Source organism: Cupriavidus sp. U2, from assembly GCF_009663685.2.
Classification (GTDB): domain Bacteria; phylum Pseudomonadota; class Gammaproteobacteria; order Burkholderiales; family Burkholderiaceae; genus Cupriavidus; species Cupriavidus necator_C.
Map to the genome: position 1 here is coordinate 167,724 of NZ_RCOG02000022.1, position 47,852 is coordinate 215,575.

Annotated in this window: 41 protein-coding genes and 2 tRNA genes (1 of these 43 only partly in view); 22 read left to right on the plus strand and 21 right to left on the minus strand. The window is 66.2% G+C overall.

Features of this window, described 5'->3' with window-relative positions:
- The 9 genes from D9X30_RS29815 to D9X30_RS17335 form a co-directional block, all read left to right on the plus strand.
- On the plus strand, window positions 1-162 hold the end of the coding sequence (locus D9X30_RS29815) for a phage tail protein (protein ID WP_153948411.1). Its footprint begins 513 nt before the window's first position; the window shows 162 of its 675 coding nt (coding positions 514-675); the start codon falls outside the window, past its left edge; the stop codon is at window positions 160-162.
- 10 nt (window positions 163-172) lie between these two features.
- Window positions 173-775 (plus strand): tail fiber assembly protein, encoded by a 603-nt coding sequence (locus D9X30_RS17300; protein ID WP_194946533.1) that lies wholly within the window; start codon window positions 173-175, stop codon window positions 773-775.
- A gap of 59 nt (window positions 776-834) precedes the next feature.
- Window positions 835-1,155, plus strand: coding sequence for a hypothetical protein (locus tag D9X30_RS17305; protein ID WP_153948413.1), 321 nt, complete (start codon window positions 835-837; stop codon window positions 1,153-1,155).
- A 691-nt stretch (window positions 1,156-1,846) separates the two neighbouring features.
- Window positions 1,847-3,211 (plus strand): SGNH/GDSL hydrolase family protein, encoded by a 1,365-nt coding sequence (locus D9X30_RS17310; RefSeq protein WP_228770955.1) that lies wholly within the window; start codon window positions 1,847-1,849, stop codon window positions 3,209-3,211.
- 60 nt (window positions 3,212-3,271) lie between these two features.
- Entirely contained in the window at window positions 3,272-3,805 is a 534-nt protein-coding gene (locus tag D9X30_RS17315; protein ID WP_153948415.1) for a glycoside hydrolase family 19 protein, read from the plus strand.
- Window positions 3,805-4,038, plus strand: coding sequence for a DUF7940 domain-containing protein (locus tag D9X30_RS17320; RefSeq protein WP_153948416.1), 234 nt, complete (start codon window positions 3,805-3,807; stop codon window positions 4,036-4,038). Before D9X30_RS17315 ends, D9X30_RS17320 begins: the two co-directional genes overlap by 1 nt.
- Window positions 4,039-4,073: 35 nt before the next feature.
- Window positions 4,074-4,412 (plus strand): hypothetical protein, encoded by a 339-nt coding sequence (locus D9X30_RS17325; protein ID WP_153948417.1) that lies wholly within the window; start codon window positions 4,074-4,076, stop codon window positions 4,410-4,412.
- Window positions 4,396-4,824 (plus strand): hypothetical protein, encoded by a 429-nt coding sequence (locus D9X30_RS17330; protein WP_153948418.1) that lies wholly within the window; start codon window positions 4,396-4,398, stop codon window positions 4,822-4,824. The genes D9X30_RS17325 and D9X30_RS17330 overlap by 17 nt, the downstream gene beginning before the upstream one ends.
- A gap of 181 nt (window positions 4,825-5,005) precedes the next feature.
- Entirely contained in the window at window positions 5,006-5,407 is a 402-nt protein-coding gene (locus tag D9X30_RS17335) for a hypothetical protein (RefSeq protein WP_153948419.1), read from the plus strand.
- A 404-nt stretch (window positions 5,408-5,811) separates the two neighbouring features.
- Here D9X30_RS17335 and D9X30_RS17340 read toward each other — a convergent pair whose 3' ends face one another.
- From D9X30_RS17340 to msrB, 5 genes are all read right to left on the minus strand, one after another.
- Window positions 5,812-6,030 carry a DUF2188 domain-containing protein gene (locus D9X30_RS17340; protein ID WP_153948420.1) on the minus strand — a complete coding sequence of 73 codons (219 nt, stop codon included), beginning with the start codon at window positions 6,028-6,030 and terminating at the stop codon, window positions 5,812-5,814.
- A 355-nt stretch (window positions 6,031-6,385) separates the two neighbouring features.
- A complete protein-coding gene (locus D9X30_RS17345; protein WP_153948421.1) occupies window positions 6,386-6,724 on the minus strand; it encodes a hypothetical protein in 339 nt (112 codons plus the stop codon).
- A 624-nt stretch (window positions 6,725-7,348) separates the two neighbouring features.
- A complete protein-coding gene (gene msrA / locus D9X30_RS17350) occupies window positions 7,349-8,080 on the minus strand; it encodes a peptide-methionine (S)-S-oxide reductase MsrA (RefSeq protein ID WP_153948422.1) in 732 nt (243 codons plus the stop codon).
- Window positions 8,081-8,142: 62 nt separating this feature from the next.
- Window positions 8,143-10,014 carry a cytochrome c biogenesis protein DipZ gene (locus D9X30_RS17355; RefSeq protein ID WP_153948423.1) on the minus strand — a complete coding sequence of 624 codons (1,872 nt, stop codon included), beginning with the start codon at window positions 10,012-10,014 and terminating at the stop codon, window positions 8,143-8,145.
- A 46-nt stretch (window positions 10,015-10,060) separates the two neighbouring features.
- The gene (gene msrB / locus D9X30_RS17360) at window positions 10,061-10,579 is read right to left on the minus strand and encodes a peptide-methionine (R)-S-oxide reductase MsrB (protein WP_153948424.1); all 519 of its coding nucleotides are present in this window, start codon (window positions 10,577-10,579) and stop codon (window positions 10,061-10,063) included.
- A gap of 179 nt (window positions 10,580-10,758) precedes the next feature.
- Between msrB and D9X30_RS17365 the strand changes: the two genes are divergently transcribed.
- Together D9X30_RS17365 and D9X30_RS17370 are read left to right on the plus strand one after the other, a co-directional pair.
- Window positions 10,759-11,502 carry a response regulator transcription factor gene (locus tag D9X30_RS17365; RefSeq protein WP_153948425.1) on the plus strand — a complete coding sequence of 248 codons (744 nt, stop codon included), beginning with the start codon at window positions 10,759-10,761 and terminating at the stop codon, window positions 11,500-11,502.
- Window positions 11,499-12,950 (plus strand): sensor histidine kinase, encoded by a 1,452-nt coding sequence (locus tag D9X30_RS17370; RefSeq protein ID WP_249640992.1) that lies wholly within the window; start codon window positions 11,499-11,501, stop codon window positions 12,948-12,950. Before D9X30_RS17365 ends, D9X30_RS17370 begins: the two co-directional genes overlap by 4 nt.
- 52 nt (window positions 12,951-13,002) lie before the next feature.
- Here D9X30_RS17370 and D9X30_RS17375 read toward each other — a convergent pair whose 3' ends face one another.
- Window positions 13,003-13,914: a LysR substrate-binding domain-containing protein gene (locus D9X30_RS17375; protein ID WP_153948426.1), complete on the minus strand. Its 912-nt coding sequence runs from the start codon at window positions 13,912-13,914 to the stop codon at window positions 13,003-13,005.
- A 121-nt stretch (window positions 13,915-14,035) separates the two neighbouring features.
- On the opposite strand from D9X30_RS17375, the gene eno reads away from it, so the two are divergent.
- Window positions 14,036-15,313 (plus strand): phosphopyruvate hydratase, encoded by a 1,278-nt coding sequence (eno, locus tag D9X30_RS17380; RefSeq protein ID WP_153948427.1) that lies wholly within the window; start codon window positions 14,036-14,038, stop codon window positions 15,311-15,313.
- A gap of 38 nt (window positions 15,314-15,351) precedes the next feature.
- Here the strand turns inward: eno and D9X30_RS17385 are convergent, their stop codons facing one another.
- Window positions 15,352-15,612, minus strand: a complete 261-nt coding sequence (locus D9X30_RS17385) for a hypothetical protein (protein WP_153948428.1) — start codon at window positions 15,610-15,612, stop codon at window positions 15,352-15,354.
- Between the two features lie 379 nt (window positions 15,613-15,991).
- On the opposite strand from D9X30_RS17385, the gene D9X30_RS17390 reads away from it, so the two are divergent.
- Window positions 15,992-16,309: a hypothetical protein gene (locus D9X30_RS17390; protein WP_228770956.1), complete on the plus strand. Its 318-nt coding sequence runs from the start codon at window positions 15,992-15,994 to the stop codon at window positions 16,307-16,309.
- A 423-nt stretch (window positions 16,310-16,732) separates the two neighbouring features.
- Window positions 16,733-17,122, plus strand: coding sequence for a hypothetical protein (locus D9X30_RS17395; protein ID WP_153948430.1), 390 nt, complete (start codon window positions 16,733-16,735; stop codon window positions 17,120-17,122).
- A 122-nt stretch (window positions 17,123-17,244) separates the two neighbouring features.
- Here the strand turns inward: D9X30_RS17395 and D9X30_RS17400 are convergent, their stop codons facing one another.
- The 5 genes from D9X30_RS17400 to D9X30_RS17420 all read right to left on the minus strand — a co-directional run bounded on the left by D9X30_RS17400 (window position 17,245) and on the right by D9X30_RS17420 (window position 25,109).
- Window positions 17,245-22,134 (minus strand): NAD-glutamate dehydrogenase, encoded by a 4,890-nt coding sequence (locus tag D9X30_RS17400; protein ID WP_153948431.1) that lies wholly within the window; start codon window positions 22,132-22,134, stop codon window positions 17,245-17,247.
- Between the two features lie 150 nt (window positions 22,135-22,284).
- Window positions 22,285-22,806, minus strand: coding sequence for a MarR family transcriptional regulator (locus tag D9X30_RS17405; protein WP_153948432.1), 522 nt, complete (start codon window positions 22,804-22,806; stop codon window positions 22,285-22,287).
- Between the two features lie 382 nt (window positions 22,807-23,188).
- On the minus strand, window positions 23,189-23,563 hold the full coding sequence (locus D9X30_RS17410) for a hypothetical protein (protein ID WP_153948466.1): 375 nt from the start codon (window positions 23,561-23,563) through the stop codon (window positions 23,189-23,191).
- 177 nt (window positions 23,564-23,740) lie between these two features.
- Window positions 23,741-24,718, minus strand: coding sequence for a tripartite tricarboxylate transporter substrate binding protein BugE (locus tag D9X30_RS17415; RefSeq protein WP_153948433.1), 978 nt, complete (start codon window positions 24,716-24,718; stop codon window positions 23,741-23,743).
- Window positions 24,719-25,033: 315 nt separating this feature from the next.
- Window positions 25,034-25,109 (minus strand) — tRNA-Lys (locus D9X30_RS17420).
- Window positions 25,110-25,234: 125 nt separating this feature from the next.
- On the opposite strand from D9X30_RS17420, the gene D9X30_RS17425 reads away from it, so the two are divergent.
- The gene (locus D9X30_RS17425) at window positions 25,235-26,134 is read left to right on the plus strand and encodes a LysR family transcriptional regulator (RefSeq protein ID WP_153948434.1); all 900 of its coding nucleotides are present in this window, start codon (window positions 25,235-25,237) and stop codon (window positions 26,132-26,134) included.
- Window positions 26,135-26,252: 118 nt separating this feature from the next.
- Window positions 26,253-27,635, plus strand: a complete 1,383-nt coding sequence (locus D9X30_RS17430; protein WP_153948435.1) for an 8-oxoguanine deaminase — start codon at window positions 26,253-26,255, stop codon at window positions 27,633-27,635.
- 131 nt (window positions 27,636-27,766) lie between these two features.
- On the opposite strand, the gene D9X30_RS17435 is transcribed toward D9X30_RS17430, so the two are convergent.
- A tRNA-Lys gene (locus D9X30_RS17435) sits at window positions 27,767-27,842 on the minus strand.
- Between the two features lie 351 nt (window positions 27,843-28,193).
- On the opposite strand from D9X30_RS17435, the gene D9X30_RS17440 reads away from it, so the two are divergent.
- Complete coding sequence (locus D9X30_RS17440; protein ID WP_066738920.1) at window positions 28,194-28,457, plus strand: DUF1488 family protein; 264 nt, start codon at window positions 28,194-28,196, stop codon at window positions 28,455-28,457.
- Window positions 28,458-28,603: 146 nt separating this feature from the next.
- Here D9X30_RS17440 and D9X30_RS17445 read toward each other — a convergent pair whose 3' ends face one another.
- The 5 genes from D9X30_RS17445 to folD form a co-directional block, all read right to left on the minus strand.
- Window positions 28,604-30,463: a SulP family inorganic anion transporter gene (locus D9X30_RS17445; protein WP_228770957.1), complete on the minus strand. Its 1,860-nt coding sequence runs from the start codon at window positions 30,461-30,463 to the stop codon at window positions 28,604-28,606.
- A gap of 4 nt (window positions 30,464-30,467) precedes the next feature.
- A complete protein-coding gene (gene xth, locus D9X30_RS17450) occupies window positions 30,468-31,265 on the minus strand; it encodes an exodeoxyribonuclease III (RefSeq protein WP_153948436.1) in 798 nt (265 codons plus the stop codon).
- 6 nt (window positions 31,266-31,271) lie between these two features.
- Window positions 31,272-31,709 (minus strand): hypothetical protein, encoded by a 438-nt coding sequence (locus tag D9X30_RS17455; RefSeq protein WP_153948437.1) that lies wholly within the window; start codon window positions 31,707-31,709, stop codon window positions 31,272-31,274.
- Window positions 31,710-31,739: 30 nt separating this feature from the next.
- The gene (locus tag D9X30_RS17460) at window positions 31,740-33,842 is read right to left on the minus strand and encodes a M3 family metallopeptidase (protein ID WP_153948438.1); all 2,103 of its coding nucleotides are present in this window, start codon (window positions 33,840-33,842) and stop codon (window positions 31,740-31,742) included.
- Between the two features lie 164 nt (window positions 33,843-34,006).
- On the minus strand, window positions 34,007-34,864 hold the full coding sequence (gene folD, locus D9X30_RS17465; RefSeq protein ID WP_153948439.1) for a bifunctional methylenetetrahydrofolate dehydrogenase/methenyltetrahydrofolate cyclohydrolase FolD: 858 nt from the start codon (window positions 34,862-34,864) through the stop codon (window positions 34,007-34,009).
- Between the two features lie 154 nt (window positions 34,865-35,018).
- Here folD and D9X30_RS17470 point away from each other — a divergent pair, with 154 nt between their 5' ends.
- Complete coding sequence (locus D9X30_RS17470; protein WP_153948440.1) at window positions 35,019-35,717, plus strand: hypothetical protein; 699 nt, start codon at window positions 35,019-35,021, stop codon at window positions 35,715-35,717.
- A 93-nt stretch (window positions 35,718-35,810) separates the two neighbouring features.
- On the opposite strand, the gene D9X30_RS17475 is transcribed toward D9X30_RS17470, so the two are convergent.
- A complete protein-coding gene (locus D9X30_RS17475) occupies window positions 35,811-36,443 on the minus strand; it encodes a response regulator transcription factor (protein ID WP_101682117.1) in 633 nt (210 codons plus the stop codon).
- Between the two features lie 141 nt (window positions 36,444-36,584).
- Window positions 36,585-39,206 carry a PAS domain-containing sensor histidine kinase gene (locus D9X30_RS17480; protein ID WP_153948441.1) on the minus strand — a complete coding sequence of 874 codons (2,622 nt, stop codon included), beginning with the start codon at window positions 39,204-39,206 and terminating at the stop codon, window positions 36,585-36,587.
- A gap of 433 nt (window positions 39,207-39,639) precedes the next feature.
- Here D9X30_RS17480 and aceE point away from each other — a divergent pair, with 433 nt between their 5' ends.
- The 4 genes from aceE (at window position 39,640) to lpdA (ending at window position 46,717) form a co-directional block, all read left to right on the plus strand.
- Window positions 39,640-42,327, plus strand: coding sequence for a pyruvate dehydrogenase (acetyl-transferring), homodimeric type (gene aceE / locus D9X30_RS17485; RefSeq protein WP_153948442.1), 2,688 nt, complete (start codon window positions 39,640-39,642; stop codon window positions 42,325-42,327).
- A gap of 202 nt (window positions 42,328-42,529) precedes the next feature.
- Window positions 42,530-44,191 (plus strand): dihydrolipoyllysine-residue acetyltransferase, encoded by a 1,662-nt coding sequence (gene aceF / locus D9X30_RS17490; protein ID WP_153948443.1) that lies wholly within the window; start codon window positions 42,530-42,532, stop codon window positions 44,189-44,191.
- A 63-nt stretch (window positions 44,192-44,254) separates the two neighbouring features.
- On the plus strand, window positions 44,255-44,887 hold the full coding sequence (locus tag D9X30_RS17495) for an Ntn hydrolase family protein (RefSeq protein WP_228770958.1): 633 nt from the start codon (window positions 44,255-44,257) through the stop codon (window positions 44,885-44,887).
- 39 nt (window positions 44,888-44,926) lie between these two features.
- Window positions 44,927-46,717 carry a dihydrolipoyl dehydrogenase gene (gene lpdA / locus D9X30_RS17500; RefSeq protein ID WP_153948444.1) on the plus strand — a complete coding sequence of 597 codons (1,791 nt, stop codon included), beginning with the start codon at window positions 44,927-44,929 and terminating at the stop codon, window positions 46,715-46,717.
- 315 nt (window positions 46,718-47,032) lie between these two features.
- Here lpdA and phaP1 read toward each other — a convergent pair whose 3' ends face one another.
- The gene (gene phaP1 / locus D9X30_RS17505) at window positions 47,033-47,557 is read right to left on the minus strand and encodes a TIGR01841 family phasin PhaP1 (protein ID WP_153948445.1); all 525 of its coding nucleotides are present in this window, start codon (window positions 47,555-47,557) and stop codon (window positions 47,033-47,035) included.
- Window positions 47,558-47,852: the final 295 nt, after the last annotated feature.

The window sequence follows — 47,852 nt, forward strand, 5'->3', positions numbered from 1 at the left end:
GCATCAGGCGTGACGAGCGGCGCAGAGAGTATCGCGTACATGCCTGGTGACAATAACGGGCGATTCACGGTGATCAGCAATTCCATGCATGGCGTTCAGCCCAACACTGGCACGGAGAACCGGCCACGCAACATCGCGCTGCTGGCCTGCATCAAGTACTGAGGACACTAGTATGGACATCCACAATTACCACCCCAGCACTGGCCAGCATCTTGGCATCGGCTTCGCGGATGAGAACCCGCTCGATCCCGAGAACCCCATTGTGCCTGGCTATGCCACGCCGACGGCTCCGCCCGCCGTGCAACAGGGCAGGGTGGCCGTGTATCGCCAGGCAGATGGCACCCCGCCTCAGAATTGGGGTGACGGTGACTGGACTATCGTGCCGGATTACCGGGCAATTCGGCTGTTTCGCACCTCCGACGGCACGGCGTTCGATCTGGGACAGGAATACAACGGCTTGGGCGACCTTCCGCCGTTCCTGACCGACGAGCCGCGCCCGACCGCCGCCCATGTCTGGCTGAACGACGAATGGGCGCTGGACGAGGCGCTGGAGACGTCGCAGATGATCACGGCAGCCACCGCAAAGCGTGACGCGCTGCTTGCCGAGGCGGACCAGCTGATCGCGCCGCTGATGGACGGTTTCGTGCTGGACGAGCTGTCGACTGAAGAATCTGCCTTGCTGAAGGCCCTGAGCCAGTACCGGAAGGCGCTGCGGGCCGTGACGGGCCAGGCGGGCTTTCCGCGCACCATCAACTGGCCGGTGAAACCGGCGTAGACGCTCGCCGCATTGCTCTCACCGGCCGCCATAGAGCGGCCATTTTTATTGGTGCCACAATGACGACAGCTTTCAAACGCGGACAGACCTTCGCATATGCCGGGCAAGTTCTGGACGGCGGCAATGTCGCAGACTTCACCGGGTGGTCGATCTCATCTCAGCTGCGCACCAGCGGCGCCCGGGAGCTGGTGCAGACGCTTGATGCTTCGTTCGTCGACGCGGCAACCGGGGTTGTGTCGCTCAAAGCCACTGCCGCGCAGACGACCGCATGGCCTGTGGAACTGTTGGTGATGGACATCCGGCTGCAGGACCCCGCCGGGCAGGTCGTCATTTCGGACACCGTGACGATCAACGTGGTGGAGCGCGTGACCTATGCCTGATCTGACGCCCTACAACCTGTCGCTGAAGCTGTTCGACGCGGAAAATGTTCAGCTCGACGTGAGTTTCGCGGCCTTCTTCAAAGGCGATCCGGGAGATGCGGGCTCGGGCGGCGGAGCAGGGGGACAGGGACCAATCGGCCCAACCGGTCCCACGGGCGCGACCGGCGCTACAGGTTCGGCCGGCCCGACAGGGTCCACTGGCGCAAACGGGGCGACCGGCGCCACAGGTCCCACGGGTGCCACCGGTGCTGCCGGGGCAACTGGGGCAACGGGCGTCGCCGGCCCAACCGGGGCTACAGGAGCAACAGGGGCAACTGGGGTCAGTGGCCCGACCGGAGCCACAGGGCCAACTGGGGCCACTGGTGGTGATGGCCAGCCTGGCGCCCAAGGTGCCACGGGACCAGATGGCAATCCCGGCGCCACCGGAGCTACCGGGCCCACTGGGCCGACTGGGCCGACTGGGCCGACGGGCGGCGCAGGCCCAACTGGACCAACCGGTCCTACGGGGAACCCGGGCGAAGCGGGCGCCACGGGCGCGACGGGGGCGACGGGCCCTACCGGTGCCAACGGCAATGCCGGGCCCACCGGCGCCACCGGTAACCCTGGCGCGACGGGTCCGACCGGACCGACGGGCGCCACCGGTCCTGACGGCAACAAGGGCGCGAGCGGCGACGCGGCGCTGGGCTTTGTGTTGCCGAGTCAGATCAATCTGCGGAAGGCGCAGGCGGTCACTGCCAGCACGCTGACGACCACAAACAATGCCGCGCTGACGCGGTTCTGGCCCGCCATCGAAACGGATCGCTCGGTTGCTCAAGGGGCATCGATCATCACCGGCCCGTACTTCACGTACACCCGCGCCGGGGCGCCGTCCGTGAAGGGTACGGCGGATTGGGACCATCTGTTCGTCACGTGGAAGAACGTCAGCTACGGGGCAACGAAGACCAGCAACGGCTACTGCGTGGCCTTCCTGTTCGACGGGGACATGCTGTCGTTCGACGTGCAGGGCATAGGTGGCGGGTCGATCATGTGGCGCGTCGACGATCAGTTCGTGAGCCTGACGCCGACCGCCGTGCCAGGCAACGGCGCCGAGAACTATGCCTTCTTGAACTTCGGCTCGCGGGCCCTGCGCCGCGTGGAACTGTGGGGATCGTCGGCGCCGTTCTCCGGGGTCTACACGAAGCCCACCGACTCGATCGTGCCGGCGCCAATTCGTGGCCCGCGCACACTCTTCATCGGGGATTCGTTCACGGAAGGCGCGGGCGCCAATGGTGGCCTCAACGACTATGTGGCCAACTTCGCCACAGCCCTGAACTGGGACGATGTGTGGGGCTCCGGCGTGGGTGGCACCGGGTATCTGGCGGTCAACGGCTCGTCGCAGAAATACCGCGACCGAATCGCGACAGACGTCATCCCGTTCGCACCGCAGCTGATCTTCATCACCGGTGGGTACAACGATAGTGCCTCAACTGCGGCGGCGATCGCGACCGAGGCTCAGGCCTTGGTGACGGCGTTGAAGACCGCGCTGCCGGCGGCCAAGATCGTGATGGTGGCCCCGTACTGGACCGGCGGGCCTGCCACGATGAGCAAGCTGATCCTCGACCAGACAGCGGCACTGAAGGGCGTTGCCGATGCGAACGGACTCTACTGGATCAGCCTCACCGAGCTGCCGCTTCGGAATGGCGTTGCGCCGATGGCCACCACGCTCGGCGCAGCTGCTGCGGCGAATGCGACCTCCCTGACGGTGAGCGGTCGTGTCGGCGTGAATCAGACCTTCAAGTTCCCCGACGGCACCAAGTTCCAGGTGAAGGCCGTCACGGGCGCCGGTCCGTTCACGGTGACAACAGATGGTCCGATCCAGACTGCGCAAGCGAACGGAGCTGCCATCACCGAAGTCGGCCCGAGCCTGTGGCAGGGGACCGGCGCGGTCGGCGCCACCTCGGGCTGGGGCAACTCCGACCTGATCGTCAGCAGTGACCACGTTCACCCGTCGGCCGCAGGTCACACCCTTATGGGCCAGACGCTCGCCACCCGCGCGATCGACGTGCTCCGCTCGTGAGCGGCGGGCAACCAACTGCATAGCCACCTTCGGGTGGCTTTTTCATTTCTGGAGAGGGCCATGGACAAGCAGACATTCAAGCTGGCCGCCGGCCTGACGCAGGCAATGGCCGATCGCTGGCACGCGCCTGTTCTCGCCACGTGGGCGGAATTCGGTATCAACACGCCGACGCGCCAGGCGGCTTGGCTCGCCCAGATCGGGCACGAGTCAGGCGGCTTCATCTACACGCGCGAGTTGTGGGGGCCGACGCCGGCGCAGCAGCGGTACGAAGGGCGGGCAGACCTTGGCAACACGCAGCCCGGCGACGGGAAGCGGTACATGGGCCGTGGCCTGATCCAGGTCACCGGGCGGGCCAACTACCGCGCGTGCGGTGCGGCGCTGGGGGTCGACCTGGAGGCCTCGCCGGAGCTGCTGCAGGGGGACGTGCTCGCCGCCAGGTCGGCTGGCTGGTTCTGGCAGCGGAAGAACCTGAACGCGCTGGCCGATGCCGGCGACTTCGTAACCCTCACCCGCCGGATTAACGGCGGCACCAACGGCCTGGCCGACCGGCAGCAGCGTTGGGAACGCGCCAAGCGCGCACTGGGAGTCGTGTGATGCAGATCGTCGAGAACTGGAACAAGTTGTGGAAGAGCACCACCGTGCTGCTGTCGGCGCTGCTGGCCATGCTGTCGGCCGCGCAGCTCGTCCTTCCGTCCCTGCAGGCGGTGATGGAGCCGAAGCTGTTCGCCCAGATCACGCTGGCGCTGGCCGTGCTGATCGGCGCGCTGCGCTACGTCGCCCAGCAGTCCATCAAGCCGGACGAGCAGCCGCCGACTGACCAACCGTGATCTGCCACCAGAGCAGCACGAACAACGGAGCCGTGATGGACCTATCTGTGATGACAGTGCCGGGGGGCACGGGCGGGGCGCTGGGCTTCGTGGTGGCCGCGATCGTGGGGGCGCTGTGGTTCATTCGCGGCGCCTGGCGAAAGGACAGGGTCGAAGGTGTCCAGAGCCAGGCCCACATCGACATCATCGCGCGGCTTGAGGCGCAGCTCGACCGGGCCAATGAGCGGGTGACGCTGGCCGAGCAGCGGGCCGACCTGGCCTACAAGGAACGCAACGAGGCGCTCCAGGCTATCGGGAAGCTCGAGGCCAAGATCTCCGCTCTGGAAATGCAGGTGCAGATGATGCGGGAGCGATTCGATGGCAAAGCTACGTGATTGGCTGGCGCGGTACCGGGCGAAGTTCATCCTGGTCGGCCACCGGATGGAAGCGGTGACGGTGCTGATTCTGCTGCTGGGCGGCGGGATGGGCACCGGCTATCTTTTCTGCGTCTGGCAGTACCGCGAGCTGATGGCCCAGCAGCGCGACGACCACCAGGCCGAGATCGCTCGGCTGCAGGAAGCCTACACGCAGACGCTGGCGGCGCTGACGCCCAAGGTCGCTGCCGCAGCCAATGCGTCGGCCCAGGCGGCTGAGGCGTCCGTGGAGGCTGCCAAGTCCGTGAAGCGGGCCGCGCGCCCCGTTCCGCCGCTGGCAGCTGCGCCGCGCCCGCTCACCGAGGCCGAGCGCCTGGACGTGAACCGCGACATCGAGGCGGCAAACCGGAAGGTGAGGGAGGCCCGAAAGTGAGATCCATCCTGCTCTGTCTGGTGCTGGCCGGCTGCGCCGCACCGGAGCCACCGGCCGTGCCGCCGGCGCCGCGCAACTGTCCGATCCTCCCTACCTTGAAGGAGGGGGCAGGGCGGGCCGAAATGCTCGCCCACATTCGCCTGGTCGCGCACCTCTACGGCCGTTGCGCTGGAGGTGGGCCATGATCCCGCTCATTGCCGCCCGGGCCGCGCTGGCCGCCGTACCTTGGCGCGCCATCGGCGCCGGGCTGCTGGCCGTGGCCATCTTCTCCGCCGGCTGGGTGGCCAACGGCTGGCGCAAGGATTCCGAGATCGATCGGATGAAGACGGCCAGCGCCCAGGCCGACCTGGCCGGCGCCAACAAGGCGCTCGATGACCTTGGCAAGGCCAGCGCCACGATCCGGACCAAGGCCGACGAGTTCAACGCCACCCAGACCGAGCTGGGCGCCAAGGTCGATGCCGCCGTGAAGGAATTCCGAAATGCGAAGAAGCCTCTGCCTGTTGGTTGCCGCCCTGACGATTTCCGGGTGCGCAAGCTGTCCGACGCCGTCGACGCGGCCAAGCAAGCCGCCGCCGCTCGATAGCGCTCTAGCCACGCCATGCCGGATTCCGGACGCGCCGGCCGCCGCCGACTATGACGCCTGGCAGGAATGGGTGATGGGGGACCTGCTGAAGGCGCTCGGCGAATGCGCGGCGAAGCACCGGAAGACGGTCGAGGCCTGGCCCCAATAAAAAATGCCACGGCCGCCATGGCCGTGGCTGAACGATTTAGGAAGTAGTGCCGGTCTCCCGGCAGGGCAAAGAATGGCACAGTGAGCCCCGCCCGCGCATCGCCCGAACGGGTGAAATCTAGCGTTTGAAGCGTTCTGGCGGCACCGCGCCTGGCCGCTTAGCCAACCGGCCTCGTGCGGTATGGCCTTTCTCTCGACGCGGAGCATGGGCGAGAGCTGATCCAGCGTCGGCGCGGGCGCGCCGCGCGGCATGTCGGTCAGCCCTTAGCGTCGCGCGGGTCATGACCAAGAGAACTTCGCTCGTGGAGTTGGCCGTTGCGGCTGTGGATCAGCAGTTCGACCTTGTCGGTCTTCGCGCGCTCCCATCCGGCGCGGATCGCTTCCTCCTGCGTCACGTAAAAGGTTCGCCTGCCGCTGCCGGCCGCTTCGACCGCCCAGCCTTCGCCGGCCGGTACGACGTGGATGTCTGCTGCCATGATCGTCTCCTGAAGCGATATGGAAATAGTCTGCGTATGGCCCAAGCCGCTCACTATCCGTAGGCATCTGACATCGACCGCAGAAAAATGCGCGTCGGTCGATGGCGGATCAAAATTTGGGACGAAAAAAAACCACGCAGCATTGTGCGTGGCGGGATGGGAATCGCGGGGTCAATCGCGGTATCTAGTGTCCCCCACCGGAGTGATCTTGTCGTCCCTACGCGAGAGGGGATGCGACGCGCTAAAGGTTAATTTCCTCTGTGACGTTATACCGGGTTCACTTGCTTACCAGTGAACCCGTTTAAGGAAGAGTTCAGGGCTGGCGTTCTCGCCAGCCCATTTTTTTGCACCGCGCCTAAAGCTGATCCTTTCGCGGCAGCGTCTGCCGGATTTTCTCCAGCACCCGCCGGTGCTTGTCCTCAGCCTCTTCCCACGTCTCCGAGTAGAAGCACTTGTTCAGGCCACCGCTGATCTTGGTCCGGAACATGGGCGGCTTGTCATCCTGCAGGCGGGCCCAGCCGGAGAAGTAGGTCCAGACGTCAACCGCGTATTCCGGCAGGCGGTCCATGATCTGCCAGCCTTTGCCCTCTGAGTCTTGCCAGATCGCGTGCTCGGTGTAGTCGTAGCACCGGACGGGGTGACCGGCTTCGTCGAGGGTGTAGTAGCGGTCGTAATCCGGGCGGATCGGGTTCACCGGCAGCCCGCCCGGTGTAACGGGCAATCGGGGCTTGGGACTGAGACGAGGCATGGCTACAAATGTACTGTATGTACGTACAGTATATCTCGTGGGCTCGGACGCCTCGAAAGTGTCCAATAAGTTCGAGATGACCCTTGGGAAACCCGCGTCGCTCTATATAGATAGTGGGCGTATTCTCTTGGACACGATGACGGCGAAACGCCGCCAGCAATGGCTAAGCGGTTCACAGTGTGCCCGCATGGGGTGCAGGTGGTCGGAGGTTCAAATCCTCTCGCCCCGACCAGAATAAAAGCCCGCGTAATCGATTGGTTACGCGGGCTTTGTCTTTTCCGATTCGGCGAATGCGCTGGCGATATTGCCAGTCGGGCAGGTCTGGGTGGGCCACCGCAAAATTTCCTTACATCTCAGACATTGTTCTGCGTCTGTGATGGTCTAGCCTTAACCCCATTCATCGAACTCATGGAATGCCGCACGACGACGCGTGATCGTGCGGTTGCATTTATTACTGATGACCTGGCGTGACGTTTTACTGATCGGTTGTGGTTGGGTAGGTGCCTGCGTGGCCGCGGGGTGGATTCTGACCGCGGCGGTCGGGGTGTTCGGGTGAACCTGCCGGCCCCCTCACTGCGCTTTCGATACCAGCACCGGATCGTTCCGATAGAGGTCCGGGAACATCTTCTTCAGGTTGCCGATCTTCGGCAGGTCGTTGAAGACGATGTACATGTCGCGCGGGTTCCGGGCCAGATAATCCTGGTGGTAGCTCTCGGCGGCATAGAACGGCTTGTTGGGTTCCACGCGCGTCACGATCGGTGACGGCCAGGCCTTGCTGCTGCCCAGCTGTGCAATATAGGCCTCGGCAATCGATTTTTGCTCCGGCGTGAGCGGGAAAATGGCCGAGCGGTATTGCGTGCCGTGGTCCGGCCCCTGGTAGTTCAGTTGCGTCGGATTATGGGCGACCGAGAAAAACACCTGCAGCAGCTTGCCGTAGGTAATTTGTGTGGGGTCGTAACGGATTTCCACCGACTCGGCGTGTCCGGTATTGCCGGCGCCCACTTTCTCGTACTGCGCCGTATTGGCCGAGCCCCCCGCGTAACCGGACGTGACCAGTGTTACGCCACGTACATGCTGGAACACGCCTTGCACGCCCCAGAAGCAGCCGCCCGCTAAGACCGCCGTGGCGGAATGGCTGGTGCCCGGTTTTTCATCGACGGTCGGGGCGGGAACTTTCACTGCGTCCTCGGCCGACAGGGCGGGTATCCGGTAGGTGGTGGCGATGGCCGCGACGAAGGCCAGCCCGATCATCTTGAGCGTGGTAGGGCGGGTCCAGCGTTGCAGCGTGGTGATGGCGGTCATGGTGATGTTCCTTTCCCTGTTGAAATCAGTGTGGATGGCTTGAATCAGTCTTGGTCACGGCCTCAGCCGAACGTGAACGCGTAGGCTTGCACGCCGGGGTCCAGAAACTCGATGGCAAAGGTGCGGTCGCGTATCGCGCCGTCTTGCCGCACAAGCTGGTAAAGGCGTTGGTCGGTGACCGTGCCGGTGCCGTCGGCGGCCACGTCCGTGCCGTGAGAGGCGCCTGGAGCCTGGCCATCGATCGTCACGCGAAAGCGCACCGGCTTGCCGTCGCGGCCCGGGCCCAGCACCAGATGCAGGTCGCGCGCATGGAAGCGGTAGATGATGCGGCCATCGGGCTTCATCAGCGAGGCGTGTTCCTGGCCGACATTCCACTGGCCGGCCAGGCCCCAGTGGTTCAGCGCGGGCTGGACGGGTGCGCTGTAGTCCTTGGTGGCGTCTTCGCGGGCACCGCCGGGCGAGGCGAAGTTCTCGGCCCGCGCGTAGCCGACGTAGGTTTCCGGCGACTGCACGGCGCGGGCGTCGGCAGCCAACTCCACGCCCTTTGCCATGCCCTGGACCGTCCCTTCCGCCGCACCCGCACCGACGGCAGCCATCTTGCCCACATCGCCGTGGCCGGCCTCGGCCAGCAGTTGCCGGATCACGGCTTCAGACTTGTCATACTCGCCTTCGCCGAAATGGTGGAAACGCACGCGTCCCTGGGCGTCGATGAAGTAGTGCGCCGGCCAGTAGTTGTTCTGGAAGGCGCGCCAGATGGCGTAGTTGTTGTCGATCGCGACCGGGTAGGTCACGCCCAGGTCCTTCGCGGCCTTGCGGACGTTGTCGACATTGCGCTCGAACGCGAACTCGGGCGCATGCACGCCGATCACCACCAGCCCCTGGTCGCGATACTTCTCCGCCCATGCCTTCACGTAAGGCAGCGAGCGCAGGCAGTTGATGCACGAATACGTCCAGAAATCGACCAGCACGACCTTGCCACGCAGGGCCTCTGCCGTGAGCGGCGGCGAATTCAGCCACGCCACCGCGCCATCGACACCGGGAAACTTGCCTTCGACCGGCAGATCCGATGCCGGGCCGGCCGCCGCGCGCATCATCATCGACCCACCGGATGCCTCGGGCGTGGCCGACATCGCCATGGTGTTCTGCGCCATCGCCTGGGGCTTGGCCTGCATCATCATCGCGCCGCCAGCGCTGTCGCTGGCGTCCTTGCGGCCCGCGAAGGCATCGACCAGCCGCTGCTCCAGCCCGCCGGTGGCCACCGTGGAAATGCGCGTGAGGATGCCGGTATCGAGCCCGAGCGCGATGGCGCCTACGCCCACGAGCATGGCAGCGCCGATGGCGCGCCGGATCCATTCGCCCGCGCCCAGCGACCGCTTCATGGCGGCGAACACGCGGCCGCCCACCAGCAGCGCCACGGCCAGCGACGTGGCGGCCCCGGCGGCATAGGCGAGCAGCAGCAGGGTGGTGCCAATGCTGGCCCCCTGCAGGGCGGCGCCCGTCAGCACCAGGCCCAGGATCGGGCCCGCGCAGGGCGCCCAGAGCAGGCCGGTGGCGATGCCGAGCAGGAACGACGACGCCGGGCTGGCCGGGCGTCCGTCGGCCTGGGCGAAGTTTGTCAGGCGGCTGCCGGCACGCACCAGCGGCTGGGTCAGCCGTTCGGCCAGGCTCGGCAGCAGCAGTGTCACGCCGAACACGGCCAATAGGGCGATGGCCAGCCAGCGGCCGAGCTCATTGGCCTGCGCCACCCAGCCGCCGCCCACGGCGGCCAGCGTGGCCACGCCGGCGAACGTAATACCCATGCCGGCCAGCAGGGGCAGGCCGCTGCGCACGAACGGCTGGTCGGCCCGCGCGAAGACGAAGGGCAGGACGGGCAGGATGCAGGGGCTCAGGATCGTCAGGACCCCGCCCAGGTAGGCAAGTATCAGCAGCAGCATGGCGTGGTGCTCGTGGTCAGTGGCCAGGGGTGTCGGCCGGTCAAGGTCAGGCGGCCGCTGGCCGGAAGGTCATCGCCACGCCGTTCATGCAGTAGCGCAGGCCGGTGGGCTTGGGGCCGTCATCGAAGACATGGCCCAGGTGACCGCCGCAGCGGCGGCAATGCACGGCGGTGCGAATCATCCCGAACGTCACGTCCTGGGTGGTGCCCACCGCATTGGCCAGCGGGGCCCAGAAGCTGGGCCAGCCAGTACCGCTGTCGAACTTGGTATGCGACGCGAACAGGTCGAGCTGGCAGCCCGCGCAGGCAAACACGCCCTTGCGGTGCTCGTCGTTGAGCGGGCTGCTGAACGGCCGTTCCGTGCCTTCCTGCCGCAGCACGTTGTACTGGGCGGCGGTCAGCTTCTTGCGCCATTCGGCATCGCTCATGGTCACTTCGAACGTGTCGGGGGCTTGCGGGCCAGTGCCGGCGCTGGCCGGGCCAGCCAGCAGGCGCCAGCCGCCCAGGGCGGCCACCGCGGCGGTCAGGGTGCCGCCGGACAGCAGAAAGCGTCGGGTGATGCGCATGGTGGACTCCGTGCTCGGGAAGGGGTGATCGGATGGTAGGCAACGGGGCGTATCGGAGTCCTCGCCGAACCTTAAACAATTCGTGATAACTGCCTCGGGCGGATTTCTGCACAATAGCGACACATTCCCGATTTCCCGATTTCCCGATCTTTCCCGCGCCCCTGCCCACCCGGTACAACATGGAACACCCGAAACGAATCCTGCTGGTCGAAGACGATGCCGGCATTGCCAACGTGCTGGCCATGCATCTGCGCGACGAACGCTACGAGGTCGTCCACAGTGCGGACGGGGCCGAAGGCCTGCGCCTGCTGGAGCAGGGCGGCTGGGACGCGCTGGTGCTGGACCTGATGCTGCCCGGCGTGGACGGGTTGGAAATCTGCCGGCGGGCGCGTGCGATGACGCGCTACACGCCGATCATCATCACCAGCGCGCGGTCCAGCGAGGTGCACCGCATCCTGGGCCTGGAACTGGGCGCCGACGACTACCTGGCCAAGCCGTTCTCGGTGCTGGAACTGGTGGCACGTGTCAAGGCGCTGCTGCGGCGCGTGGAGGCGATGGCCCGCGATGTGCGTGCCGATGCCGGCAGCCTGGAACTGGCGGGCCTGGCCATCGACCCGCTGGCGCGCCAGGCCTCGGTGGACGGCCGGCGGCTCGATCTCACGCCGCGCGAGTTCGACCTGCTGTACTTCTTCGCGCGCCATCCCGACAAGGTGTTCTCGCGCATGGACCTGCTCAACGCGGTCTGGGGCTACCAGCACGAAGGCTACGAACACACCGTGAACACGCATATCAACCGGCTGCGCACCAAGATCGAGGCGGACCCGGCGCGGCCGATGCGCATCCTGACGGTCTGGCGCCGGGGTTACCGTTTTGTGGCCGACCCGGCAGCCGCGCCATTGGGGGAAGAAGGGGAGCCATCGTGAAGCTGTCGCTGACCCAGCGCCTGTCCGCCGTGTTCGCGGCGCTGCTGCTGGCGTGCTGCGGGGCGTCGGCCTGGCTGCAGGTGCGCGCCAACGCGATGCACGAGAAAGAGGTGATCCAGAGCCTGTCGCGCGGCCTGGCCGCCTACATCGCGCGCAATGCCTTGCTGGAGGACCAGAGTGCCATCGCGCCGCAGGCGCTACGCCAGCTGTTCGGTCAGCTCATGGTGGTGAACCCGAGCGTCGAGGTGTATCTGCTGGACGACCAGGGCCATATCCGCGGCCACGATGCGCCCAGCGGCCACCTGATCCGCGATCGGGTAGATCTGGCGCCGGTAAAGAAGCTGATCGACGGCGGCGCGCTGCCGATCCTGGGCGACGACCCGCGCAGCGCGTCCGGGCGCAAGGTGTTCAGCGCCGCGCCGTTGCGACAGGGCGGCTATATCTATGTGGTGCTGATGGGCGAGACGCACGACCGGCTGGCCGCGCGGGCGTCGCAGGATTCGGTGATGCGGACCACACTGTGGTCGATGGCGCTGGTGGCCTCGCTGGGCCTGATCGCCGGCCTGGTGGCGTTTGCGCTGATCACGCGGCCGCTGCGCCGGCTGACCAACGAGATCCGGCAGTTCGATTCCGGCGATGCCTACACCGCCGGCGACCCGCAGGCGACGCCGGCGGAGCCCGTGCCGCGCGACGAGATGGCGGCGCTGGAATCGGCGTTTCGCCAGATGTCGGACCGCATCGACAGCCAGTGGCGAGCGCTCAAGCAGCAGGATCAGGAGCGGCGCGAGATGGTGGCCAATATCTCGCACGACCTGCGCACGCCGCTGACGTCATTGCACGGCTACCTGGAAACCTTATCGGTCAAGGCCGACAGCCTGAGCGCGGACGAACGCCAGCGCTATCTGGCGATTGCGCTGGCGCAGAGCGCCAAGGTCGGCGGACTGGCCCAGGCGCTGTTCGAGCTGGCGCGGCTGGAGCATGGCATGGTGCAGGCCGTGCCCGAGGATTTTTCGATGGTTGACCTGACGCAGGATGTGCTCGAAAAATTTGCCTTGCCCGCCGAGGCCAAGCACTTGCAACTGCGCGCCGGGGTGCCCCCCGCGCTGCCGGCCGTGTCGGCCGACCTGGGCATGATCGAACGGGTGCTGACCAACCTGCTGGACAACGCGATCCGGCACACGCCGGCCGGCGGTACGGTGGAGATCGACCTGGCCAGCCAGGACGGCAGAGTGGCGGTTACCGTCAGCGATACGGGGCCGGGCATTCCGCCGGCGCTGCGCGAGTCGATCTTCCAGCGGCCGTTTCCATCGGGCGGCGCACATCGGGGCGGCGGCCTGGGCTTGCTGATCGTGCAGCGCATGCTGCAGTTGAATGGCAGCCAGGTGAAGCTGGTGGACCGGCAGGGCGGTACGACACTGACGTTTGCGCTGCGGGCGGCGGCGCGCTAGCGGTCATGGCTGGCAGGGGATGTCCGGCAGCCCTTGGCAGGCCTTTCCTTCGTCATGAAAGGGGCATGCTGTGCCCGCCATCCGGCCCCTCCACGATCTGGCCGCCCAGGCGTTCCCTCAGCCAGCCGACGAATGCCGCGATATCGGCGTGAATGCCGTCGCGGATCTGACGTTCGGCTGGCACTGCCATCAGCCCGCCGTCGAACGCCGTGAAGCCATACGGCGCCACCAGCGCGCCCGAATCCAGTTCGCCGCGAATCAGCCGCTGCTCCACCAGCGCCACGCCCAGCCCCGCCAACGCCGCCTGGATGCACAGATGGGTGTGCGGGAACGTCAGCCCGCCATGGGGCGCGATACGCTTGCCCGTCTTTGCTTCCCATTGATCCCATGCGCTCGACGTGAAATCGTGGGTAATCCGCACGCCCGTGGCGATCTGCCTGGCGTGGGCCGGCGTGCAGACCGGGCCGAACAGGACTGGCGCCAGCGGCATCGCGCGCTGCCGGTCGGCGGCCGGGTACGACGATAGATCCCACGCGATCACGACATCGGCGCCTTCGGTGCGCATCTCGCGCGCGGAAGTTATCGACAGCCGGATCCGGATATCGGGCCGGACGCGATAAAAATCCGCCAGTTCCGGCACCAGCCAGCGCATCGCGAACGTCGCGCTGCAGGCCACATGCAGTGTAGGACCGCGCGACTGGTCCAGAACGCGGTCGTAGCCTTGCTCCAGCTGGTCGAACACCGCGCGCACCACATCGTAGAACGCACGGCCATGGTCGTTGAGCCGTACGCCGGTGCCGTCACGGTCGAACAGTTCGACGCCCGCATGCTCCTGCAACAGCCGCAACTGCCGGCTGACCGCGCCATGGGTGCGGCACAGTTCCTCGGCGGCGCGCGTGACGGAACCCGTGCGGGCCGTGGCCTCGAACGCGCGCAGCGTGGACATCGGGGGCAGGGTACGCATGGTCGTTATGTGAGAAAAACTGACGAATTGAAGAAAATAACGCGATATTCGCCGGGCAGGAAGGTGTCTACGATCCATCCATCGATATTTTCTTCACGAAGTTCTCACTGGAGGAGTTGGCATGGCGCGCATCGTGGCGGTGGCGGGACTGGAGGTTCTGGACAGCCGGGGCAACCCGACCGTCGAAGTGGAAGTGATGCTGGACGATGGCGCAAGCGGTCGCGCCATCGTGCCGTCGGGGGCGTCCACCGGCGCGCGTGAGGCGCTGGAACTTCGCGATGGCGATCCGCGCCGTTTTCTGGGGCGGGGCGTGTCGCGGGCCGTGCGGGCGGTCGACACCACCCTGCGCGATGCCCTGTGGGGATGCGACGCCCTGGATCAGGCGCAGGTCGACACGATCATGATCGACGTCGATGGCACGCCCGACAAAAGCCGGCTCGGCGCCAACGCCATGCTCGGCGTGTCACTGGCCGTGGCGCGGGCGGCGGCCGATTCGAGGCGCCAGCCGCTGTTCGCCAGCCTTGGCGGCGATCGCGCCACGCTGTTGCCGCTGCCGTTGATCAACGTGATCAATGGCGGCGCGCATGCCGATAACGCGCTCGATTTTCAGGAATTCATGATTGCCCCGGTGGGCGCGGCCACGTTTGCCGATGCGGTGCGCGGCAGTGCCGAGGTATTCCATACGCTGCGCGGCCTGCTCAAGGCCGAGGGCCACAACACGAACGTGGGCGACGAGGGCGGCTTCGCGCCTGCGCTGCGCACCGCCGAATCGGCACTGGACTTCCTGGTCGAAGCGATTGGGCGCGCTGGATACCGCGCGGGGCAGGACATCGCGCTGGCCCTGGACCCCGCCGCGAGCGAGCTGTACGCGGACGGGCAGTACTGCTATCCAGGCGAAGGCCTCACGCGTTCGCGCGTCGAGCAGGTGGACTATCTAGTCGGACTGGCAGCGCGCTACCCGATCGTGTCGATCGAAGACGGCATGGCCGAGGACGATGCGGAAGGCTGGCAGATGCTGACGCAGCGGCTGGGCCAGCGTTGCCAACTGGTGGGCGACGATGTGTTCTGCACCCATCCCACGCTGCTGCGCGAAGGCGTGGATCGGCATATCGCCAACGCCATTCTGGTCAAGCCCAACCAGATCGGCACCCTCAGCGAAATGCTGGAGACGGTACGCGTGGCCCATGGCCACGGCTATGCCGCGGTGATGTCGCATCGCTCGGGCGAGACCGAGGATGTCACGATTGCCGAACTGGCCGTGGCCACGCGCTGCGGGCAGATCAAGACCGGGTCGTTGTCACGTGCGGATCGTACGGCCAAGTACAACCAGTTGCTGCGCATCGAGCGCATGCTGGGTAGCCGGGCGAGCTATGCGGGCGGCGGGGCCTTGCGGCGCTGATGCCCGGGGATGCCTGGAGACGCCCGCAGCCAGGCCACCTAAAGCAGTGCGAAGCGGGCGGCCTGCGGCCCCACCACCGCCGGCCGGCTGACCGCGTACCGATGATGGTCGCCGCCGGCCTCGAACGACAGGTAGTCGGGCGTCCAGCGCAGGCCGCGCAGGAAACGGGTTTCGAGGCCATCGACAACAATGGCGCCACCCTGCACGGTGACGCTGTCACAAGGCAGGCGCAGCAACTCGGCGTCGTCGCCGAAGTAATGGGCTTCCAGCAGGATCGAAGCGGCTTGGTAGGCGGGCATGGTCGTCGGTGTGGCGGATCGGATACTGTATATACATACAGTAGTATAGCGGCCTTGCCGTGCGGCTGCACGTGCCTGATTCTCAATTTTCGCGCCCGATCCCCGATTCAGAAAAGTCTTGCTTCGGCGACACCACATCGCGCCGGGCGCACATCCATGGCCGCAATCGCTGCCCCATCGCCAGATTGGTATAACCTGAAGTGCAGGAACCTCCGATCTTCCGGCGTCTCTCGACATCGGAGAAACGTCTCGAAGCGGGAGGCTGCGGATGTTGGAAAGGGAAAGCAGGACGTGCTGGTTTGCTGCGGGATTGCTGACGGGGGCCATCACGGCGGGCATATGTGCATGGCTGGGCGTTCAACGCGCGCGACCCGCCAGGTTGCCAGGCGGAACGCCGGGCGGGGCCGATGCCGGTGATGCCGAAGCGCCGGCCGTTGCCGCTGCCGGGCCGGTACCTTCGGTGGCCGCCTCGCACCAGATCGACGGTGGGTCCGACATGTTCGAGTACCGTGGGTTTGTCGTGCATCTGTTCTGGCAGGCCCTGGCGCCGGAGCGTTATCGCGCGTGGTGCGATATCTGGGAAGCCGGGGCCGTGGTGCAGGAAGCAGGCGGTCCGCCGGCCACGTTCCTGACTGCGGCCGAAGCGCGGCTGGCTGCTGGGGCATGGGCACGCCACTGGGTGCAGAACAATGGCTAGGGCAGTCACGCCATCCCGCCGACGTGGGGCGTGAATCATGCGGATGCGCGGTGTGACGCGCGATGGCTGCGTGATACGATGACTCGCTTCATTTGGAGTTCATGATGTTTGTCTGCCAGAACCAGCCTTGCGGCGCGCAGTGGTCGCCCGACGAGGTGGAGATCCGGAACGAAGGGCAGGGCCCGCTGTTTCGCTGCCCGCTATGTGGCGCGCGCAATCACCTGGAGGCCCGTCGAGGGCCGGACGGCGCGCCAGGATACCGCCAGGTTCCTCGCGCTCCCGCCGCCGCGGCGCCGGAGCGTCCGTCCAGGCCGGCGCCTCACCGTGGAAAGCGGCACTGATTGCGCCGCGCAAGCGGGGGGCCTTCCATCGCGATAGCGATGCCTCCTCAAGGCGGCGCGGTCTCGTACCGTTAAGACACCCATGGACATTAGCGATATCTCTCACGATGCCGCCTCCAATGCCGAAATCATTGGATGGTCGGGCGCATCCCCACAGGTCATTGCCAGAGTGCTGAACACCGCGCTGGCCGCGCAGGATCTCTCGGGCTTTGCCGCGCTGCTGTCTGACATCGCACGAGACCGCGGCCTCAAGGGGGCGCGCGGCACGCATCAGTCGATCTACGACATGCCGTATGCGAGCCTGCTGCCGCGTCAGAAGCATATGCTGGCCGATGCGTTCGACCTGTTCCTGCGCCTGGGGCTGGAATTCCGCGCGCGCGGCGACGGGGCGGACGATGATCTGACCGATGATGGCGACGACGCGCCGCCGCTGCGCGACATGGACGACGACGACGTGATCGACGACGACTGAAGCCGCAGCACCGGACCCTTCACTTCATACGACGGTCCATACGACTGTTTGACCACCCCATCTTCCGGCCCGCCAGGTGCGGGCCGTTGCCATTTGCGCTGCGGTCAACGCGTGCACCCGCGTCAGGCACGTTCCAGCAGGCCGATCTCCCTGACCGCCACCGACAGCATCGACAGCGCCGCCGCGCCCGACACGCCCGACGCGCGCTGGTCGGTCAGCATCTGGGCGTAGCGGTCCAGCGCCACCTGGCGGCTGGCGCGCCAGCCATGGATCATTGCCGCCGCATCGTCGCTGTCCCGGGCCTGCGCCAGCACGCTGGTGGTCAGGGCGCGCTTGAGCCGGCCCAGGTCTTCCAGCGTGGTCGTGCGCGCGAGCAGGTCCCAGTGCGTATCGGCCGGCAGCGACAGCGCGCGTTCGCGCAGCCAGCCGAAGTTGAGTTCGGTGTCGAGTGCAAAGTAGACCGCCGCCACCGCGCCCAGGCTGCGTTGGCACGCCCCGGCCACTTCGGCAATGTCGAGCGCGGCGGCAGCGTTGTCGCTGGCCGCCACGCGCAGGGCCAGGTCGTCGTCGACACCCGCCTCGGTCAGCGACAGGGCCGCATCGGCCATGGCCTGCGACGTCTCGGGCGGCAGCAGCACGGCCAGTTGCGGCGTCAGCCACTGCGCGGCCTCCACGAAACGGGTCGCCCCCGGCTCCACGGTGCCACCGCCCCGCAGGTAGCGCACAAACCAAAGCGTCGCGCGTTCCAGCAGCCGGCCCAGCGCGCCGAACATGCGCGCCTGGATGGCATCGTCCACGCGGTTGTCCAGTGCGTCGATGCGTTGCCACAGCCCGGTCAGCCCGAATACGTCGCGTGCCAGCATGCAGGCGCGCACGATGTCGGCGGGCCGGGCGTCGGTTTCTTCCATCAGCCGATGGACGAAGGTGGCGCCGATGCGGTTCACCAGCATGTTGGTCAGGTGCGTGGCCAGGATCTCGCGCCGCAACGGGTGCCGCTGCATGGCCGCCGCATGCTGCTGCTGCAGCGGCTTGGGGAAGTAGTCGATCAGCAGGCCCGCCACCAGTGGGTCTTCGGGCAGGTCGGACACCAGCAGTTCGTCGTAGAGCCACATCTTGCTGTAGGCCAGCAGCACCGCGCGCTCGGGCGATGTCAGGCCCTGGCCCAGCGACTTGCGTTCGGCGATGTCGGTGTCGGACGGCAGGAATTCCAGCGGACGGTTGAGGCGGCCTGCGCGCTCCAGCCAGCGGATCAGCCGGCCCTCGGCATCGACCAGCGTCGGCGCCTCGCGACCCGCCACCGACAGCGCCTGGGTCTGGTAGTAGTTGTCCTCCAGCACCAGCCGGCCCACCTCGTCGGTCATCTCGGCCAGCAGCTTGTTGCGCTGCTTCCCGGTCATCTCGCCATCGGCCACCACCAGGCCGAGCAGGATCTTGATGTTGACCTCGTGGTCGGAGCAATCGACGCCGGCCGAGTTGTCGATGGCATCGGTATTGATGCGGCCGCCATTGCGCGCGAACTCGATGCGGCCCAGTTGCGTGAAGCCCAGGTTGCCGCCTTCGCCCACCACCTTGCAGCGCAGCTCGTTGCCATTCACGCGGATCGCGTCGTTGGACCGGTCGCCGGCCTGCAGGTGCGTCTCGGTGCTGGCCTTGACGTAGGTGCCGATGCCGCCGTTGTAGAGCAGGTCCACCGGCGCGGTCAGGATGGCGTGCATCAGTTCGTTTGGCGACAGCGCCGACGCCTGGATGCCCAGCGCGGCCTGCACCTGCGGCGACAGCGCAATCGTCTTGGCTGTGCGCGGGAACACGCCGCCGCCGGCCGATATCAGCGCCGTGTCGTAGTCGGCCCAGCTGGAGCGGGGCAGGTCGAACAGGCGCTGGCGCTCGGCCAGGGCCTTCGCGCAATCGGGGTCCGGGTCCAGGAAGATATGCCGATGGTCGAACGCGGCCAGCAGCTTGATATGGGGCGACAGCAGCATGCCATTGCCGAACACGTCGCCGGACATATCGCCCACGCCCACCACGGTGAACGGCGTGCTCTGGATATCGACGCCCATTTCGCGGAAGTGCCGCTTGACGCTTTCCCACGCGCCGCGTGCCGTGATGCCCATCTTCTTGTGGTCATAGCCCACCGAGCCGCCCGACGCGAAGGCGTCGTCGAGCCAGAAGCCGTATTCGGCCGAAATGGCGTTGGCATAGTCCGAGAACGTGGCCGTGCCCTTGTCGGCCGCCACCACCAGGTAGGGGTCGTTCTCGTCGTGGCGCACCACGTCGGGCGGGGGCACCAGCTGGCCCGATACCAGGTTGTCGGTCAGGTCCAGCAGGCCGCGCAGGAAGGTCTGGTAGCAGGCCACGCCTTCGGCCAGGAAGGCATCGCGATCTGTGGCCGGCGGCGGGCGCTTGACCACGAAGCCGCCCTTGGAGCCCACGGGCACGATCACGGTGTTCTTGACCATCTGGGCCTTCATCAGGCCCAGCACCTCGGTACGGAAGTCCTCGCGGCGGTCTGACCAGCGCAGGCCGCCGCGTGCCACACGCCCGCCGCGCAGGTGCACGCCTTCGACGCGCGGCGAGTAGACCCAGATCTCGAACATCGGGCGCGGCTCGGGCAGGCCCTGCACCAGCGCCGGATTGAACTTGAACGACACGTACGGGCGCGGCTGCCCGTCCGTGCCGCGATGGAAATAGTTGGTGCGCACCGTGGCGTCGATCAGGTTCAGGAACAGCCGCAGGATGCGGTCCTCGTCCAGGTTGGGCACCTGGTCGAGCGCGGCATCGATTTCGGCCAGCCACTTGCGGGTGCGCGGGTCGTCGGTCTTTTCGGCATGATCGGGGGCGGGTGCGGCCGCCGTGGCCGGGTCGAAGCGCGCCAGGAACAGCGACACCAGCATCGACGCGATGTTGGGATTGGCCGTCAGCGCGCGTTCGATATACGCATTGCTGAACGTGGAGCCCACCTGGCGCAGGTACTTGGTGTAGGCGCGCAGGATGGTCACGTCGCGCGCGGCCAGGCCCGCGCGCAGCACCAGCCGGTTGAAGTCGTCGTTCTCGATCTCGCCATTCCAGGCGCGCGCGAAGGCATCCTCGAACAGCGGCTTGATCTTCTCGATATCGATGTCCAGCGGCTTGCCGTCGGGGTCGGCCACGATTTCCAGTCCGAAGTCGTGAATCCACACCGGCTCGCAGCCGTCGGGCTCGATCAGGTAGGGCCGCTCTTCGTCCACGCGCACGCCCAGGTGTTCCAGCATCGGCAGGCTCAGCGACAGCGCGATGGGTTCGCCGGCGCGGTACACCTTGAAGCGGAACACGCCCGATGGGGCCTCGATCGGCCGGTACAGGTTCATCGCCAGCTTGCTGGGATGCTGGCGCGCGTGTTCCATCAGCTCGATATCGCGCACGGCGGTGCGGGCGGCGTAGTCCTCGCGAAAGCCGGCCGGGAACGAGTCGCCGTAGCGGCGCAGCAGCCGGTTGCCCTGTTCCTCGCCGCGGCTGTCGTGCAGCGCCTGGGCCAGATCGTCCTGCCAGCGGCGCGTGGCCTGCACGATCTTTTCTTCGAGCTCGCGCGTGTCCACCTCGGGCATCGTGCCCGGTTGGCCGCGTACCGTCAGCTGGATGCGCGCCAGCGGCGATTCCGACAGCTGCGGCGTGAACTCGCAACTGGTGCCGTTGAACGACTGCACCAGCAGCTTCTGGATGCGCTGGCGCAGGTCGGTGTTGTACTTGTCGCGCGGCACGAAGACCAGGCACGAGATAAAGCGGTCGAAGCGGTCGCGCCGCACGAACAGCCGCGTGCGCTGGTGTTCCTGCAGGCGCAGGATGCCCAGCGTGATGTCGAACAGCTCGTCCTCGTCGGCCTGGAACAGTTCGTCGCGCGGATACTGCTCCAGGATCGTCACCAGCGACTTGTACAGGTGGCCCTTGGTCAGGAAGCCGGCCCGCTGCAGGATATTGGCGCACTTGCGGCGCACCAGCGGAATCTCGCTGGTACTGACCATGTAGGCCGTGGACGTGTACAGGCCCACGTAGCGGCGCTCGCCGAACAGGTTGCCCTTGGCGTCGAGCAGCTTCACGCCCACGTAGTCGAGATAACCGGGCCGATGCACGGTGGATCGCGAGTTGGCCTTGGTGATGAAGATCGGCGATGCGCCTTCGATGATGGCGCGTGCGGCGGGCGGCAGGGGGGTGACATCGTCCGTGCCCGGGTCGCGCAGCGCCTCGCGCAGGATGCCCGCGCCCGAGCCCGCCACACCGCGCAGGAAGTACTGGCCGTCGCGCGACACCAGTTCATAGTCGCGCTGGCCCAGGAACGTGAAATGGTCGTCGAGCATCCATTCCAGGAACGCCCGCGCTTCGGCCGACTCCGGCGTGCCCGCATCGGCCGCGTGGGCCATGCCGGCCACGGTTTCCTCGGCGATCTGGCGCATGCGCGGCCAGTCTTCCACAGCCGCGCGCACATCGCCAAGCGCGGCGCCGATGCCCACGCGCAGCGCGTCGATCCGGGTGGCCTCGCCGGTCCGGTCCACTTCGAAATGGATGAACGATTCGAGCCGGCAGCGATCGGTGCTGGCTTCGGTGCCGCCCAGGCCGATGCTCTCGATCGCGCCGCGTGCGTCGCGGCAGACGCGGAATACCGGGTGGATGGCCGAATGCAGGGTCAGGCCGTGACGGTTGATCTCCATCGTCACCGAGTCCACCAGGAACGGCATGTCGTCGTTCACGATCTCGATGATCGTATGGTCGGAATGCCAGCCGTGCTCTTCCAGGTTGGGGTTGTACACGCGCAGCCGCGCGGCCCCCGGGACGAATTTCTGGGCCGTCTGCCAGTGCGCCATCACGGCGCCGTACAGATCCGCCACGTCGCGCGCCAGCAGGTCTTCGGCATCGGCCAGGTCGTAGTAATGCCGGAACAATGGCTCGACGATGGCAAACGTGGCGGCGGGCAGGCGTTCACGCGCGAATGCAACCAGATCATCGAGCAGTTGCGCAACCTTTTCTTCGTTCTCGGGGGGCATGGCCTCTCCTCGCTGTTCTCGGTGGTGTGCCGGTGCATGCTCACACTGTAGGAAAGATTTACGAGGCCGGGGCGACAAAACGACGACGCCCCGCAGGGCGGGGCGTCAGGGTTGCGACCGGTGGGCGCAGGGCCGAAGCCCCGGCGCGGGTCAGGCGGCCAGCGCGTGTTGTGCGGCGCGGCTGGCGTGCTCGGCGACCACCAGCGATAACTCGGCGGTGTTGCGGGCGGTCTGGCGGCTGTGGCGTTCGGCGTGATGGTCCAGCGTGGCGGTCATGCGATGCAGCAGACTGGTCAACGCGGTGCGTTCCGCCGGCGCCAGATGCGAGATCGAGACGGAATGCAGCGCACGCACGGCCAGCGCCGCGCGCTCCAGGCGCGAACAGGCTTCGAATGCGATCTGCGGCGTGCCGTCGCCCGGAAACTCCAGCCAGCCATCGGCATGGAGTTCGCGCAACAGCCGCTCGGTCTGGGGCACGTCAAGGAAGATCGCGCCCTGGCAAGGTTGGCCGCGGGTAAATTCGCCGGCACGGATGGCGCGCAGCAGCAGCCATTTCGGATAGGACAGCCCGGAGACGCTCAGCGTCTGTTCCAGGGCGCTTTGCCACGCGGTGACGGCGTCGACAAGCGAGAGCACGACAGGCTCGTGAACTTCGAGTGCTTTTGGCTGCATTTGCTCAGGTCTCCCATAACAGGGTTTTATTGCCGCCTGGACACTTCTTGGGCCGGTGCTTGGCCGGCCCGGACGGCTGGCGCCTGCCTCTCGTTCGGGCCGGTCGCTCTTCATTGAAAATCGGTAGGGAGGAACACTATCAGCAATGTTGGGACATTTGCGTGACAGCTCGGGTATGTCCTAGTCAGTCTTTTGGCTGAGGCCTGGCTGAGGCGGCTTCGTTGTCGCTTGACGCTGCAGGGCAGACCGGGCGTCTGACGTCTGATGTGCAGGCAGGGACGTGCGATCCTATGCAAATGAAAAAGCCCCTGCGAGTGGCAGGGGCCTTGTGGCGGTGACAGCGGGGTGCGCCCGCCCAGCCGCCGACCATCTTGCTGAGGTTTTACGGCTTCTTGGCGCCGTCGGTGTACGGATCGGCCTTGCCGGACTTTGCGCCATCCAGGTACGGATCGGGCTTGCCGCTCTTCGCACCGTCCAGGTACGGGTCCGGCTTGCCGGACTTGGCGCCGTCGGTGTACGGGTCGGCCTTCTTGTTCGGGGCCAGGTCGGCGCGCGTCGATTTCTTGGCGCCATCGGTGTACGGATCGAACTTGCCGGACTTGGCCGGATTCTGGTTCGGATTCGCCTTGTTCTTGGTGTGGCTGCCGCTGTAGAGATCGCCGCCATCCGTGTAGTTCTTCTGGGCGTGGGCCAGCTGCACGGCGCCCAGGGCGGTCAGGGCGGCAACGATCAGCGTCGGTACGGTCTTCTTCAGCATCATTATCCTCTCGAGTGAGGGCCGGTCGGTGCGGCCGGCCAAAAACAGAAATTTGTAGAAAATGCCTGTATCGATAATCACACTGTACCGCTATTTGTGACGGCCTGCCGCCAGAGACGTAGTAACAACGCTCGGGCGACGGGCACGTCACGTGGCTGTCAAGCCTTCATCCCGCTGTCATTCGAGCGTGATGTTCTGGTCGGTCGCAATCTTCTTGCGCAGTTCCAGTTCGCGCTTGATCTGCGCGGCATATTGCTGCTGCGTATTGCCGTCGGGATAGGCGCCGGCGTCGTGCAGGCGCTTCTTCACGTTCGGGTCCTGCAGTGCCTTGACCGCGGCATCGTGCACCTTGGTCAGGATCGCGGCCGGCGTGCCTGCCGGTGCCACCAGGCCGTACCAGGCCATGTTGTTCATGTCCTTCATGCCTTCCTCGGCGAAGGTCGGCACGTTGGGCAGACCTTCCACGCGCTTGGGCGCGGCCACGGCCAGCGCACGCAGCTTGTCGCTCTGGATGAACGGCATCGACGACGGCAGGTTGTCGAACTGCGCATTCACCTGGCCGGCCAGCGTGTCATTCAGTGCCGGACCCGATCCGCGATAGGGGATGTGGACCATGTCGGTCTTGGTGATGTACTTGAACAGTTCGCCGTCCAGATGCGAGATGCTGCCCTTGCCGGCCGACGCATAGCTGTACTTGCCCGGGTTCGACTTGAGCAGGGCGACGAATTCCTTGAGGTTCTTCGCCGGCACCTTCGGGTTCACCGTCAGCACGTTCGGCACGTTGACGAGGTTCGTGATCGGTGCGAAATCCTTGATCGGATCGTAGGGGTTCTTGGCGTTCGTGGCCGGGTTGGTGGCCATCGTGCTGACGGTGGCAATGCCCAGCGTGTAGCCGTCCGGTGCGGACTTGGCCAGCGCGTCGGCACCAATCGCGCCGCCGCCGCCGCCACGGTTCTCCACCACCACCGGCTGACCCAGTTCGCGGCCCAGCGCGTCGGACACGGCGCGGCCAACGATATCGGTGGTGCCGCCTGCCGCGAACGGCACGATCAGGCGAATCGGCTTGGTCGGATACGACTGCGCCTGTGCGGCGGTTGCGACCAGACCCAATGCGGCGAGGGCGCCCGCAGCGCCCACTTTCAGAACAGCTTTCAAGAGATGCCTCCCAACATATTGCTTGTATTGCCCGGCTACGGACTCGGGTTCCGCAATACGGAACTGCGTTCCGTGATATGCGGCGAAGAGCATTCAACCGCGAAAGGCGAGGCGTGGGATATAGGGGGGAACCCGTGGAGATCAGACCACCGGGGGCTGGTACGGGAGCGGACGTGCGCGGTTCTGGCCGGGAAGCGGCGGGCCGGCAAAGTATGGGCCGGCAAAGTATGGGCCGGCAAAGTATGGGCCGGCAAAGTACGGGCCAGGAATGCAAAAAGCCCGAAGCGGACAGCTTCGGGCTTTTCTGGAATTCGCTGGTGGGGCGTGAGTGACTCGAACACTCGACCTACGGATTAAGAGTCCGCTGCTCTACCAACTGAGCTAACGCCCCAACGAAGAAAAAGATTGTAGCAAGGGGTTTTGTATCGCGCAAGCCCCTTTCAAGAGTTTTTTGAAGAAATTGCTGCGCCTTACAATGCGCAGATTCCTGAGCCGACCCTTATCCGTCCTTCGCCCATGCATGCACGCGTTCTCCGCTATCTCGACGAGGTTGTTCGCCGTGGTTCGATCCGGCGCGCAGCGGAAAGCCTGCACGTGGCACCCACGGCGATCAATCGCCAGATCCTTGAACTCGAAGCCGAGCTTGGCGCGCCGCTGTTCGACCGCATCCACAAGCGGTTGCATCTGACGCCGCTGGGTGAGGCCGTGCTGGCGCATGTCCGGCAGACGCTGCGCGAACACGAGGCGCTGCAGGCGCGCGTGGCGGAGATCAAGGGGGCGCGGCGCGGCATGGTGACTGTTGCCACCACATCGGGGCTCGCCGGGGCGCTGATGCCGTCGCTGGTGCATGACTTCCGACAGCATCAGCCGGGCATCGTCGTGCGCGTGGCCGACCTGCCGGTCAGCGGCATCGTCACGGCGGTGGAGCAAGGCGATGCCGACCTGGGGCTTGGTTACGACCTGCCGGAAGTGGCGGCGTTTCGCGTGGTGGCCAGTCGCGACTGGTCGATCGGCGCCGTGGTGGCGCCCGGCCATCCGCTGGCAGCCCAGACTTCGGCCACGCTGGCCGAATGCGCCGGGTACCCGCTGATTCTGCCGGCGCCGTCGCTGTCCATCCGCGCGCTCGTCGACGATGCCTTTGCCCGCCAGTCGGTCGAGTTGACGCCGGTGGTGGAATCCACCTCGGTGGTGCTGATCCAGCGCCTGGTGGCGACGGGCGCCGGGGTGGCGCTGCTGAATCCGCTCGATGTGATGGAGGAGCGGGCGCGCGGCGCGGTGGTGTTCGTGCCGCTGCGCGATAGCGGCCTGCAGCGCCAGACGCTGCGGCTCGTGGTGCGTGGCCGCAGTCCGCTGTCGCCCGCCGCGGGCTTGATGGCCGCCGCCATGGGCGAGACGCTGGCCGGCCTGTTCCGATAATCCGTCAGGTAGCCGTCTGTCCACAAATTGTGGACACCCCGCGCGAAATTCTGTGCTTGGGGTGGCGTGCCGGCGATGCGTAGACTCCGGGCATCGCCAATCCGGATACACGACTGCCATGACCCTGATCCTCCAGCACGCCGACGTACTGGTCACCATGGACGCCCAGCGTCGCGAGATCGCTGACGGCGCCCTGGTGGCCAACGGCCCCGCCATCGAATGGGTGGGCGCCACCGCGGATCTGCCCGAGACCTATCGCCGCATGATCGACGACGGCAGTGCCGAAGTGGTGAACATGCGCGGCCATGTGGTGATGCCCGGCCTGGTCAACACGCACCATCACATGTACCAGAGCCTGACGCGCGCCGTGCCGGCGGCGCAGGACGCCGAGCTGTTTGGCTGGCTGACTAACCTGTACATGATCTGGTCGCACCTGACGCCCGAGATGATCCGCGTGTCGACGCAGACGGCGATGGCCGAGCTGATGCTGTCCGGTTGCACGACCACGAGCGACCACCTGTACCTGTATCCGAACGGCGCGAAGCTCGACGATTCGATCGACGCGGCGCGGCAGATCGGCATGCGCTTTCACGCGGCGCGCGGCTCGATGAGCGTGGGCCGCAGCCAGGGCGGCCTGCCGCCCGACGTGGTGGTCGAGCGCGAGGCCGACATCCTGCGCGACAGCCAGCGGCTGGTGGAGCAGTACCACGATGCCTCGCGCCACGCCATGCTGCGCGTGGTGCTGGCGCCGTGCTCGCCGTTCTCGGTATCGCGCGACCTGATGCGCGAATCGGCCACGATGGCGCGCCACTATGGCGTGTCGCTGCACACGCACCTGGCCGAGAACGACAACGACATCGCCTACTCGCGCGAGACGTTCGGCATGACGCCGGCGCAATACGCCGAGGACCTGGGCTGGGTGGGGCGCGATGTCTGGCACGCGCACTGCGTGAAGCTCGATGACGAGGGCGTGGCGCTGTTTGCGCGCACCGGCACGGGCGTGGCGCATTGCCCGTGCTCGAACATGCGGCTGGCGTCGGGCATCGCGCCCATTCGGCGCATGCGCGATGCGGGCGTGCCGGTGGGGCTGGGGGTCGATGGCAGCGCGTCGAACGACGGCGCGCACATGCTGGGCGAGGCGCGCCAGGCCATGCTGCTGCAGCGCGTAGGGTTCGGTCCCGCCGCCATGAGTGCCCGCGAGGCGCTGGAGATTGCCACGCTCGGCGGTGCCCGGGTGCTGAATCGCGACGATATCGGCGCGCTGGTGCCGGGCATGTCGGCCGACATCGTGTCGTTCGACATGTCCGCCGTGGGCTTTGCCGGCGGTGGCCACGACCCGGTGGCGGCACTGGTGTTCTGCACGCCGGCCAATGTGTCGACCAGCATCATCAACGGCCGTGTGGTGGTGCGCGACGGCCAGTTGCGCACGGTGGACCTGCCGGACGTGCTGGCCGACCATCGCCGGCTTGCGCGCGCCCTGTTCGAGAGTGCCAGGGTCTGATAGGGCAGGGTGGGGCGCTTTGATGAGCGGACCGCATGAGCGGTCCGGCTTTACGTGGCGGCATCGCCGGAAAGCGCATCGCCAGAAAGCAAAAGGCCGGAAGCATTGCTGCTTCCGGCCTTTCTTGTGTCTGGTGGGGCGTGAGTGACTCGAACACTCGACCTACGGATTAAGAGTCCGCTGCTCTACCAACTGAGCTAACGCCCCGACGAAGACCGAGATTCTAGCAGCATTTTCAGCTTTGTCAAACGCTAAATGCGTGCCGGGAATAAATCGGTCCGGCGGCCCGCAGCATGCGCGCTGCAAGCTGCCGCGTGACCGGACCGGTCGGCTGACCTGACCGGTCGGCACATCGCACCGACACATACGCATGGCATGCTGCGCGGTTGCGGTGGCGGCGTCACGAGGCGAAACATTCGACAAGTGACGGAACTTGCCGTACCCGCCGCCGGTCACTGGGACGAATCCTATTCTGCTGATGGCGTGCAGGGGATCGAAGACGATTTCCGCAAAGCCATGTTAGGATTCTTTTCCACTTGCATATGGAGGGCTGTGATGATGGAAATCAAATTCCAGGAGCAAGACCGCTACGACATCAACAACGAGGGTTTGCTGTTCCACGCGCTTGTCGATGGTGAGCAAGTGACATGCGTGGTAACACGCGAAGCACTCTGGGAAGGCTTCAGCGCCGACCAGGTGCTGTCGCTGGAAGAGGCGTTCCGCGCCGGTCGTGACACGATCGAACGCGCGGCCGTGGTACTGATCGAGCAGGGTGTTCCCCAGCCGGTCGTGGTCAAGCGGGCACACGTGGCGCCGGTCTGAAAGCCGGCCGACGGTAGCAACCCTCCGCCCGCCGGCTTCGGCCCTGCTTCACCGCAGGCCGGCCGGCGCGCCAGACGCCAGAAGTTCAGGGCGCCTTTCGAGAAATTCTCAGCAGTTTTTTCAAAGTCTGGTTGTCTGCATGCCACTCAGGCAGGGTCCGTCGTGTCCAGTGTTGCGCCATGCCGTGGCGCGGCCTGAACTGTGGTGTCCTGTTCCTGCGGGTTTGCTGGGCCACCGGGCCGCTGTGCGCATTCCTCGAAGATGCGCGCCTGGCATTGCGCGCAGATTTCGGGCGATAGCCGCGCGATGATCGTGTGAAGTGCCTGCCGCTTGGTCGGGAAAATATGGTCGCTGCCCAGCTTGGCGGTGAATCCGGTCTGCTTCCACGTTTCCAGCACCTGCGTACGCGGGCGATGGAAGTAAAGGTCGCCACCGGCCGCGCGCCGTTCGCTCAGTTCGGCTTCCCACATCTCGGCGCCAGCCAGGTCGATGAAGTTCATGCTCTTCGTCATCGCCAGCAGATGCTTCTGGTCGGCATCGACCGTACGCAGCCAGTGCAGGCGATCCGTCACGTATTGCACCGCGCCGAAGTAGATCGCGCCTTCCATGCGCAGCAGCTTCAGCTGCGGGCATTCGGGCTGCGGGCGTCGCAGTTCGTCCAGCGGCGTGAAGCGCCGGCCCGGGTCGTCGGCGTCAGGCACGAGGCTGCGTACGGCGGGGCGCGACGTGCGATAGAGATAGGCCACCAGCGACAGCATCGTACCTAGCAATACGGCCATTTCCAGCCGGATCACCAGCGTGGCGGCGAACGTGCCCACCGCGATGGCGAATTCCGTGCGGGAAAGCTGTGCGATGCGGCGCATTCGCTGGAAATCGAACAGGCCCCAGGCCACCAGCATCAGCATGGCCGCGATGGCGGCCAGCGGAATTTGGGCCAGCAACGGGGCGCTGACGGTGACCAGCACCACGAGCAGCAGGGCCGAAAAAACGCTGGCGAGCGGCGTCTGGGCACCGGCTTCGAAGTTCGGCATCGAACGGTTCAGCGATCCGCACGAGATATAGCCCGAAAACAGCCCGCCAGCGATGTTCGACAGACCCTGGCCGATAAATTCGCGGTTGGCGTCGATGTGCTGCCCCGACCGCAGCGCCACGGCCTTGGCGATCGAGATCGACTGCCCCAGCGCCACAATGGTCAGCGCGGCGGCGATGCCGAGCAGGTCGGGCACCGTGCGCCAGTTGATGTCGGGCACATGGAACGGTGGAATGGCCGATGGAATCGGTCCCACCACGTTCACCTGCCGGGCGCCGCCCCAGCCGCTATGGTTCAGCATCATCGCGACGCTGTAGCCGGCCAGCAGGCCCAGCAGCATGAACGGCAGCCGCCGCGACACCCGCTTGAGGGCGATGGTGACCAGCAGCGTCACCGCGCCGACGATCAGCGCGCTGCCATTGACGGTGTCGAGGTTCTCGAACAGAAAACGCACCACGCCGAACGCGCTGGTGCCCGTGGGCACTGCCAGCCCGAACAGGTCCTTGAGCGCGTAAAGGCCGATCAGCGTGGCCGCACCGCAGGTGAAGCCGAGCAATACCGACGGCGAAATGAAGTTGGCCAGCGAGCCCAGCCGCAGCGCCCCGACCGCCAGTTGCAGCAGGCCCACCAGTATCGTCACGGCAAGGGCCAGCGCAATATAGGCCGGGCTGCCCGCGAAGGCCACCGGGCTGAGCATGGCGAATAGCGCCAGCGAATTGGCATTGGTCGGCCCGGACATCACATGCCAGCTCGACCCGAACAGTGCGGCCACGATGCACGGAATCACGGCCGTGTAGATGCCGTATTGCGGCGGCAGCCCGGCCAGCGTGGCAAAGGCCACGCCCTGCGGCAAGACCAGCACCGCGCCGAGCAGGCCGGCGATGACGTCGGCGCGCAGCGTCAGCGGAGTGACGCGTCGCAGCCAGGGAAACCAGCGTTGCAGCGGCGGGGTGTTGGCGCGGGCGGTGGCGCTCATTGGCTCAGTCGAGCTTGAGCGAGGCCACGACCGGCGTGTGGTCCGACGGCTGGTCCCAGCGGCGCGGTTCCTTGTCGATCAGGCAGGTCGTGCAGTGCGGCGCCAGGCCCGGCGACAGCAGGATGTGGTCGATGCGCAGGCCTGCGTTGCGGCGGAAGCCCATCATGCGGTAGTCCCACCACGAGAACATCTTGTCGGGCTGCTCGAACATGCGGAACGAATCGACCAGGCCCATCGCAATCAGCGCCTTGAACGCATCGCGTTCTTGCGGGGACACCAGGTTCTGGCCTTCCCATTTGGCCGGGTCGTGCACGTCGCGGTCTTCCGGGGCGATATTGAAATCGCCCAGCAGCGCCAGCTTCGGATACTTGATCATTTCGGCGCGCAGCCAGTCGGTCATGGCGCGCAGCCAGTCGAGCTTGTAGACAAACTTGTCGGAATCCAGCGCCTGGCCGTTCGGGAAGTACGCGCTGATCAGCCGCACGTCGCCGTAGGTGCCGGCCACCACGCGCTGCTGGGCGTCTTCATAGCCGGGGATGTTACGCACGACGTCGGTCGGCGCCGGCATCGCGCCGTCACGCGCCACGATCGCCACACCGTTGTACGTCTTCTGGCCCGTGAAGATGCTGTGGAAGCCGGCCGCCTCCAGCTCGGCCAGCGGATACTTGTCGTCTGGCAGCTTCAGTTCCTGCAGGCACAGCGCGTCGATGGGGGTGCCCGCGGCGTCCTGCGCCGCCAGCCATTGCAGCACCTGGGGCAGGCGGACCTTCAGGGAGTTGACGTTCCAGCTGGCGATTCTCATATGTCGTTATTCTTCGGGATTGGCACTTTCGCCAAAAAGGTTGCGGCTGCCGCCCAGCAGATCGCGCTGGTCGAGGATTTCGAACGCGATGTCGGGATGGGCTTCCATGCTGCGCCGGATGGCGGCGGGAATCGCCTGCCGGGTCTTGCGGCACAGGCCGGGCTGGTCGGCCAGTTCGATGCGGAAGCCGCGCGTGGTGCGCACCACGTTGTCACTGGGCGTGATCGTGATCGTGATGCCCAGCAGCGCGTGCATCCGTTCCTGCATGCGGTTCAGCTCGGCCAGCGTGGCGATGTTCTCTAGTCGTTCTACGAGTTTCTTTTCTTCCTGCTGCGTGAGTTGCAGGATGCGCCGGTCGGCGTGTGGATTTTCCAGCAGCGCCTCGCGGTTGCAGACGCAGGCGCCCGGCGGACATTCCTTGCGGATCGGGAAAGGCATGTCCATGAGCCGGGGCGCTTGGCCGGGGTGACGCGATCAGGCTGCCGCCGCCGTTTCGGCCATGCCGCCGTGCCGCAGCAGCGCGTCGATCTGCGGGGTGCGGCCGCGGAAGGCGACGAACGACTCCATGGCCGGGCGGCTGCCGCCCACCGACAGGATCTCCCGCCGGTAACGCTCGCCGGTTGCCGCATCGAGCACGCTGCCCGACAGCCTGGCGGCTTCCTCGAAGGCCGCGTACACGTCGGCCGAGAGCACTTCGGCCCACTTGTAGCTGTAGTAGCCGGCCGCGTAGCCGCCCGCGAAGATATGGCTGAACGTGTTCGGCCAGCGCGAGAGCGGCGACTGTGGCACCACGTGCTTCGCGTCGTTGATCTGGCGCGACAGTTCCAGCACCGACACGGGGCCCTGCGGGTCGTAGTCGGTATGCAGGTGCATGTCGAACGACGAGAACACGATCTGGCGCAGCGTCATCATGCCGTTCTGGAAGTTCTTCGCCGCCAGCATGCGGTCGAACAGCGCGCGGGGCAGCGGGGCGCCGGTATCCACGTGGGCCGTCATCGTCGACAGCACCTCGTATTCCCAGCAGAAGTTCTCCATGAACTGCGACGGCAGTTCCACGGCATCCCATTCCACGCCGTTGATGCCCGAAACGCCCAGGTCGCCCACCTGCGTGAGCATATGGTGCAGGCCGTGGCCGAACTCGTGGAACAGCGTGATGACCTCGTCATGCGTGAACTGTGCCGGCTTGCCGCCCACCGGCGCCGTGAAGTTGCAGGTCAGGTAGGCCACCGGCGTCTGCACGGTGCCGTTGTCGCGCTCCTTGCGGCCGCGGGCGTCGTCCATCCAGGCGCCGCCGCGCTTGCCTTCGCGCGCGTAGAGGTCGATGTAGAACTGGGCCAGCAGCGCGCCCTGCGGCGACACCACGCGGAAGAAGCGCACATCCTTGTGCCAGGTCTGGGCGTTGTCCGGCTCGATCTTCACCGAGAACAGCTTTTCGACCACGCCGAACAGGCCTTTGAGCACCTGCGGCTCCTGGAAGTACTGCTTGACCTCGTCGTCGGAGAACGCATAGCGCTTCTGGCGCAGCTTTTCCGACGCATAGGCCACGTCCCACGGTTCGATCGTGTCCAGCCCCAGTTCGGCGGCCGCGAATTCGCGCAGTTCCTTCCAGTCGGCTTCGGCGAAGCGGCGCGCGCGGACGGCCAGTTCGTCCAGGAACTTCAGCACGTCGGCCGGCGTTTCGGCCATTTTCGGCACCAGCGAGACTTCGCCGTAGTTCTTGTAGCCGAGCATCTGCGCCTCTTCCCGGCGCAGCGTCAGCTGCTCGCGCATGTTCGCCGTGTTGTCCCAGTCGGGCTGGCCGTTGTTGTACTGCGGGCCCAGTTCCGAGGCGCGCGTGACGCTGGCCTGGTACATGGTCTGGCGCAGCGCGCGGTCATCGGCGTACTGGAGCACCGGGAAGTACGACGGGAAGTGCAGCGTGAATTTCCAGCCGGCCTTGCCGTCCTTTTCGGCGGCCAGCCGCGCGGCTTCCTGCGCGTCGGCCGGGATGCCCGCCAGGCGCTTCTCGTCGTCGATGTAGAGCGCATAGGCGTTCGTCGCGTCGAGCACATGATCGGAAAATGCCTTCGACAGCTGGGCCTGCTGCTCCTGGATCTCGGCAAAACGCGGCTTCTTGTCCTCGGGCAGCTCGGCGCCGCCCAGGCGGAAGCCGCGCAGCTCGTTTTCGAGCAGTTGCTTGCGGGCCGGCGACAGGCCGGCGAATTCCGGGCCGGCCGCCACGGCCTTGTATTTCTCGTACAGGGCCAGGCTCTGGCCCAGCGACGACCAGAACTCGGTCATGCGCGGCAGGTTGTCGGCGTGAGCCTTGCGCAACTCGGGCGTATCGGCCACGGCGCTCAGGTGGCCCACCACACCCCAGGCACGGCCCAGCGGTTCGGTGGCGGCCTCCAGTGCCTCCACGGCGGTCTTCCAGGAAGCCGGCGTCTCCGGGGCTTCGGCGCGGGCGACGGCGGCCTGCGCCTGGGCCAGCAGCACGTCAAGCGCGGGGCTGATGTGCTCGGGGCGGATTTCGGCAAAGCGCGGCAGGTCGGTGAAGTCCAGCAGCGGATTGGCGGCGCGGTCGGTGGTATCAGTCATGACAATTCCCGGTTGGCGTGCCGCCGTCGAAAAGGCCATGCGGGCATGGCGGCACGATTACCTGTGCAAGATGAGGCCTTTGAGGCCAAATATCCAGTACGACTTAGCTATCAGGATGATTGAGGTGCGGCGGGCGCGCCATCGGGACCCATCCGGATCCTGTCTCAGGCCAGGCCGGCCCGGCGCTCGGCCGCTTCCAGCGTGTTGATCAGCAGCATCGTGATTGTCATCGGGCCGACGCCACCCGGCACCGGCGTGATATGGCCGGCTACCTCGCGCACGCCGGTAAAGTCCACGTCGCCGCACAGCTTGCCGGCATCGTCGCGGTTCATGCCCACGTCGATGACCACGGCGCCCGGCTTGACCATGTTGGCGGTGATGATGTTGCGACGGCCCACGGCGGCCACGATGACGTCGGCGTCACGGGTGTGGGCGGCCAGGTCGCGCGTCTTGCTGTTGCAGATCGTCACGGTTGCGCCGGCCTGCAGCAGCAGCATCGCCATCGGCTTGCCCACGATGTTCGAGGCGCCCACCACTACGGCACGGGCGCCGCGCAGCGGGTACTGGATCGATTCCAGCATCTTCATGCAGCCGTACGGGGTGCAGGGGCGGAACAGCGGGGCGCCGGTCATCAGCGCGCCGGCATTGGCCACGTGGAAGCCGTCCACGTCCTTTTCGGGGGCGATGGCTTCGAGCACCTTGTGGCTGTCGATATGCTTGGGCAGCGGCAGCTGCACCAGGATGCCGTGGATCTTCGGGTCGTTGTTGAGCGCGTCGATGCGGGCCAGCAGGTCGGCTTCGGACAGGTCGGCCGGATAGCGGTCCAGCGACGAGTAGAAACCGTTGTCCTCGCAGGCCTTGACCTTGTTGCGCACATAGACCTGGCTAGCGGGATCCTCGCCCACCAGCACCACGGCGAGCCCGGGCTGGTGACCGGCGGCGGTCAGGCGGGCAGCGCGCTGGGCGGCTTCGGCACGGATTTGTTTGGCAAGGGCGTTACCGTCGATCAATTGGGCGGACATGGGCGTACGTGACTGGAAAGGCAGAGAGGAAGGGCCGCGCGCCGCGCTGGAGGGCCGGCGCGCGCAAAACCCGGATTATAAAGGCTTGGCACGATTCGGCGCCGCCTTGACCGCATGCAAGCGGAGACAGGCTGGCGACTGCTAGCATCCGGCGATGGACATCGACGAATCTTCAATTCCGGAACTGCTGGCGACCTGGCCGCTGCCGACCCTGGCCGTGGCGGTGCTGGCCTGGGCGATCTCGCAACGGCCGTGGCTGGTGCTGCGCCGCGAGCCGATCCAGCATGCCTGGCTGGGCACGCTGGTGTTCCTGGCGCTGCTCTGGACGGCACGCGCCACGCTGGGCGGCGGGGTGGTGATCCAGCTGATGGGCGCGACCCTGGCCGTGACGATGTTCGGCCTGCCGATGGCGCTGGTGACGCTGGCCATCGCCAACGTGATCTCGCTGATCGGGCTTGCCTACCTGGCCGGGCAGGCGTGGCAGGACATCCACTGGATATCGCTGGCGCCGCGCTTTATCTGGATGGCGGCGGTGCCCGGGCTGGTCACGGCCGGCCTGCAGGCCACCTTGCGGCACTGGCTGCCGCGGCACCTGTTCATCTTTATCCTGGGCCACGGCTATTTTGCCGCGCTGGTGGCGGCCATTGTGGCGGGGGTGCTGCGGCTGGCCTGGCTCATGCTGGCCGGGCAGGCAGGCGAGGCCGGGCTGACCGTGGGCGACTGGCTGACCGGCGTGGTGATCATCGCCTTCGGCGAGGCCTTCCTGACCGGCATGCTGGTGGCCATCTTCGTCATCTACCGCCCGCAATGGGTGGTGACGTTCGCCGACGCCGAATATCTGGAGGGAAAATAGGAGAGCGCCGGGCTGGGCCGCGGGCGGCAGGCCCGGCGCCGGCCGCGCCGTGGCGATGCACGGGCAGCCGGCGCGTCGGGGAATGCAGCCCGGTCAGCTGTTGCGCGACAGTGCCAGGCGCAGCAGGTCGGCCACCGTGTTGACGTTGAGCTTTTCCATGATGTTGGCGCGGTGCGCCTCCACGGTCTTGATGGAAATACCCAGGTCGTCGGCGATCTGCTTGTTCAGGCGGCCGGCCACGATGCGTTCCAGCACCTGCTGCTCGCGCGTGGTCAGCTTGGACAGCAGATCCTTGGCGGCGCGCTGCTCGCGGGCGGCGGAATGGTCGGTGCGGGCCTTTTGCAGCATCCGTTCCACCAGCGCACGCAGTTCGGACTCGTCGAACGGCTTTTCGATGAAATCGATCGCGCCGCGCTTCATCGTCGACACCGCCATCGGCACGTCGCCATGGCCGGTAATGAAGACGATGGGGATGTCGATGTTCTCGGCGATCATGCGTTCCTGCAGCTCCGGACCGCTCATGCCGGGCATGCGCACGTCCAGGATCAGGCAGGCCACCGAACTGGTGTCGTAGGCGGACAGGAACTGCTCGGCGCTGTTGAAGCTGCGCACCTGGTAGCCGTTGCCCTCTAGCAGCCAGGTCAGCGAGTCGCGCATCGCTTCATCGTCGTCGACGATGAAGACGGTCTCGCCACGATGCGGCGTTGGGCTGGGCGTTGCGGTCATGAAGTCTCCTGGGGCAAAGTCGTTTGCAACGAAGTGTAACTGCATGCGGCGGCGCGCAACACCCCCAGTCAAATCGTCCGGACGGCCTCCCGATGCCCCGCGGCAGAGGGTCGTCCGGCATGCCCGGGGGCGCTCCGGAGCTTATTGCTCGTGTAGCGCGGGCTGCAGCGGCAAGGTGATTTTAAACGTACAACCGATGCCGTCCACATTGTTTTCCACCCAGAGACGGCCCTGGTGGGATTCAATGATCGACCGGCAGATGTTCAGGCCCATGCCCATGCCGTCCGATTTGGTGCTGAAGAACGGCTCGAACAGGCGCTCCTTGGTGGCTTCGTCCACGCCCGGGCCCTGGTCGATCACGTCGATGCAGACCGATTGGCCGAACTCGACATTCTCGATCCGCGCGTGGAGCCGCACCACGCCGGCCGCGCGCATCGCCGGCAGGCCGGCCATGGCTTCCACGGCGTTCTTGAGCAGGTTGACCAGCACCTGCTCGATCAGCACCGGGTCCACATACAGCATCGTCGGCGGGGCGGGCAGGCGTGTCAGGATGGTCACGCGGCGGCGCGTGGCTTCCAGGTCGGCCAGGCCCACGGCGTCGGCCACGATGTCGTGCAGGGCGGCCTCGCGCCGCTGGGGCTGGCTGCGCTTCACGAAGCCGCGGATGCGGCTGATGATGGTGCCGGCCCGCACGGCCTGTGCTGACGTCTTTTCCAGTACCGGGATCAGGTCTTCGGGCGTGCTGCGGCCCGAATGCAGGCGCGCCACGGCGCCCATGCAGTAGTTATTGATGGCGGCCAGCGGCTGGTTCAGCTCGTGCGCCAGCGACGACGCCATCTCGCCCATGGTGGTCAGGCGGCTGGTGAACTGCAGGCGTTCCTCGTGCTGGCGCGCCATTTCCTCGGCGGCCTTGCGGACCGTGATGTCGGTGGCGATCTGCATCTGCGCCAGGTGTCCGTCCACCCACTGGATATAGCGGCGGCGCACTTCGAACCATTTCTGCATGTCGGGCACGAACACTTCCCGGGCGTCTGACGCGTACGGCATCAATTCCGAGGCGGGGAGGCCGGCGTAGGCGTCGACGAAATCGGTGTTGTCACTCGACATCTGTTCCTTGTCGAAGTCGTCGCCCGCCAGTTTCAGGTGCCCCTCTGCCTCCCAGCCGAACAGCTGGCGGTAATAGCGGTTGGCGAACAGCAGTTCGGCCTTGTCGGTGGCCAGCACCGACACCGCGGCGTCCAGGCTTTCCAGCACCGTCGTGAAGCGGTCGTGCGCGGCGGCCAGTTCCTCGCGGGCGCGCTTGGGCTCGGTGATGTCCGTCATCGAGCTCATCCAGCCCGTATGACGGCCGCGGCTATCCACCAGCGGCGACACGTACATCCGCGCGAAGAAGCTGCTGCCGTCGCGGCGCATCACGCGCATTTCGTAGCCGGTGGCCGGCGACTTGCCCTGCAGCGTCAGGTCGATCTGCTTCTGCATTTCCTGCTGGTCGTTGGGCGGCCAGTAGGGGAAGGGCGGGATGCGGCCCACCAGTTCGGGCTCGGTCCAGCCTGTCATGCGGCAGAACGCCGGATTCACGTAGGTGATGCGGCCGTTCAGGTCAAGCGCCCGCAGTCCGATCAGCATCGAGTTTTCCATCGCGCGCCGGAACGATGTCTCGGCCAGCAGCGCGCGCTGCGCCTCGGAGCGCCGGCTGGTGTGCCGCCACATGCTCCACAGGCTCCATAGCAGGAAGCATGACAGCCCCACCACCAGCCACAGCAGCATGTTGTTGGGCAGGTTCGATGGCGGCGGATAGGCGTCGGCGCGCAGCGACAGCGAATGGCCCGGGGGGTCGAGCAGCACCTCGTAGGACAGCGCATTGCCCGGCACCGGCCGCACCGACGTGCTGGCGCGCGTCTGGTTGTTCTTGTCGATCAGCGAAAAGCGGTACCGCTCGGTCAGCTCGGGCGGCAGCAGGTGGGTCAGGATGCCGTTGATCGAATAGAGCGCCCCGAGCGTGCCCAGGAACTCGTTGTCGCGCACGATCGGCACTTCCATCAGCATGAAGCTGTCGCCGCGGTCGTTGGTCAACGGGCGGGAATAGACCACGCGCTGGGTCTCGCGCGCGGCATCGAAGGTGTCCAGTACCTCGGGTTCCAGCGGCTGGTCGACAGTCTCCCGTAGCCGTCCAGCGAATTCGGACGTCGATGGCAGCGACCAGCGGCCCCGCTTGGTGGCGTCGAGCCAGTTGATGAAAACGATTTCGGGGTTTTCGCGCAGGATTTCCTGGGCGGCGGTGCGGTACGCGCCCTGGTCCAGCTGCGCGGCGGCGATGTCGCGCGCCAGCGAAGCCATCTGGTCCTGGTTGCTCAGCAGGGATAGCCGCACACGCTGCTGGGCCCAGGCGGCGTCACGGTACAGCGAGTCGCGCTGCTGCTGGCGCTCGGTCTCGTGCAGCGACCACAGGATGACGCCCATCGCCACGGTGAACAGCACGATGGCCACCAGCGGAATGAACATGAACCAGCTGGTCGCCACCAGATTGCGCCAGCGCATGATCCACAGGCGGCGCGGCGGTGCGGCCAGCGGTTCCATGACGTCGGCGTGATCGGCATGTTCGCCGTGGCCAGGGTGGTCGTCGTGACCGCCATGTGGGTCGCCATGGCCCGCGCGCGCCACGCCGGGCGCAACGCCCTGGGCGGAATCGCTGACGGTACCGGCGGAATTCGGTGGCAGGATGGCCGTTCGCAGGCCAGAGAGGATTCGGTCGAAGAACTGCATAGGGGATTGACGGTCAGCCAACCAGTGTATCGGCTTTATTGCGGTGCGTCGCTTGGGGAAAGCGCCTATCCGGCACAGGCGGATTCGCACATCCACCAGGCCGTTTGACGGCGCGTGCATGCGGTTTCTGGTGCACTGCCGCAATATTTCACATTATAAGAAAGGACTTCGTAATCTGAAAATTTAGCTTGTCAGCCGTTGCTGTGCTTCCATAGAATCGCTTCGACCGAACAATGCGGGCGGAGCCGTGTGCTTGAGCCGATGAGGATCCGGGCGACACGACCCGATGCGAAAGATCCCGGTCCTGGCCAGTGAACCGATGCCAGGGCCCCGCGGCAAGGGCTCCGCTGCGACGTCAACACCGTCAGACCGGCCAACCGAGATCCGCCATACCGGGCGGGCGCCGGGGCAGGAATTTACCCAGGAGACAGTCATGTCCGCTGTACCAGAGCAGATCCTCGGCGCCAGCAGCGCCAACGACGCAGATCCCCAGGAAACGCATGAATGGCTGGACGCCCTGCAGGGCGTCCTGAACGCGGAAGGCTCCGACCGCGCCGCCTTCCTGATCGACAAGCAGATCGAATACGCACGCGTGAACGGCGTGACCCAGCCGTTCCACGCCGAAACGCCGTATATCAACACCATTCCGGTGGAGCAGCAGGCACGCATTCCGGGCGACCAGGACATCGAGCACCGCATCCGCTCGTACACGCGCTGGAACGCGATGGCCATGGTGCTGCGCGCCAACAAGAACACCAACGTCGGCGGCCATATCTCGTCGTTCGCCTCGGCGGCCACGCTCTATGACGTGGGCTACAACCACTTCTGGCGCGCGCCGTCGGAACAGAGCGGCGGCGACCTGGTCTTCGTGCAGGGCCACTCGGCTCCGGGCGTGTACTCGCGCGCCTTCCTGCTGGGCCGCCTGACGGTCGAACAGCTCGACAACTTCCGCCAGGAAGTGGACGGCAAGGGCATCTCGTCGTACCCGCACCCGTGGTTGATGCCGGATTTCTGGCAGTTCCCGACCGTGTCGATGGGCCTGGGCCCGATCATGGCCATCTACCAGGCCCGCTTCATGAAGTACCTGGGCAGCCGTGGCCTGGTGAACACCGAAGGCCGCAAGGTGTGGGCCTTCCTGGGCGACGGCGAGACCGACGAGCCGGAATCGCTGGGCGCGATCGGCATGGCCGGCCGCGAAAAGCTGGACAACCTGGTCTTCGTGATCAACTGCAACTTGCAACGCCTGGACGGCCCGGTGCGCGGCAACGGCAAGATCATCCAGGAACTGGAATCGGAATTCCGCGGTTCGGGCTGGAACGTGATCAAGGTGGTGTGGGGCAGCCGCTGGGACCAGCTGCTGCAGCGCGACACCAAGGGCCTGCTGATGAAGCGCATGATGGACTGCGTGGACGGCGAGTACCAGACCTTCAAGGCCAAGGACGGCGCCTACGTGCGCGAGCACTTCTTCAACACGCCGGAGCTGAAGGCCATGGTGGCCGACTGGTCCGACGACGACATCTGGCGCCTGAACCGTGGCGGCCATGATCCGCACAAGGTGTACGCGGCCTACAAGGCGGCCAGCGAGCACAAGGGCCAGCCGACGCTGATCCTGGCCAAGACCATCAAGGGCTATGGCATGGGCGATGCCGGCCAGGCCATGAACGTGGCCCACCAGCAGAAGAAGATGCCGGTGGACGCCATCCGCGCGTTCCGCGACCAGTTCAACATCCCGGTGCCGGACGACAAGCTGGAGGAAGTCCCGTACCTGACCTTCGAGGAAGGCTCGAAGGAACTGGAATACATGCGCCAGGCGCGCATGAACCTGGGCGGCTACCTGCCCGCCCGCCGCCAGAAGGCCGAAGCGCTGAAGGTGCCCGAACTGTCGGCGTTCGACGCGCTGCTGAAGGCCACCGGCGAAGGCCGCGAAGTGTCCACCACGATGGCCTTCGTGCGGATCCTGAACACGCTGCTCAAGGACAAGCAGATCGGCAAGCACGTGGTGCCCATCGTGCCGGACGAATCGCGCACGTTCGGCATGGAAGGCCTGTTCCGCCAGGTAGGTATCTGGAACCAGGAAGGCCAGAAGTACGTGCCGGAAGACCATGACCAGCTGATGTTCTACAAGGAATCGCAGACGGGTCAGGTGCTGCAGGAAGGCATCAACGAAGCCGGCGCCATGTGCGACTGGATCGCCGCCGCCACGTCGTATTCGACGCACGGCGTGCAGATGATCCCGTTCTACATCTACTACTCGATGTTCGGCATCCAGCGTATCGGCGACCTGTGCTGGGCCGCGGCCGACATGCGCTCGCGCGGTTTCCTGCTGGGCGGCACGTCGGGCCGGACCACGCTGAACGGCGAAGGCCTGCAGCACGAGGACGGCCATTCGCACGTGTTCCACGCCGTGATTCCGAACTGCATCTCGTACGACCCGACGTTCCAGTACGAGCTGGCCGTGATCATGCAGGACGGCCTGCGCCGCATGTATGCCGAACAGGAAGACGTGTATTACTACCTGACGGTGATGAACGAGAACTACGAACATCCGGAAATGCCGGCTGGCGTGGAAAAGGACATCGTCAAGGGCATGTACCAGTTCCGCAAGGGCGTGGAAAACAGCAATGCGCCGCGCGTGCAGCTGCTGGGTTCGGGCACGATCTTCCGCGAGGTGATCGCCGCCGCCGACATGCTCAAGAAGGACTGGGGCGTGGAATCGGACATCTGGAGCTGCCCGAGCTTCACCGAACTGGCCCGCGAAGGCCAGGCCGTGGAGCGCCACAACCTGCTGCACCCGACGGAAGCGCCGCGCGAGTCGTTCGTGGCCCAGAAGCTGAAGGGCGTGCGTGGCCCGGTCATCGCATCGACCGACTACATCCGCGCGTTCGCCGAGCAGATCCGTCCGTTCGTGCCGCGCCGCTACGTGGTGCTGGGCACCGACGGCTTCGGCCGCTCGGATACCCGCGAGAAGCTGCGTCACTTCTTCGAAGTGGACCGCAACTGGGTGACGGTGGCCGCGCTGAAGGCGCTGGCTGACGAAGGTGCGATCGGTCGCGAAAAGGTGGCGGAAGCCATCAAGAAGTACAACCTCGACCCGAACAAGCCGAACCCGATGTCGGTCTGATTCCCCGGACTTGCACGACTGAACCCCCGCAGCGCGGCCACCCGCCGCGCCGCGGGCGCCCCCGGCTGGCCCGGCGGTGCCCCGCGGCGCAGGTGATGCGCGGCAGCGTGACAGATGCGTGCGGCGAGAGTAACCTCGCCGATTGCGTTTGTCGTGTTGAGCGTAACGAACCAGGGTGCCGGCTGCCCAGGAGAGACACTGAATGAGTCAAGCGATTGAAATCAAGGTGCCGGACATCGGCGACTACGACGCCGTTCCCGTCATCGAAGTGCATGTGAAGCCGGGCGACCAGATCAACGCGGAAGACGCGCTGGTCACGCTGGAATCGGACAAGGCCACGATGGACGTACCGTCGCCGCAGGCCGGCACGGTCAAGGAAGTCAAGATCAAGGTGGGCGACAACGTGGCCGAGGGCACCGTCCTGGTCATGCTGGAGCCTGCCGGCGCCGCCGCGGCGGCGCCTGCTCCGGCTCCGGCTCCGGCCGCCGCCCCGGCGCCTGCCGCCGCGGCTCCGTCGCCGGCGCCCGCCGCCCCGGCGCCTGCTCCCGCAGCCGCGCCGGCTGGCGGTGGCACGGTCGAGGTCAAGGTGCCGGACATCGGCGACTACGACGCCGTTCCCGTCATCGAAGTGCACGTGAAGCCGGGCGACCAGATCAACGCCGAAGACGCGCTGGTGACGCTGGAGTCCGACAAGGCCACGATGGACGTGCCGGCCCCGCAGGGTGGCACCGTCAAGGAAGTCAAGGTCAAGGTGGGCGACAACGTGTCCGAAGGCACGCTGATCCTGATCCTGGAAGCCGCTGGCGGCGCCGCCGCAGCCCCGGCGCCGGCCGCAGCACCCGCTGCCGCCCCGGCTGCTGCTGCACCGGCACCGGCACCCGCGCCGGCAGCTGCCGCCCCGGCCCCGGTCCCGGCCGCTGCGCCGGCCCAGGGCGTGACCGGCAAGGCCGCCCACGCCAGCCCGTCCGTGCGCAAGTTCGCACGTGAACTGGGTGTGGACGTGGCACGCGTACCGGGCTCCGGTCCGAAGGGCCGTATCACCCAGCAGGACGTGCAGAACTTCGTCAAGGGCGTGATGTCGGGCCAGACCGCTGCCCCGGCGGCCGCTGCCGGCGGTGGCTCGGGCGTCGGCCTGGACCTGCTGCCGTGGCCGAAGGTCGATTTCACGCGCTTCGGCGAAGTGGAATCGAAGCCGCTGTCGCGCATCAAGAAGATCTCGGGCGCCAACCTGCACCGCAACTGGGTGATGATCCCCCACGTCACCAACTGCGACGAGGCGGATATCACGGACCTGGAAGCGTTCCGCGTGCAGCTGAACAAGGAAAACGAGAAGGCCGGCATCAAGGTCACGATGCTCGCGTTCATGATCAAGGCCACCGTGGCGGCGCTGAAGAAGTTCCCGAACTTCAACGCATCGCTGGACGGCGACAACCTGGTGCTGAAGAAGTACTTCAACATCGGCTTCGCCGCCGACACGCCGAACGGCCTGGTCGTGCCGGTGATCAAGGACGCCGACAAGAAGGGCGTGATCGAGATCAGCCAGGAAATGGGCGAGCTGGCCAAGCTGGCGCGCGACGGCAAGCTGAAGCCTGACCAGATGCAGGGCGGCTGCTTCTCGATCTCGTCGCTGGGTGGCATTGGCGGCACCTACTTCACGCCAATCATCAATGCGCCGGAAGTGGCCATCATGGGCGTGTGCAAGTCGTACATGAAGCCGGTCTGGGACGGCAAGCAGTTCGCGCCGCGCCTGACGCTGCCGCTGTCGCTGTCGTGGGATCACCGCGTGATCGACGGCGCCGAGGCCGCGCGCTTCAATACGTACTTTGCGGCGCTGCTGGCGGATTTCCGCCGGATTCTTCTCTAAGTACCGAAGCAACCCGCCGGCGGGTCCGGCGGGATTGTCCGCACAGATTCAAAGGGGCGAGCCATGACTACCTGCGTTGTCGTACGCAAGGGTGACGAGGTGGCGATCGCGGCCGATGCGCTGGTGACGTTCGGCGATACGCGGCTGTCGCGTGCCTACGAGCGCAACCAGAAGGTGATTCCCGTGGGCGAGAGTTTCGTCGCGCTGGCGGGCACCACTGCGCATTTCCCGGTCATGCGCGCACTGTTGACGGGCATGGGCGACGAATGCCGCCTGATGACCCGCGACGATGTGTTCCGGACCTTCCTCAAGGTGCATGAAAAGCTCAAGAACGAGTACTTCATCAACACCAAGGAAGACGAGGACGACCCTTACGAGTCATCGCAGATCGTTTGCCTGATCGCAAATCCGGGCGGGATCTTTGGCGTGTATTCCTACCGCGAGGTGTTTTCGTTCGACCGTTTCTGGGGCATCGGCTCGGGCCGCAACTATGCGCTCGGGGCCATGCACGCGGTGTACGACCGGCCCGAACTGGGCGCCGGCGATATTGCGCGGATCGGGGTCGACGCGGGAATCGAATTCGACAAGAGCTCGGCTGGCCCGATCGACGTGCACACGGTGAAGATTCTTGCGGCACCCCATGAGACGCCCCAGCAGCCCGGCGGCGCGGCAACCAACAAAGACGACGCGGCCTGAGCCCGGAGCGGGCAGGGCGCGCATCCCAGGAGGAAAAGCATGAGTGTGATCGAAGTCAAGGTGCCGGATATCGGCGATTTCGACGCGGTGGAAGTGATCGAAGTGCTGGTCAAGGCCGGCGACACGGTCGAGGAAGAGCAGTCGCTGATCGTGCTGGAAAGCGACAAGGCCAGCATGGAAGTGCCGTCGTCGGCCGCCGGCAAGGTGGTGGACGTCAAGGTGAAGGTGGGCGACAAGGTGGCCAAGGGCACGGTGATCTGCACGGTGGAAGGCGGCGCGGCCGCCGCCCCGGCGCCGGCACCCGCCGCGGCACCTGCGCCGGCGGCTGCCCCGGCCCCGGCTGCGGCCGCTGCGCCGGCGGCCGCCCCCACGGCCGCCAAACACAGCGGCAGCGCCGACATCCAGTGCGACATGCTGGTGCTGGGCGCAGGCCCCGGCGGCTACTCGGCCGCCTTCCGTTCGGCCGATCTGGGCATGAACACGGTGCTGGTCGAGCGTTACGGCTCGCTGGGCGGCGTCTGCCTGAACGTGGGGTGCATCCCGTCGAAGGCACTGCTGCACAACGCGGCCGTGATCGACGAGGCCAAGGCCCTGGCCGCGCACGGCATCCTGTTCGGCGAAGCCAAGATCGACCTGGACGGCCTGCGCCACTACAAGGAATCGGTGGTCAGCAAGCTGACCGGCGGGCTGGCCGGCATGGCCAAGTCGCGCAAGGTGCAGGTGGTGCGCGGTATCGGCACGTTCCTGGACCCGCATCACCTCGAAGTGCAGGAAACCGAAGGTGACGCCAAGGCCACCACGGGCAAGAAGACCGTGATCCGCTTCGAGAAGGCGATCATCGCGGCCGGCAGCCAGGCCGTGAAGCTGCCGTTCATCCCCGAAGACCCGCGTATCTTCGATTCGACCGGCGCGCTGGAACTGCGCGACATCCCGAACAAGATGCTCGTCATCGGCGGCGGCATCATCGGCCTGGAAATGGCCACGGTCTACAGCACGCTGGGCGCGCGCATCGACGTGGTGGAAATGCTCGACGGGCTGATGCAGGGCGCCGACCGCGACCTGGTCAAGGTCTGGGACAAGATGAACAAGCATCGCTTCGATAACGTGATGCTGAAGACCAAGACGGTTGGCGTGGAAGCCAAGCCGGACGGCATCTACGTCAAGTTCGAAGGCGAGGGCGCCCCGGCCGAACCGGTGCGCTACGACGCCGTGCTGGTGTCGGTGGGCCGGACGCCGAACGGCAAGAAGATTGGCGCCGAGAAGGCCGGCGTGGCCGTGACCGACCGTGGCTTCATCGAGGTCGACAAGCAGCTGCGTACCAATGTGCCGCACATCTTCGCGATTGGCGACATCGTTGGCCAGCCGATGCTGGCGCACAAGGCCGTGCACGAGGCGCACGTGGCCGCTGAGGCGGCCCATGGCGAGAAGGCCTACTTCGACGTCAAGCAGATTCCGTCGGTGGCCTATACCGATCCGGAAGTGGCATGGGCCGGCCTGACCGAAGACCAGTGCAAGGCGCAGGGCATCAAGTACGGCAAGGGCGTGTTCCCGTGGGCCGCGTCGGGCCGTGCCATCGCCAATGGGCGTGACGAGGGCTTCACCAAGCTGATTTTCGACGAGGAAACCCATCGCATCATCGGTGGCGGTATCGTCGGCACCCATGCGGGCGACCTGATCAGCGAAGTGTGCCTGGCCATCGAGATGGGCGCCGATGCCGTGGATATCGGCAAGACAATCCACCCGCACCCCACGTTGGGTGAGTCGATCGGCATGGCCGCCGAGATCTACGAAGGCGTCTGCACGGACGTGCCACCGCCGCGCAAGCGTTGATCGGCCTCGGCCACAACGAAGAAGCCCGCCCATCGGCGGGTTTCTTTTTTGCCTCATTATTCAATTAACCGCCAAGCAATCGCTGCGGCAGCGAGCGGGCAAAAAAACGCCCGGCTACCTGCTTGCAGGGCCGGGCCGAACGATACCTTTAGGAATCGGTACCGAGGAGACATCGGTACAGGGCGATAGAGAGCGGGGCGATGGCGCCGCGTCTTGTCTACGCTTGCCGTTGGCAAAGCACCCATGCTAGAGGCGCAGGGCGAGGATGCTTTGCCAACGGACCGGCCGAAGCCGGTACGCTGGAACTACGGTGCTTTAGGCAGCAGCCGTCGGCTTCTTGGCGGCGGTGCGGGCCGTGGCGCTGGCTTGCTGGGCAGCCTTGGTCGCGGCGGTGGCTGCAGCCTGGAAGTTGCTTTCGGCCATTTCAACAGCCTGCTTGGTGGCCTTCTGGACCGATTCGTAGGCGTTGTTGGCAGCCGAGATGGCCGACTTCACGATGGCAACGGTCGATTCCGAACCGGCCGGGGCGTTCTTGGCGAAGTTGTCGACCAGGGTTTGCACGTTCTTCGTGCCTTCGGCCAGCTGGGCTTCGGCAACCTTCGTGAACTCGCTTTGGGTTTCCGAAGCGATTTCGTACAGGTGACGGGTGTAGGCCAGGGTCTTTTCGGCAACCGGCTGCACCAGCGAAGCCTGGATGGCCAGCAGTTCCTGTGCATCCTTGGCGCCAAGGGCCTTCTTGGCGTTGTCGACGTTCTCGGCGAACGTGGCCTTGACCACTTGCAGGTTCAGCTCAACGAGCTTCTCGACGCCTTCGAAGGCCTTCGAGGTCAGACCGAACAGAAATACTGTTCAGATACGAAGCACCGGCACTGGCTGATGCCGCAAATGGAGCGCTGCGCCGCGATGCCGAACATTGAAGTTGCTCATCTTGCGCTTGACGCCGCGCGGGTTCAGGCGCCCACGACTGCTCACGCAGCGCCCGCGCGCGATCTCGGCCAGCAGGGCCTCGCGCCAGGCAGGCAAACGCTCAGGGGGAAACGGCCGCAGCTTGCGGCATCTTGCGCTTGATCACGCGCACGGCGTGCATGAAGCTCAGGCGATCCGGATCGAGTTCGCGCGCCCAGGCCGCCTGCGC

Excerpts from the sequence above, each read along its gene's own strand:
- D9X30_RS17300 (WP_194946533.1), top strand. The coding sequence starts at position 173 with ATGGACATCCACAATTACCACCCCAGCACTGGCCAGCATCTTGGCATC.
- D9X30_RS17305 (WP_153948413.1), top strand. The coding sequence starts at position 835 with ATGACGACAGCTTTCAAACGCGGACAGACCTTCGCATATGCCGGGCAA.
- D9X30_RS17315 (WP_153948415.1), top strand. The coding sequence starts at position 3,272 with ATGGACAAGCAGACATTCAAGCTGGCCGCCGGCCTGACGCAGGCAATG.
- D9X30_RS17320 (WP_153948416.1), top strand. The coding sequence starts at position 3,805 with ATGCAGATCGTCGAGAACTGGAACAAGTTGTGGAAGAGCACCACCGTG.
- D9X30_RS17325 (WP_153948417.1), top strand. The coding sequence starts at position 4,074 with ATGGACCTATCTGTGATGACAGTGCCGGGGGGCACGGGCGGGGCGCTG.
- D9X30_RS17330 (WP_153948418.1), top strand. The coding sequence starts at position 4,396 with ATGGCAAAGCTACGTGATTGGCTGGCGCGGTACCGGGCGAAGTTCATC.
- D9X30_RS17335 (WP_153948419.1), top strand. The coding sequence starts at position 5,006 with ATGATCCCGCTCATTGCCGCCCGGGCCGCGCTGGCCGCCGTACCTTGG.
- D9X30_RS17340 (WP_153948420.1), bottom strand. The coding sequence starts at position 6,030 with ATGGCAGCAGACATCCACGTCGTACCGGCCGGCGAAGGCTGGGCGGTC.
- msrA (WP_153948422.1), bottom strand. The coding sequence starts at position 8,080 with ATGACCGCCATCACCACGCTGCAACGCTGGACCCGCCCTACCACGCTC.
- D9X30_RS17355 (WP_153948423.1), bottom strand. The coding sequence starts at position 10,014 with ATGCTGCTGCTGATACTTGCCTACCTGGGCGGGGTCCTGACGATCCTG.
- msrB (WP_153948424.1), bottom strand. The coding sequence starts at position 10,579 with ATGCGCATCACCCGACGCTTTCTGCTGTCCGGCGGCACCCTGACCGCC.
- D9X30_RS17365 (WP_153948425.1), top strand. The coding sequence starts at position 10,759 with ATGGAACACCCGAAACGAATCCTGCTGGTCGAAGACGATGCCGGCATT.
- D9X30_RS17375 (WP_153948426.1), bottom strand. The coding sequence starts at position 13,914 with ATGCGTACCCTGCCCCCGATGTCCACGCTGCGCGCGTTCGAGGCCACG.
- eno (WP_153948427.1), top strand. The coding sequence starts at position 14,036 with ATGGCGCGCATCGTGGCGGTGGCGGGACTGGAGGTTCTGGACAGCCGG.
- D9X30_RS17385 (WP_153948428.1), bottom strand. The coding sequence starts at position 15,612 with ATGCCCGCCTACCAAGCCGCTTCGATCCTGCTGGAAGCCCATTACTTC.
- D9X30_RS17395 (WP_153948430.1), top strand. The coding sequence starts at position 16,733 with ATGGACATTAGCGATATCTCTCACGATGCCGCCTCCAATGCCGAAATC.
- D9X30_RS17400 (WP_153948431.1), bottom strand. The coding sequence starts at position 22,134 with ATGCCCCCCGAGAACGAAGAAAAGGTTGCGCAACTGCTCGATGATCTG.
- D9X30_RS17405 (WP_153948432.1), bottom strand. The coding sequence starts at position 22,806 with ATGCAGCCAAAAGCACTCGAAGTTCACGAGCCTGTCGTGCTCTCGCTT.
- D9X30_RS17410 (WP_153948466.1), bottom strand. The coding sequence starts at position 23,563 with ATGCTGAAGAAGACCGTACCGACGCTGATCGTTGCCGCCCTGACCGCC.
- D9X30_RS17425 (WP_153948434.1), top strand. The coding sequence starts at position 25,235 with ATGCATGCACGCGTTCTCCGCTATCTCGACGAGGTTGTTCGCCGTGGT.
- D9X30_RS17430 (WP_153948435.1), top strand. The coding sequence starts at position 26,253 with ATGACCCTGATCCTCCAGCACGCCGACGTACTGGTCACCATGGACGCC.
- D9X30_RS17440 (WP_066738920.1), top strand. The coding sequence starts at position 28,194 with ATGGAAATCAAATTCCAGGAGCAAGACCGCTACGACATCAACAACGAG.
- D9X30_RS17445 (WP_228770957.1), bottom strand. The coding sequence starts at position 30,463 with ATGAGCGCCACCGCCCGCGCCAACACCCCGCCGCTGCAACGCTGGTTT.
- xth (WP_153948436.1), bottom strand. The coding sequence starts at position 31,265 with ATGAGAATCGCCAGCTGGAACGTCAACTCCCTGAAGGTCCGCCTGCCC.
- D9X30_RS17455 (WP_153948437.1), bottom strand. The coding sequence starts at position 31,709 with ATGGACATGCCTTTCCCGATCCGCAAGGAATGTCCGCCGGGCGCCTGC.
- D9X30_RS17460 (WP_153948438.1), bottom strand. The coding sequence starts at position 33,842 with ATGACTGATACCACCGACCGCGCCGCCAATCCGCTGCTGGACTTCACC.
- folD (WP_153948439.1), bottom strand. The coding sequence starts at position 34,864 with ATGTCCGCCCAATTGATCGACGGTAACGCCCTTGCCAAACAAATCCGT.
- D9X30_RS17470 (WP_153948440.1), top strand. The coding sequence starts at position 35,019 with ATGGACATCGACGAATCTTCAATTCCGGAACTGCTGGCGACCTGGCCG.
- D9X30_RS17475 (WP_101682117.1), bottom strand. The coding sequence starts at position 36,443 with ATGACCGCAACGCCCAGCCCAACGCCGCATCGTGGCGAGACCGTCTTC.
- D9X30_RS17480 (WP_153948441.1), bottom strand. The coding sequence starts at position 39,206 with ATGCAGTTCTTCGACCGAATCCTCTCTGGCCTGCGAACGGCCATCCTG.
- aceE (WP_153948442.1), top strand. The coding sequence starts at position 39,640 with ATGTCCGCTGTACCAGAGCAGATCCTCGGCGCCAGCAGCGCCAACGAC.
- aceF (WP_153948443.1), top strand. The coding sequence starts at position 42,530 with ATGAGTCAAGCGATTGAAATCAAGGTGCCGGACATCGGCGACTACGAC.
- D9X30_RS17495 (WP_228770958.1), top strand. The coding sequence starts at position 44,255 with ATGACTACCTGCGTTGTCGTACGCAAGGGTGACGAGGTGGCGATCGCG.
- lpdA (WP_153948444.1), top strand. The coding sequence starts at position 44,927 with ATGAGTGTGATCGAAGTCAAGGTGCCGGATATCGGCGATTTCGACGCG.